The 56,907-nt window shown below is 53.3% G+C and carries 58 protein-coding genes, 1 pseudogene and 1 other annotated feature (2 of these 60 only partly in view); of the genes and pseudogenes, 55 read left to right on the top strand and 4 right to left on the bottom strand.

Going from position 1 to position 56,907, the window contains the following annotated elements; translation table 11 throughout:
• The 4 genes in view from KNP77_RS02350 to KNP77_RS02335 are tightly spaced (at most 23 nt apart) and all read left to right on the top strand, a layout consistent with a single transcriptional unit that may run on beyond the window.
• A protein-coding gene (locus tag KNP77_RS02350; RefSeq protein ID WP_070327576.1) for a cytochrome c oxidase assembly protein crosses the window boundary here: on the top strand, positions 1–766 show its 3' portion. The gene continues 158 nt to the left of window position 1, outside the view; only the last 766 of its 924 coding nucleotides appear in the window; its start codon lies beyond the left edge, outside the window; the stop codon is at positions 764–766.
• 23 nt (positions 767–789) lie between these two features.
• Positions 790–1,251 carry a DUF420 domain-containing protein gene (locus tag KNP77_RS02345; protein ID WP_016509532.1) on the top strand — a complete coding sequence of 154 codons (462 nt, stop codon included), beginning with the start codon at positions 790–792 and terminating at the stop codon, positions 1,249–1,251.
• A gap of 20 nt (positions 1,252–1,271) precedes the next feature.
• Entirely contained in the window at positions 1,272–1,886 is a 615-nt protein-coding gene (locus KNP77_RS02340) for an SCO family protein (RefSeq protein ID WP_131440363.1), read from the top strand.
• A gap of 5 nt (positions 1,887–1,891) precedes the next feature.
• Positions 1,892–2,167 (top strand): hypothetical protein, encoded by a 276-nt coding sequence (locus tag KNP77_RS02335; protein WP_070327574.1) that lies wholly within the window; start codon positions 1,892–1,894, stop codon positions 2,165–2,167.
• Positions 2,168–2,239: 72 nt separating this feature from the next.
• On the opposite strand, the gene KNP77_RS02330 is transcribed toward KNP77_RS02335, so the two are convergent.
• Both KNP77_RS02330 and KNP77_RS02325 read right to left on the bottom strand, forming a co-directional pair.
• A complete protein-coding gene (locus tag KNP77_RS02330; protein ID WP_070327573.1) occupies positions 2,240–2,599 on the bottom strand; it encodes a YugN family protein in 360 nt (119 codons plus the stop codon).
• Between the two features lie 102 nt (positions 2,600–2,701).
• Complete coding sequence (locus KNP77_RS02325) at positions 2,702–3,457, bottom strand: ATP-grasp domain-containing protein (RefSeq protein WP_214888128.1); 756 nt, start codon at positions 3,455–3,457, stop codon at positions 2,702–2,704.
• Between the two features lie 121 nt (positions 3,458–3,578).
• Here KNP77_RS02325 and KNP77_RS02320 point away from each other — a divergent pair, with 121 nt between their 5' ends.
• The 5 genes from KNP77_RS02320 to KNP77_RS02300 are packed head-to-tail and all read left to right on the top strand — an operon-like array spanning position 3,579 to position 6,386.
• Complete coding sequence (locus KNP77_RS02320) at positions 3,579–4,031, top strand: YlbF/YmcA family competence regulator (protein ID WP_070327571.1); 453 nt, start codon at positions 3,579–3,581, stop codon at positions 4,029–4,031.
• Positions 4,015–4,278: a YlbG family protein gene (locus KNP77_RS02315; protein WP_016508973.1), complete on the top strand. Its 264-nt coding sequence runs from the start codon at positions 4,015–4,017 to the stop codon at positions 4,276–4,278. Before KNP77_RS02320 ends, KNP77_RS02315 begins: the two co-directional genes overlap by 17 nt.
• Before the next feature lie 53 nt (positions 4,279–4,331).
• Positions 4,332–4,898, top strand: a complete 567-nt coding sequence (gene rsmD / locus KNP77_RS02310; RefSeq protein WP_131443407.1) for a 16S rRNA (guanine(966)-N(2))-methyltransferase RsmD — start codon at positions 4,332–4,334, stop codon at positions 4,896–4,898.
• A gap of 4 nt (positions 4,899–4,902) precedes the next feature.
• The gene (coaD, locus tag KNP77_RS02305; protein ID WP_016509015.1) at positions 4,903–5,397 is read left to right on the top strand and encodes a pantetheine-phosphate adenylyltransferase; all 495 of its coding nucleotides are present in this window, start codon (positions 4,903–4,905) and stop codon (positions 5,395–5,397) included.
• Positions 5,394–6,386: a SepM family pheromone-processing serine protease gene (locus KNP77_RS02300; RefSeq protein ID WP_131465346.1), complete on the top strand. Its 993-nt coding sequence runs from the start codon at positions 5,394–5,396 to the stop codon at positions 6,384–6,386. The genes coaD and KNP77_RS02300 overlap by 4 nt, the downstream gene beginning before the upstream one ends.
• Here the strand turns inward: KNP77_RS02300 and KNP77_RS02295 are convergent.
• Positions 6,365–7,495: a tRNA(Met) cytidine acetate ligase gene (locus KNP77_RS02295; RefSeq protein WP_251138872.1), complete on the bottom strand. Its 1,131-nt coding sequence runs from the start codon at positions 7,493–7,495 to the stop codon at positions 6,365–6,367. The two genes, KNP77_RS02300 and KNP77_RS02295, sit on opposite strands and share 22 nt — an antisense overlap.
• Before the next feature lie 157 nt (positions 7,496–7,652).
• Here KNP77_RS02295 and KNP77_RS02290 point away from each other — a divergent pair, with 157 nt between their 5' ends.
• From KNP77_RS02290 to KNP77_RS02115, 36 genes are all read left to right on the top strand, one after another.
• Positions 7,653–8,180, top strand: coding sequence for a YceD family protein (locus KNP77_RS02290; RefSeq protein ID WP_070327567.1), 528 nt, complete (start codon positions 7,653–7,655; stop codon positions 8,178–8,180).
• Positions 8,181–8,202: 22 nt separating this feature from the next.
• Positions 8,203–8,376, top strand: coding sequence for a 50S ribosomal protein L32 (gene rpmF / locus KNP77_RS02285; protein ID WP_081338944.1), 174 nt, complete (start codon positions 8,203–8,205; stop codon positions 8,374–8,376).
• Positions 8,377–8,485: 109 nt separating this feature from the next.
• A complete protein-coding gene (locus KNP77_RS02280) occupies positions 8,486–9,325 on the top strand; it encodes a ketopantoate reductase family protein (protein WP_131465342.1) in 840 nt (279 codons plus the stop codon).
• A complete protein-coding gene (locus KNP77_RS02275) occupies positions 9,319–9,678 on the top strand; it encodes a DUF3397 domain-containing protein (RefSeq protein ID WP_131465340.1) in 360 nt (119 codons plus the stop codon). Before KNP77_RS02280 ends, KNP77_RS02275 begins: the two co-directional genes overlap by 7 nt.
• Positions 9,679–9,747: 69 nt before the next feature.
• Positions 9,748–11,262, top strand: coding sequence for a bacillithiol biosynthesis cysteine-adding enzyme BshC (bshC, locus tag KNP77_RS02270; protein ID WP_214888122.1), 1,515 nt, complete (start codon positions 9,748–9,750; stop codon positions 11,260–11,262).
• 168 nt (positions 11,263–11,430) lie between these two features.
• Positions 11,431–12,363 (top strand): 16S rRNA (cytosine(1402)-N(4))-methyltransferase RsmH, encoded by a 933-nt coding sequence (gene rsmH / locus KNP77_RS02265; RefSeq protein ID WP_131440350.1) that lies wholly within the window; start codon positions 11,431–11,433, stop codon positions 12,361–12,363.
• 23 nt (positions 12,364–12,386) lie between these two features.
• Positions 12,387–12,749 carry a cell division protein FtsL gene (gene ftsL, locus KNP77_RS02260; RefSeq protein WP_084813098.1) on the top strand — a complete coding sequence of 121 codons (363 nt, stop codon included), beginning with the start codon at positions 12,387–12,389 and terminating at the stop codon, positions 12,747–12,749.
• A gap of 38 nt (positions 12,750–12,787) precedes the next feature.
• The gene (locus tag KNP77_RS02255; protein ID WP_353048804.1) at positions 12,788–14,896 is read left to right on the top strand and encodes a penicillin-binding transpeptidase domain-containing protein; all 2,109 of its coding nucleotides are present in this window, start codon (positions 12,788–12,790) and stop codon (positions 14,894–14,896) included.
• A 58-nt stretch (positions 14,897–14,954) separates the two neighbouring features.
• Complete coding sequence (locus KNP77_RS02250) at positions 14,955–16,259, top strand: UDP-N-acetylmuramoyl-tripeptide--D-alanyl-D-alanine ligase (RefSeq protein WP_214888116.1); 1,305 nt, start codon at positions 14,955–14,957, stop codon at positions 16,257–16,259.
• Positions 16,260–16,280: 21 nt separating this feature from the next.
• On the top strand, positions 16,281–17,240 hold the full coding sequence (gene mraY / locus KNP77_RS02245; RefSeq protein ID WP_131465332.1) for a phospho-N-acetylmuramoyl-pentapeptide-transferase: 960 nt from the start codon (positions 16,281–16,283) through the stop codon (positions 17,238–17,240).
• A 15-nt stretch (positions 17,241–17,255) separates the two neighbouring features.
• On the top strand, positions 17,256–18,593 hold the full coding sequence (gene murD / locus KNP77_RS02240; protein ID WP_251138870.1) for a UDP-N-acetylmuramoyl-L-alanine--D-glutamate ligase: 1,338 nt from the start codon (positions 17,256–17,258) through the stop codon (positions 18,591–18,593).
• Complete coding sequence (murG, locus tag KNP77_RS02235; RefSeq protein WP_131456281.1) at positions 18,590–19,666, top strand: undecaprenyldiphospho-muramoylpentapeptide beta-N-acetylglucosaminyltransferase; 1,077 nt, start codon at positions 18,590–18,592, stop codon at positions 19,664–19,666. The genes murD and murG overlap by 4 nt, the downstream gene beginning before the upstream one ends.
• A gap of 13 nt (positions 19,667–19,679) precedes the next feature.
• Positions 19,680–20,450, top strand: coding sequence for a cell division protein FtsQ/DivIB (locus KNP77_RS02230; protein WP_131465326.1), 771 nt, complete (start codon positions 19,680–19,682; stop codon positions 20,448–20,450).
• A gap of 255 nt (positions 20,451–20,705) precedes the next feature.
• Entirely contained in the window at positions 20,706–21,968 is a 1,263-nt protein-coding gene (gene ftsA / locus KNP77_RS02225; RefSeq protein WP_251138869.1) for a cell division protein FtsA, read from the top strand.
• Positions 21,969–22,015: 47 nt separating this feature from the next.
• On the top strand, positions 22,016–23,161 hold the full coding sequence (ftsZ, locus tag KNP77_RS02220) for a cell division protein FtsZ (protein ID WP_070327556.1): 1,146 nt from the start codon (positions 22,016–22,018) through the stop codon (positions 23,159–23,161).
• Positions 23,162–23,215: 54 nt separating this feature from the next.
• Positions 23,216–23,881: a purine nucleoside phosphorylase YfiH/LACC1 family protein gene (locus KNP77_RS02215; protein WP_251138868.1), complete on the top strand. Its 666-nt coding sequence runs from the start codon at positions 23,216–23,218 to the stop codon at positions 23,879–23,881.
• Complete coding sequence (locus KNP77_RS02210) at positions 23,868–24,521, top strand: YggS family pyridoxal phosphate-dependent enzyme (protein WP_070327554.1); 654 nt, start codon at positions 23,868–23,870, stop codon at positions 24,519–24,521. Before KNP77_RS02215 ends, KNP77_RS02210 begins: the two co-directional genes overlap by 14 nt.
• Positions 24,522–24,544: 23 nt before the next feature.
• Positions 24,545–25,012, top strand: coding sequence for a cell division protein SepF (locus tag KNP77_RS02205; RefSeq protein WP_070327553.1), 468 nt, complete (start codon positions 24,545–24,547; stop codon positions 25,010–25,012).
• Between the two features lie 4 nt (positions 25,013–25,016).
• Positions 25,017–25,289: a YggT family protein gene (locus KNP77_RS02200; protein ID WP_070327552.1), complete on the top strand. Its 273-nt coding sequence runs from the start codon at positions 25,017–25,019 to the stop codon at positions 25,287–25,289.
• Positions 25,290–26,060 carry a YlmH family RNA-binding protein gene (locus KNP77_RS02195; protein WP_070327551.1) on the top strand — a complete coding sequence of 257 codons (771 nt, stop codon included), beginning with the start codon at positions 25,290–25,292 and terminating at the stop codon, positions 26,058–26,060.
• A gap of 18 nt (positions 26,061–26,078) precedes the next feature.
• Positions 26,079–26,624, top strand: coding sequence for a DivIVA domain-containing protein (locus tag KNP77_RS02190; RefSeq protein WP_016509011.1), 546 nt, complete (start codon positions 26,079–26,081; stop codon positions 26,622–26,624).
• Between the two features lie 2 nt (positions 26,625–26,626).
• Positions 26,627–26,847: a binding site (T-box leader), on the top strand.
• A gap of 49 nt (positions 26,848–26,896) precedes the next feature.
• On the top strand, positions 26,897–29,623 hold the full coding sequence (ileS, locus tag KNP77_RS02185; protein WP_214888108.1) for an isoleucine--tRNA ligase: 2,727 nt from the start codon (positions 26,897–26,899) through the stop codon (positions 29,621–29,623).
• A 59-nt stretch (positions 29,624–29,682) separates the two neighbouring features.
• Complete coding sequence (gene lspA, locus KNP77_RS02180) at positions 29,683–30,156, top strand: signal peptidase II (protein WP_070327549.1); 474 nt, start codon at positions 29,683–29,685, stop codon at positions 30,154–30,156.
• Positions 30,156–31,067, top strand: a complete 912-nt coding sequence (locus KNP77_RS02175; RefSeq protein ID WP_070327548.1) for an RluA family pseudouridine synthase — start codon at positions 30,156–30,158, stop codon at positions 31,065–31,067. The genes lspA and KNP77_RS02175 overlap by 1 nt, the downstream gene beginning before the upstream one ends.
• Before the next feature lie 192 nt (positions 31,068–31,259).
• Positions 31,260–31,793: a bifunctional pyr operon transcriptional regulator/uracil phosphoribosyltransferase PyrR gene (gene pyrR, locus KNP77_RS02170; RefSeq protein WP_070327547.1), complete on the top strand. Its 534-nt coding sequence runs from the start codon at positions 31,260–31,262 to the stop codon at positions 31,791–31,793.
• Between the two features lie 49 nt (positions 31,794–31,842).
• Positions 31,843–33,144, top strand: a complete 1,302-nt coding sequence (locus KNP77_RS02165) for a uracil-xanthine permease family protein (protein ID WP_214888105.1) — start codon at positions 31,843–31,845, stop codon at positions 33,142–33,144.
• A 130-nt stretch (positions 33,145–33,274) separates the two neighbouring features.
• Positions 33,275–34,180, top strand: coding sequence for an aspartate carbamoyltransferase catalytic subunit (locus tag KNP77_RS02160; RefSeq protein WP_131465316.1), 906 nt, complete (start codon positions 33,275–33,277; stop codon positions 34,178–34,180).
• Positions 34,177–35,457, top strand: a complete 1,281-nt coding sequence (locus KNP77_RS02155) for a dihydroorotase (RefSeq protein WP_131465314.1) — start codon at positions 34,177–34,179, stop codon at positions 35,455–35,457. The genes KNP77_RS02160 and KNP77_RS02155 overlap by 4 nt, the downstream gene beginning before the upstream one ends.
• Complete coding sequence (locus KNP77_RS02150) at positions 35,435–36,517, top strand: carbamoyl phosphate synthase small subunit (protein ID WP_071399567.1); 1,083 nt, start codon at positions 35,435–35,437, stop codon at positions 36,515–36,517. The genes KNP77_RS02155 and KNP77_RS02150 overlap by 23 nt, the downstream gene beginning before the upstream one ends.
• 1 nt (position 36,518) lies before the next feature.
• Positions 36,519–39,722: a carbamoyl-phosphate synthase large subunit gene (carB, locus tag KNP77_RS02145; RefSeq protein WP_214888103.1), complete on the top strand. Its 3,204-nt coding sequence runs from the start codon at positions 36,519–36,521 to the stop codon at positions 39,720–39,722.
• Entirely contained in the window at positions 39,719–40,438 is a 720-nt protein-coding gene (locus tag KNP77_RS02140) for a dihydroorotate dehydrogenase electron transfer subunit (protein ID WP_214888078.1), read from the top strand. The genes carB and KNP77_RS02140 overlap by 4 nt, the downstream gene beginning before the upstream one ends.
• The gene (locus KNP77_RS02135; protein ID WP_071399570.1) at positions 40,435–41,361 is read left to right on the top strand and encodes a dihydroorotate dehydrogenase; all 927 of its coding nucleotides are present in this window, start codon (positions 40,435–40,437) and stop codon (positions 41,359–41,361) included. Before KNP77_RS02140 ends, KNP77_RS02135 begins: the two co-directional genes overlap by 4 nt.
• Positions 41,336–42,040 carry an orotidine-5'-phosphate decarboxylase gene (gene pyrF / locus KNP77_RS02130; RefSeq protein WP_131467784.1) on the top strand — a complete coding sequence of 235 codons (705 nt, stop codon included), beginning with the start codon at positions 41,336–41,338 and terminating at the stop codon, positions 42,038–42,040. Before KNP77_RS02135 ends, pyrF begins: the two co-directional genes overlap by 26 nt.
• On the top strand, positions 42,024–42,650 hold the full coding sequence (gene pyrE, locus KNP77_RS02125; RefSeq protein ID WP_131456251.1) for an orotate phosphoribosyltransferase: 627 nt from the start codon (positions 42,024–42,026) through the stop codon (positions 42,648–42,650). The genes pyrF and pyrE overlap by 17 nt, the downstream gene beginning before the upstream one ends.
• Before the next feature lie 104 nt (positions 42,651–42,754).
• Entirely contained in the window at positions 42,755–43,585 is an 831-nt protein-coding gene (locus tag KNP77_RS02120) for a DUF4097 family beta strand repeat-containing protein (RefSeq protein WP_071399572.1), read from the top strand.
• On the top strand, positions 43,582–44,517 hold the full coding sequence (locus KNP77_RS02115) for an FUSC family protein (RefSeq protein WP_214888075.1): 936 nt from the start codon (positions 43,582–43,584) through the stop codon (positions 44,515–44,517). The genes KNP77_RS02120 and KNP77_RS02115 overlap by 4 nt, the downstream gene beginning before the upstream one ends.
• A 32-nt stretch (positions 44,518–44,549) precedes the next feature.
• Here KNP77_RS02115 and KNP77_RS02110 read toward each other — a convergent pair whose 3' ends face one another.
• The gene (locus KNP77_RS02110; protein WP_214888180.1) at positions 44,550–46,238 is read right to left on the bottom strand and encodes an Rqc2 family fibronectin-binding protein; all 1,689 of its coding nucleotides are present in this window, start codon (positions 46,236–46,238) and stop codon (positions 44,550–44,552) included.
• Positions 46,239–46,369: 131 nt separating this feature from the next.
• Here KNP77_RS02110 and gmk point away from each other — a divergent pair, with 131 nt between their 5' ends.
• From gmk to pknB, 10 genes and pseudogenes are all read left to right on the top strand, one after another.
• Positions 46,370–47,017, top strand: coding sequence for a guanylate kinase (gene gmk, locus KNP77_RS02105; RefSeq protein WP_070327534.1), 648 nt, complete (start codon positions 46,370–46,372; stop codon positions 47,015–47,017).
• A complete protein-coding gene (gene rpoZ, locus KNP77_RS02100) occupies positions 47,017–47,226 on the top strand; it encodes a DNA-directed RNA polymerase subunit omega (RefSeq protein WP_070327533.1) in 210 nt (69 codons plus the stop codon). The genes gmk and rpoZ overlap by 1 nt, the downstream gene beginning before the upstream one ends.
• Positions 47,227–47,285: 59 nt before the next feature.
• Positions 47,286–48,476 (top strand): bifunctional phosphopantothenoylcysteine decarboxylase/phosphopantothenate--cysteine ligase CoaBC, encoded by a 1,191-nt coding sequence (gene coaBC / locus KNP77_RS02095; protein ID WP_214888072.1) that lies wholly within the window; start codon positions 47,286–47,288, stop codon positions 48,474–48,476.
• Positions 48,473–50,797: a primosomal protein N' gene (gene priA / locus KNP77_RS02090; protein WP_214888068.1), complete on the top strand. Its 2,325-nt coding sequence runs from the start codon at positions 48,473–48,475 to the stop codon at positions 50,795–50,797. Before coaBC ends, priA begins: the two co-directional genes overlap by 4 nt.
• Before the next feature lie 11 nt (positions 50,798–50,808).
• A pseudogene (def, locus tag KNP77_RS15935) lies at positions 50,809–51,237 on the top strand (peptide deformylase); the annotation flags it as partial.
• The gene (fmt, locus tag KNP77_RS02085; protein ID WP_285800997.1) at positions 51,223–52,194 is read left to right on the top strand and encodes a methionyl-tRNA formyltransferase; all 972 of its coding nucleotides are present in this window, start codon (positions 51,223–51,225) and stop codon (positions 52,192–52,194) included. The pseudogene def and the gene fmt, both read left to right, overlap by 15 nt.
• Before the next feature lies 1 nt (position 52,195).
• Entirely contained in the window at positions 52,196–53,524 is a 1,329-nt protein-coding gene (gene rsmB, locus KNP77_RS02080) for a 16S rRNA (cytosine(967)-C(5))-methyltransferase RsmB (protein WP_214888062.1), read from the top strand.
• A 2-nt stretch (positions 53,525–53,526) separates the two neighbouring features.
• Positions 53,527–54,612, top strand: coding sequence for a dual-specificity RNA methyltransferase RlmN (gene rlmN / locus KNP77_RS02075; protein WP_131456238.1), 1,086 nt, complete (start codon positions 53,527–53,529; stop codon positions 54,610–54,612).
• A gap of 8 nt (positions 54,613–54,620) precedes the next feature.
• Positions 54,621–55,355 carry a Stp1/IreP family PP2C-type Ser/Thr phosphatase gene (locus KNP77_RS02070; RefSeq protein WP_214888059.1) on the top strand — a complete coding sequence of 245 codons (735 nt, stop codon included), beginning with the start codon at positions 54,621–54,623 and terminating at the stop codon, positions 55,353–55,355.
• Positions 55,356–55,360: 5 nt separating this feature from the next.
• On the top strand, positions 55,361–56,907 hold the 5' portion of the coding sequence (pknB, locus tag KNP77_RS02065; RefSeq protein ID WP_214888057.1) for a Stk1 family PASTA domain-containing Ser/Thr kinase. The gene runs 391 nt beyond the window's last position; 1,547 of the gene's 1,938 nt are visible here — the first part of the coding sequence; its start codon is at positions 55,361–55,363; its stop codon lies beyond the right edge, outside the window.

Raw genomic sequence — 56,907 nt, 5'->3', positions numbered from 1 at the left:
GTTCAGCATGTTGTTTGCGATCGTGCTCTATTACATCGGATTTGGTAGTCCAGTCGACGTGCTCGCGCACATCATCTTCTCGGTGCATATGTTGCAGATGGTGCTCGTTTACGTGTTAGCGCCGGCGCTCGTCATTTACGGATTGCCGTATTGGGTATTTGAAAAATTATTTAGTTATAAAGTAATCGGGCCGACGCTTAAGTTTATGACGAAACCGCTGATTGCGCTCGTGTTGTTCAACGCGTTATTTACGTTTTACCACATGCCATTCATCTTTGATTACGTGTTAACGAACTACGGGGTGCATCGCATCTTTCACGGGGCTCTCGTCGTCTTCAGTTTGACGATGTGGTATCCGGTCATCGCCCCGTTCCTCTCGGATGAAGAAGAGGGGATGTCCGATTTGAAACGGATGGTGTACATCATCGCAAACGGTGTGCTATTGACGCCTGCTTGTGCGTTCATCATCTTCAGTCAAGGAATTCTCTATGACGCCTATACGGACGTTGAGACGTTCGCGACGGTGCTCGGATACTGTATGCCGAACGGAGACGTATCCGGTCTCGACTTAAACGCCTTGATGGGTGCGACGAACAGCGCCCTCGAAGACCAGCGCTTCGGCGGGGTATTGATGAAGCTTGGACAGGAAGTCGTGTACGGTTTCTTCTTCGGCTGGACGTTCTTCGGTTGGGTACGCCGGACGAAATCGCTCGCGCTTGACGAAGGCATGTCATTCACACCGAACGAACCGAAAGAGAAAAAATGAACTAAGTCAAAGGGGAAACATCGATGAACTATCTTGCCTTAATTAGTGTGACATTCATTGTAATCAGTGCGATTTTGGTCGCCATCGGCTGGACGATTATCGCGCGCGACCGCCGCAATATTGAAAAGCATAAGAAAGTCATGACAGCAGCTGCCGTCGCGGCGACGACGTTCTTTATCCTTTACGTCTCGCGGACGATCTTTGTTGGGAATACCGCATTTGGAGGTCCGGACTCGGTGAAGCCGTACTATCTCGCTTTCATGATTTTCCACATCATCCTGGCGACGACAGGTGGTATCCTCGGATTGATCACACTCTATCTTGGCTATAAAAACAAGATCGAGAAACATCGTAAAATCGGACCGAAAGCATCAGTCGTCTGGTTTTTCACAGCCATTACAGGTGTGATGGTCTATGTTCTTCTCTATGTGGCGTTTGAACCGGGTGAGACGACGAACGTCTTCCGGGCCATCATCGGAGGATGACCGAAGAGAGGGGGATGAGCATGAAACGGAATAGTTACTTGACGGTCGGGTTGACGGTCGTCATTTTGATCGCTATCGGAGCGGCCTCGTATTTCCTCTTCTTCAAAGAAGATGATTTGCCGGTCATCCAAGAGCCGACACCGTTCACGTTGACGAACGCGCTCGATGGCCAACCGTACGACTCAGATAACGGCAAAGTCAAAATCGTCACGTTCTTTTATACGAACTGTCCCGACATTTGTCCGCTCACGCTACGCGACTTCATGAAACTCGAGCAAGACTTGAAGGCGAACGACTTGTACGGCACTGACGTCGAACTCGTCGCCATCACGGTCGACCCGGAAGTCGATACGATCCCGGTACTTGAGAACTACGGAGCGGCGTTCCAAGCTGAGCCAACTGGATGGAAGATGTTGACCGGTGACAAAGCCGACATCGACCGGATCACCCGTCAGCTTCAGTTCTATTATTCGAAAGCGAATAGTGGACTTGTCACCCACGCGACGACGATGTATATCATCGACCGTCACCATGATGTTCGTGCAGTCGCGCAAATGGCGACGACAGGAGAAAAACCAGTCGACATCGAAACCATTATGGAGGACGTGAAAGTGCTCGTTGCAGAAAAGGAGTGAAGAAGATGAACGATACGATGGCTGTCATCGGAAACGATTATTCATACGGAGATGTGACGATTGCAGAGCGGGCGATCGAGGATTTGATTGCGTGTAGCGCGATCGAATTCGGATTGCGTGAAGTGAAAGTCGTGTCGCTCTCGAAAGAGCGGTACGATTATCTACTGATCGCACCCGTCTCGCTTAGCGAGGCAGAGCGGTTGTACCGTTACGTCCGCGACCAGTTCGATCTATTGCTCGGACAAGTCGACGTGACACTCAATGTGATTGCAAGTCGTTAAGCGTATGTAAAAATGGAGAACCCATAGCGGGTTCTCCATTTTTGTTGAGTGGCCATAAGAAAACCCCTTCGTTTAGAGGGGTTTGACTTCCAGTGTTTCCGCAAGAGCCGCGAGACGACGCTCACAGTCGCGAACGATTTCTTCTGGGAACTCTTCGTCGTACTCGACGCCGTGCGGGTAGTAATGTTTCCCGAGAATCGGTGTCACCATTTTAACGACCGCATGACGGTCCTCGATTTGGCCTTCAATCGCATAAACCGGCAAGCGCAGGTAAAACGTCTCGCCCGTCGATTGCTTCTCGTACTTCATATCATACGTCGCACGCTCATAGTCCCAAGCGCCTTCACGGATGAAATGATGATGATCCATGATCGTCTCGAGCAAACCGAAGCGGATCTCTTTTCCCTCGATGTGAAACTGCTCAAATTTCATCATAATCCCCCTTTTCCCTAATAAACCTCATATGTCATCATATCATATTCGAAAACGTTCTTGGAATAACGTGTGTTCAAATTGTGAAAAAAAGATGAACGGTCAAGACATCGTTTCGAGATACGCCGCAATCTTGTCGATAAGTCTCACGCCGAGCGGCATCAATCCTTCTGAACCGAAGAAGACGTTGAATTCCAAGATGTAAAAAGTATCCTCTGAGACGATGACGTCGAACGCGGCGTGATTGATGTGAAGCGTCTTCGCGATCGAGAGCACTTCTTCCACGACGTGACCTGGGATATCGTCATACGAGAAGTGGGCACCTTGGGCGACGTTGTTTAAAAAGGCCTCACTGACGCGCCAATAAGAACCGACGACTTCTTCGCCGATGACGATGATGCGTAGGTCACGGTCGTTCGGGATGAACTGTTGGACGTAAAACGTCTCGTGTTTGTCGACGTATTCGAGCCATTCTTGTTCATTTTTAATGAGCCAGACGCCTTGACCCATCGAGGACTTGGCGGTCTTGGCGACGAACGGGTATTCGAACTCTTCAAGGACGCGTTCGATCGTGTACGGGTTCTTCCCGTAAATTAACGTCTTCGGGATGCGATGCGGGAACGTCGCTGTAAAAGCGCGTGTCATCTCGATTTTATCGTGCCCGAGGTGGTACGTTGCCGGAGACGGGAAGATCGGTTTGTTCAATCCGTAAATGATCGAGTTGACCATCCAGTACTCCGGGAAGAGGACGAGATCGGCCGCCCGGACTTTATCAAGCTGATCATAATAATATTCTGGTTTCGCATAGTCGGTTTTCATACCGGCCGAGCGAATCATGTTAAACGAGACTTTTTTCATCGTACACCGCACGAAGCGGTGGTTCACTTCCTTTCTGCATTTACGTCACGTTCAATTATAAGTCCGATTGCTCACAGAGGGAATCAATTGTGGTAAAATCATGTCAGAAAGGGTGAAAGCCATGATTATTACTGAACAGACGATTGATTTGCTCGATCAAACAGAAGCATTGACTGCCTTGATCGAGACGAGCGAATCGTTCCAAACATATATCGCGACAAAACAAGCTCGCGCTCGCTCGAAAGAAGCCCAGGAAGTCGAACGGGAATTTTTACGAATGAAAGAAGATTATGAGTACGTGCAACGGTTCGGGAAACATCACCCGGATCACGATCGTATTAAAAAAGAGATGCATCTCGTGAAGCGTCGTCTCGACGTGCAACCGGAAGTGGCCGCCTTCAAAAAGGCGGAACGTAACTTGGATAAGTTACTCGGAGAAGTGAGTGAGCTGTTGGCGTTCTCGGTATCTCCAAAAATCAAAGTGCCTACCGGCAACCCGTTCTTCGATGAGGGTGGCTGTTCCGGTGGCGGAAGCTGTGGCGGAGGAGGCGGAAGTTGTGGATGTGCTGGCTGAATCATTCGAGTTAAAAGGTCGAATCGGACTCGTCGTTTACGTGCAGTCGCTCAAACAAGTGAAAGCGCTACGTCGCTACGCAAACTTATATTACGTCTCGAAGCGTGAGAAGTACGCCTTTTTATATACGGACTTAGAAGACCATGAGACGATCATCGAGAAAATCAGTGCCTTGCCATTCGTCGACGCGGTCGTTCGGAGCGAACGGCCTTTCATTGCCGAGACGTACGAGCCAAAGCAGAAATAAACGGGCGAGATGAAGGTGGTGACGCCTTCATCTTTTCTAATGGAGGATCAACGATGCGAGTCATTTCAGGAGAACGAAAAGGGACGCGCCTAAAGGCGGTCCCAGGGTCGACGACACGACCGACGGCAGATAAAGTAAAAGAATCATTGTTTAATATCATCGGCCCTTACTTCGCCGGGGGGGATGCCCTCGACCTTTACGCGGGGAGTGGCGGCCTCGGGATCGAGGCGTTATCACGGGGGTGCGACCGTGCCGTCTTCGTCGATCGTCATGGGAAGGCGATTCAAACGATACAGGACAATCTACGGGCGACGCGTTACGAGGCACAAGCGACGGTTCAAAGACAAGACGCGCGGGCCGTCCTCGACCAACTCGCCGAGACGGGGCGGTCGTTTAAACTCATTTTCATGGACCCGCCGTACCATGAGGAAGAACATGAATCGTTTTTACAACTCATTGAATCGAACCGACTGTTGACAGACAACGGCGTCGTCGTCTGCGAACATGGCAGCGAGACGACGTTGCCGGGTCGGGTCGGTCTGCTCGAAAAAATTAAGGTTCAACGCTACTCGTCTGTCATTACGATCAGCCTTTACGAGTACGCAACGACCGAGGAGTGAACATATGAAACGGATCGCGATTTGCCCGGGGAGCTTTGACCCGATTACGAACGGACATTTAGATATTATTGAGCGGGCGGCAGCCATCTTTGACGAAGTGATCGTCGCGGTGCTCGAAAACTCGAGCAAGGCACCGTTATTCAACGTCGAAGAGCGGCTCACGCTCATTCGGGAAGTGACATCGCATTTACCGAACGTGTCAGCGGACGCGTTTGGCGGGCTGCTCGTCGAGTATGCCGCTAAACGAGAAGCAGCGACGATCGTCCGCGGTCTTCGGGCCGTCTCTGACTTCGAATACGAACTTCAGATCGCTTCGATCAACAAGAAGTTAAACGAGGACGTCGAGACGCTGTTTATGATGACGAACAGCAAATACTCGTTCCTCAGCTCGTCGATCGTGAAAGAAGTCGCCAAATACGGCGCCTCTGTCGCTGAACTCGTTCCCGAACAAGTCGAACAGGCACTTCGGAAAAAATATGAAGTGAGTCAACAGCAATGAAGTCGCTGAAGATCGGCTTCGGTATCCTCGTCGCCGTGCTCATCTTTCTGTTTGCCCCGTTACCTTATTACATCACGTATCCGGGCGAAGCGACGACCATCGAAACCTTTATGACGGTTGAAGACGGGACGAAAGATGCGGGTGAACTGATGATGGTCACGATCTCGCAACGACGGGCGACACCGCTTTGGCTCGTCGGGAGCTGGTTCACGCCGTTCACGGAAGCGAGTCCGTCTAGTCGCTATTTGTATGACGGCGAAGGGGAAGACGATTACGAGCGAAGACAGCAGCTGCTCATGTCATCGTCGCAGCAAGCGGCCATTCAATACGCGTACGGTCTAGCCGAAGAGGACGTGACCGTCACGTTTGACGGCATGTACGTCTCGGCTCCAATCACCGGGTCGCTCGCGGCGAACGTCCTTAAACCAGGTGACGTCATTACAGCGCTTGACGGCCAATCGTTCGCGTCACGTCTTGATTTCATCAACCGCGTCTCGGCGTTCGAGACGGGGGATGAAGTGACGATCACGCTCGAACGGGATGGACGGGAACGTGTCGTGAAGACACTCGTTCAACCGCTCGACCGGAGCGGGGACCGTGTCGGTCTCGGAATTTATGAACCGCTGCCGGTGCAAGATGTGCGCACAGAACCGGACGTCACGTTTGAACTGACGAACGTTGGGGGGCCCTCGGCCGGGCTCATGTTCACGCTAGAGATTTATGATCAGTTGACGCCGGGTGACTTGGCGGGCGGTGAGACGATTGCCGGTACTGGCACGGTCGATGAAGAAGGAAACGTCGGTCCGATCGGTGGGGCGTGGCAAAAAATCGTCGCGGCTGACCGAGCCGGTGCCTCGGTATTCTTCGTGCCGGCCGGTTCGAATTATGATGAAGCGCTGGAATCACTCGACCGGCTCGAGAGCGATATTGCAGTCGTTCCGGTCGAAACGGTCGAGGACGCCATCGATTATTTGGAGTCGATGAATTGAGGGGTTTGCATATGCTCGAGCAGTGACCGGTTGCCGAGAGGTAACCGGTACGCCTCGGTCACACGAGCTTCGAACGCTAAATCGGACTGGTACTTGCTGACGAGCGGTACCGTTTTTTTTATGTCTTTTAAGACGCTACGGCCAATCGCATTGAATGCGAGCGGACGGACGTATGGGACTTCGTCAAATCGTTCCGGAAGTTCGTCACGTTTCCAATGGATGAGGACCGAGACGAGAGCGCGCTGGATGGCCGTGCGTGTATAGCGTCGCGTCAACAGGCCGCCCATAGCTTGTTCGAACGTCGGTGCGAGACCGGCTTCGATCAAGCGAGGGGACAACGAAGCGTCAATGCCGACGAGTTGTTCGAGTTCTGACTTTGGGATCGTCCGTAACTTGAATTGCAAGACAGGCCAATAGAGCGACCAGTGGGCCATCGACGTCTGCTGGAATAACGCCCGTGTCGCTTCTGGGACAGCCCGGACACTTCCGGTCTCGAGATAGTGGGCCCGGACACCCGTTGCCGACATGACGTCCGAGACGCCTGTATCGTGGTAGCCGGCCCCAAGACGCTTTACGGTATGGAGTGAGATGGTGCGAGCGGCTTTCGCATAATGATAGGCGAGAATGTTGTTTGGGAGCGTCAAGTCAAAAGTTGGATAAAGTGCCGCAAACGCCTCGCTCGATGCTTTGGCGGATGACTTGCCTGCTTTTAAGGCGTGTTGGAGCGCGTCATGATAGGCGGGTGTCGCTTCGATGCCAGCGTGTGCCGCGCGCAGGATCGCATCGGCGTCGCCGCTCTCACTGCCGAACGAGAGCGTCTGGCATCCGATTTGTTCCGCGATGGCGACAGCCGCGCTCGCGAACCGGTCGGCGCGTTGGACGCCGTAACAAGTCGGCAGTTCGATCACAAGGTCGATCGCCCCTGTTTTGACTGCCGCCGCAGCCCGGCTCCACTTGTCAAAAGCAGCCGGTTCACCGCGCTGTGTGAACTGGGCACTCATGATGGCGATCATGGCGTCGGCATCCGTTTCGATTCGAGCTGTTTTTGCCTGATAGAGATGTCCGTTATGGAACGGATTGTACTCCGCGATGATGGCCGTCTTTTTCATAAATTTACTCCTTTGCATTGTCGATTGGATTGGTGTAAGATAGGAAAGTACGCTTTGGCAAAGCGCCGTCGCCAACTGATTTTAGTGTAAAGAAAAAACATTGACAAAACAAGTTGGCCTATCTATAATTCATATTGTTGCAATTGAGGTGATTCGGATGAAGTGGTCTATTGCACAGCTACTTAAGCTACGAAACCAGGATGACAGTTTTTCCATCGATGAGATGGTTGAACTCGAAGAGCTTACTCAGCTCCATCCGGATATCCGTTCGATTCGCCCGGTGCATGTGCACGGGGATGCGTCGTTCACATCTAATCAAGTTACATTCAATTTGAAGGTTCAAGGGGACCTGACGTTGCCAGATGCGCGTACGTTAGAAGATGTCGTCTTTGAATTTGATATTGAATCGCTCGAGCCTTTCTTTTTGGAGAATGGGCGTTATACGGAGCAATTCGATGATGTCAATTTGCCAGAAGGAAATACGATTGATCTGCGACCGATCGTAAAAGAGCTCATCATGTTAGAAGTCCCGATTCAAATTTTCGGGAACGAAACAGACAAAACTCAGGTTGAAGGGGAAGGCTGGTCTCTCATTGACGAACAGCCGGACGACCAACCAAAAATCGACCCGCGCCTCGCGGGCCTTGCTGACTTGTTCTCTAAAAAAGAGGACGAGAACGGCTAACTTTTCAAGGAGGTGGACAACGATGGCAGTACCATTCCGTAGAACGTCGAAAACTCGCAAACGTCTTCGTCGTACTCACTTCAAACTTAACGTACCTGGTATGAACGAGTGCCCGAACTGTGGCGACATGAAACTTTCACACCGTGTTTGCAAATCTTGCGGACATTACAACGGTAAAGAAGTAACAAGCAAATAATGCGAAAAGAAGCGGTCTCCTTGGAGATCGCTTCTTTTTTTAATTGTGTGGTCCTGGAAACAGATTGTGGTAAAATTCTTTGTGCACACTGTTTGTGGAGGGATAGCGAATGAAGCCGATCAAACGAATTGGGATTATCGGGAACGGGGCTGTCGGGATGTTGATGGCGTCGTTACTCGCGAAAGACTATAGCGTCACCTTGTACGGTCGAGGCGAAGAAACGAAAGACGTCATGATCGAACGAGCCGGTATGACGAAGGGGACCGTCGCTGTCCCGCTCAAACCGGTACATACACTCAACGAGACGGATGCGGACGTCTTTTTCGTGACGACGAAAGCGCACCAAGTGCGCGCGGCGACAGAACGGCTTACCGGGGGCGTCCCTGTGTTCATCTGCTCGAACGGGATTGCCCATCTCGAGTACGCTCGGGAACGAGGATTCCACTTAGGCGTCATCGAGCACGGGGTGACGCGAGACAAAAATCGAATTAACCATAGCGGTCTCGGCCGAGTTCGGATCGGGAGCTTGGATGCCCTACAGCCGCTCACGTTCATCGCCTCGCCGCTCCAAGTCGTGTGGGAAGCGGATATCGAACAAGTCGTCGTTGAAAAGTTGTTTGCGAACGCGATCATCAATCCGATCACCGCACTTTGTCGCGTCCCGAACGGAGCCGTCGCCGAACCGCCTTGCCGCGAAGTCGCGCAAACGATCTATGAGGAGCTGACACCGCTGTTCGATCAGTTCGTGCCTTATACATATATTGAGACGATCATCGAGAAGACAGCTCAAAACCGCTCTTCGATGCTTCGAGATATCGAGGCCGGACGTATGACCGAGGTCGATGCCATCTTGACCCCGCTCTTGAAACGGGCCGAGGACAGAGGCCGAAAACTGACGGTCATCCCACTCATGCAAAAATTGATAATAGGAGCGAGCGCATCGTGTTAGTGTATATCGTTTCATTTCCGCTTGTCATATGGTTTATGGTGTATATGATACTTAGAAAAATTATGCCGAAATCGGTCAATACGTTTAAACTTGTCTGCGATGCCGGAGTGTTCCTCTGGTTTTATGCGTGTGCGGTCCTATTAGAGACACTCGTCGGGGACGACGTCGTTTGGTTGCTCTTAGCCGTCTGCTGCGCTATTTTTCCGGCAAATGCGATTTGGCAGCGAGTCCGACACGAAGAAGTCTTATATACAAAAATGTTCGTACACGGCTGGCGATTGTTATTTTTACTACTCGTCCCGTTACACGCCGTGTTGTTCTCGCTCGGTGTCGCAAAAGAAATGATTCATTGACCGTTTGAAAGGAAGTCGTTATACGTGAGGATAGAGTCGCTAGACGCCATGTACAGTCCATCTTCCCCGATGATTCAAATCGAAGCGGGATATACGAAGTGGCTGGACTATAAAGGAATGGACGAGCTCGAAGCTCGAGCGAGCGAGCTTGAAGGACGCTCATACCCGCATCTGGAATCGTTAGCAGGGATTCTTCGGGCGCAACAGATGGTTCACGGTCCGCTCTCGGACGTGCTTGACTCAAAACTCGACGCGCTCGCGAAAGGCGAGGCGTTCACGATTGTGACCGGACAGCAAGTCGGCGTCTTCGGGGGCCCGTTGTTTGCGGTGTATAAGCTGTTAACCGTGCTCAAACGAGCGAAACAGGCGGAAGCCGTGCTCGGTAAGCCGGTCATCCCGATTTTTTGGATGGCGACCGAGGATCATGACTTCGCCGAGATCAACCATGTGTACGCCCCCCAGCCGTTGTCACGGCAACTGCGGAAAGAAGCGTTGTCGACCGTTCCGCTCGCAGGGAAAGCATCGGTCGGAGAACTCGAATTCGACCGTCTCAAAATCGAACTCGTCCAAATGTTGCAACGTCTGTTCGTGTCGGAGACAGAGACTGTCCATACGGCGACGCTTTATCATGAGCTTGTCGTCTTACTCCAAGCGAGTCACTCGTTCGCACAATTTTTTGGGAAGATGATGCGGCGTTTCGTCGGGAACGATTTTCTCCTGTTCGACCCGCATCAGCCTGACGTACGCCGGCTCGAACGTGAGGCGTTCAAACAGTTGATCGTGCAACACGACCGCTTGCACGAAGTGTTCCGCGACTCATTTGAGGACGGCATGCCGACCGTAGAACTGAACCGCGATGCGGCCCACGTGTTTTATCATGACGGGACGCGTGAATTGTTGACGAAAGAACAACAAGATGTCTTCACGACGAAACGCGGTCACTGCTTCACGGAGGCGGAACTGTTACAAGAAATTGATGAGCATCCCGAACGGTTCTCGAATAATGTCGTGTCACGGCCGCTCATGCAAGATTACTTGTTCCCGACGCTCGCATACGTCGCTGGTCCGGGGGAGATCGCCTATTGGCTCCAACTTCGTCCGTTGTTTCATGTATTCGGTTGGAAGATGCCGTTGTTGATCCCGAGACTTGGCGCTGTCGTCATGTCGACGAACGACGAGAAAAAACTCGCTCAAGAAGGGACCACACTCGTCGATTACTTGACGAATCCGCTCCCGGACCATTCGTTCGATGACGAATCGTTTGACCAAAGTCTGTATGCCTACCGCACGCTGTCTGAAGCAATCGGGCAAGAGGCAGGAAAGCGCGGGCATCGCTTTGAGACGAACGCGCGACATATCCTTGACCGTCTCGCTGACGAGATGCGGGCCGAGGCGAAGCGCGAGCAGTATCGTTTGAATCGACGCCGGATCCATCTGTCGACACGCTTGCTGCCGATGGACGCACCGCAAGAGCGGATCTGGTCGATGGTCCCACTGATGAATCGTCACGGAGACGATTTATTCGTTCGGTTACGCGCCGCCTATGAACAGGCGGAATGGGAGCGTTGTTTAGTCAAAATTTGATTGTGAAATCGTAAATGATCGAGGTTCTCCACTTGTTTGGAGAACCATTTTTTGTTTGTTACCTTTTTGTTTCCTATTTTCTCTAAAAACCAATGCGTAGCTTGACATTTTTATGATAAAGTAAATGTAATAAACTAGTTGAAAAATGTAGGTTGAGAGGGTTTTTGTATGTTTGAGCATGAAACGGTTTTAAAAATGGAGTCTGTTGATGGACTGAACATCAAACCGGACGGAATTTACGTCGATTGTACGTTAGGGGGAGCCGGTCATAGCGAAGAGATTGTGAAACGCCTGACGACGGGCCATCTTTACGCCTTCGACCAGGACGACGTCGCACTCACGCACGCTGCTGAGCGTTTGGCTCCATATGAGGACCGGGTTACGTTTATAAAGAGCAACTTCGTCCATCTGAAAGACGAGTTAGCGGTACGAGGTGTGACACAAGTCGATGGAGTATTATTTGACCTCGGTGTCTCTTCACCACAGTTAGATGAGGCAGAACGCGGCTTTAGCTATAATTTTGACGCTCCGCTCGATATGCGAATGGACCGGTCACGAGAATTTTCGGCGTACCACGTCGTCAACGAATGGCCGTTCGGGGACCTCGCCCGCATTTTCTTTACATACGGGGAAGAGAAGTTCTCGAAACAGATTGCGCGTAAGATCGAACAAGCCCGTGCCGTCAAGCCGATTGAGACGACGTTCGAACTCGTCGAATTGATTAAAGACGCAATTCCGGCGCCGGCGCGACGCAAAGGCGGCCATCCGGCGAAACGGACGTTCCAAGCGATCCGTATCGCTGTGAACGACGAATTGAACGTGTTCGATCGTGCCGTCCAAGACGCGATTGACATGCTCGCCATCGGTGGACGGATTTGTGTGATCACGTTCCATTCACTTGAAGACCGCATCTGTAAGCAGGTTTTCAAAGAGAAGAGCCAGTATCCACAGTTGCCAAAAGGATTGCCGATTATCCCAGAGGAGTTCGAACCGGAATTGAAGCTGATCACACGCAAGCCGATCACTGCCGGAGATAACGAACTTGAAGACAACCGCCGGGCCCGGTCGGCCAAACTTCGGATCGCTGAAAAACAAAAATAGATTGTACGTAGGAGGGATACCTGATGCCAGAAGCTGCCCGCAAGGCTCTGCAGCCTCAAATTTCACCGAATCGAAATCCGATTCCGCAAGAACGACCAATACCAGCTCCGAAACGACGTACGTTGACCTTGTTCGAATCCATCCTGTACCCGACGATGATTTTCTCGGTCGTCTTGTTCGGTGGCATCACGGTGTCGAAACATAACGAAGCGTACAATATTATGCGAGATACGGCTGTCATCAGCCAAGAGATGAACACGATCTCGAAAGAGAATGAAGAACTGAAGTATGAGATTGCCCAACTAAGCTCACCTGAGAGAATTTATGCGATTGCTGAAAAGCTCGGCATGCAGTTCAATGAAAAGAACGTTTTGGTGATCGACTGATGAATTCTCTACAACAGAGTAAAAAAAGAGTGGCGTGGGTGGCGATCGTTTGCTTCACACCGCTCTTTTTATTTTTTGTCGGCTGGTTCCTCTACTTGTCCGTCTTTCAGACGTACAAAGGGGAGAACATGCTCGCTTTCGCTGAAGAAGAGCGTTGGAAGGCTGTCAGTACACTTAAGGCGGAGCGTGGAGAGATTTTTGATCGGTTCGGGCAACCGATTGCGATCAATATCCCGTCCTACCGGATTGTCGCGGTCTTGAAGCTAGGGGGAGAGCGGGTCGAAAACAAAACGCTCTTGCCTGACGAGTTTAAGGGCGCGTCTAAAGAGCTTGCGACGGTCATCCCGATGACTGAAGCCGATATTTTGAAACGGCTCGAACAAAACGTCGATCGCGGTCAAATCGAGTTCGGGGTACCGGGCCGGGATTTGACGGTCGAACAAAAAGAAGCGATCGAAGCGTTTGCGATTCCGGGCATCACGTTCGTCGAAGAACCGAAACGCTATTACCCGAATAAAGTCTTTGCTTCATCCGTCGTCGGCTACGCCCAAAAGATTGATCAAAACGGGCGCATCGAACTCGTCGGAGAACTTGGAATCGAAAAATCGCTCAATGACGTGCTGAGTGAATCGTACGGTTTATATCGTTTCGAGAAAGATTTAGCAGGCCGACAGCTCGTGTCGAGCGATGAACAACTAAAAATCGACCCGGAAGACGGGGCGGACGTCCAGTTGACGCTCGATCATCGCATCCAACAACTGCTTGATACGAAAATGGATGAACTGTATAAAGAATATAAACCGAAAAATGCGACGGCGATCATCATGGATCCAAAGACCGGTGAGATCATCGCCTTGTCCGATCGTCCGTCTTTTGATCCGAATACCCGTGAGATCACGTCTTACAGCAACTTCTCTGTCTCATCTCGCTTTGAGCCGGGTTCGACGATGAAAATCTTCACACTCGCCGCAGCGATCAATGAAGGTGTTTACAACCCGAACGAGCTGTATAAATCCGGGTCTTACAAGTATGGCAAGACGGTGTTCAATGATTATAACGTCACCGGATGGGGTACGATTCCTATGGTGGAAGGCGTCTGGCACTCTTCGAACGTCGCCTTCTCGATTTTAGCGAATGAACGACTCGGACTCGGCCGGTACGAAGATTACTTCAAGGCGTTCAAGTTCGACCAACGAACGGGCGTCGATTTGCCGGGAGAAGTGAACAGTCAATATGACTTTGATAGTCCGATGAACGTGTTGATCACAGCATGGGGACAATCGACGGCGATGACACCGATGCAAATCCTACAAGCGACTTCAGCGATCGCGACCGACGGGACGATGAAACAACCGTACGTGATTAAAAAAGTCGTCAACCGTGAAACGGGCGAGACGATTCGGACGACCAATCCGAAAACTGTCGGTCAACCGGTCACGGAAGAAACGGCCAAGCTGACACGCGAAGCACTCGACGGTGTCGTCAATAGTGATCTCGGAACCGGTCAACTGTATGCGCTCGATAATTATCGCGTCATCGGAAAAACCGGGACGGCTCAAATTGCCGAAAATGGGAAGTACTTGAGCGGTCAGTACATCCACTCGTTCGTCGGAATGGCACCGAAAGATGATCCGGAACTCGTCATGTATATTGCGGTCGACCGACCGAACGGCGACTCGTCGACGACGGGTCCGCGCATCATGGCGCCGCTGTTCAAGGATGTCATGGACGTGGCGTTGCGCTATCGAAGCGTCGAGCCGGAAAAACAAACAAAAACAATCGATGCGTCGACGAAGACGACGGAAACATACGTCGAGCTTGGTCGTGATGAGGCGGTCAAGCAGGCGAAAGCCGCTTCGTTCGAACCGATCTTACTCGGTAGCGGGGACGATATCGTCGCTCAAAGCCCGGTCGAAGGGCAATCGTACGTCGTCGGGGAGCGCCTCCTGTTGAAGACGGAGGACTCGTTCACGATGCCGAACCTATCAGGCTGGTCGCTTCGTGATGCGAAACGATTGGCGACGCTCTATCAATTGAATTTAGAAATAGACGGAACGGGTTTTGTCACTTCCCAGTCAATCGGGAAAGGCAAGCCGGTCAAGAACGGGGCGACACTCAAAGTGAGGCTCCAATCACCGTCGAACTAACGCATAGGGATGAAGAGGGCCTCGGCTCTCTTTTCCTTTGTCACAGGAGGAAATAAGGATGGAACAGTTAACGATACAAACACTTGCTTCTTGGTTTGGGATGGAGACGGACGACACACGTGAGGTCCGTCATGTCGCGACCGACTCGAGGGACGGTAATGAGGACGGATTGTTCGTGCCGATCATCGGGGCTCGCGTCGATGGCCACGACTTCATCGATGCGGCCGTCCAAAAAGGCGCAATCGTGACGTTTTGGGAGCAGGGGCGTCCGCTGCCGGAAGGGATTGTGGCGATTCCTGTCGAGTCACCGCTAGAGGCGCTGCAAGAAGCGGCGGCACGATACTTGGCTGAAATCGATCCGTTCGTGGTCGCGATCACCGGTTCAAACGGCAAGACGTCGACGAAAGACATGGTTGCCGTCGTTCTCGGGGAAAAGTTCAAAACCCACAAGACGGCTGGAAACTTCAACTCGGACGTCGGTTTGCCGCTGACCGTACTGCGAATGCCTCGTGACACGGAAGTCGCGGTGCTCGAGATGGGGATGAACGGATTCGGACAAATCGAGTTGTTATCGAAACTTGCCAAGCCTGACGTCGCGTTCGTGACGAACATCGGCGAGTCGCACGGCGAACAAGTCGGAGGTCGCTCAGGGATCGCTAAAGCAAAACTTGAGATTAAAGCCGGGCTCAAACCGGACGGGGTGCTCATCGTCGATGCCGACGAGCCGCTTTTGGCCAACGAAGGTTATCGAGTCGGTTACGACGCGACGGCGGATGGGAAACTTGAAGTCGTCGAATCGACGTTTGACGCCTCGATTTTCCGCTACAATAACGAGTTTTATGAGTTAAAAGTGCTCGGAGCCCACCAAATCCGGAATGCGGCATATGCGATCGCGTGCGGACTCAAATTAGGTCTTGATCACGAGACGATCCAACGCGGTCTGAATCGGGTTCAATTGACATCGATGCGGATGGAGAAGCAAATGTTCGGTGACGCGCATTTGATCAATGACGCCTACAACGCGAGCCCGACATCGATGATTGCCGCCATCGAGACGGTGAAGACGTTAGAAGGCTTTAGCCGTCGTATCCTCGTTCTCGGGGATATGTATGAGCTCGGAACAGATGAACAGGCCCAGCACGAGAGTGTCGGCCACGTCATCACGGCGCCTGTGACCGATTGCGTGCTGATCGGCGACAAAGCGAAATGGATCTCACAAGGGATCAGTGACCCGCGCGTGAATGTGACGATGGTCCCAACGGTAGAGGAAGCGAAAGCACTCCTCAGCAGTTATCAACGGCCACAGACTGTGATATTGTTAAAAGCATCGCGAGGACTTGCGCTTGAGCGCTTAGTCCAATAAATAGAGTAGTGAGGTACGAATATGTTAATCAGTTTAATCGTCTTAATCAGTTCATTATTGACCGTATTGGTCGTCATGCCGCGGGCCATCCCGGCGCTTCGTAACTTAAAGTTTGGTCAGGAGATCCGGGACGAGGGTCCGGATTGGCATCAAAAGAAATCAGGGACACCGACGATGGGCGGGATCGTCATCCTGCTCGCACTTCTCGTCGGATTCTTCGTATCGTTCGTGTTTGGAGAAGCGGTCGCCGGGTTCGGGACGCTCTTGTTCGTCACGCTCGCGTTCGGGATCATCGGATTCCTCGACGACTACATTAAAGTCGTCAACAAACGCAACCTTGGATTGACATCGCTTCAAAAGTTGATTGGTCAAATCATTGTCTCGGTGTTGTTCGTTTGGTTCTTATCGCTTGGCGGCGGGCTCGACACAACAATCAGCATTCCGTTCACATCGATCGCGTTTGATACGGGCTGGTTCTACATCGCCATCGTCATCTTCTGGCTCGTCGGCTTCTCGAACGCCGTCAACTTGACGGACGGTTTGGACGGTCTCGTTTCGTTCTCGGCCATCCCGACGTTTGCGTTCTTTGGAATTTATGCGTTAGGACAAGACGAAGTCGGCATCGCTTGGTTTGCGTTTAGTACGGTCGGAGCACTCCTTGGGTTCCTCGTCTTTAACAAATACCCGGCGAAAATTTTCATGGGTGACACGGGTTCGCTCGCTTTAGGCGGAGCGGTCGCTGGTCTCGCCCTCATGTTGAAACTTGAATTATTACTCGTCTTCGTCGGTATTATTTTTGTCATCGAGACGCTCAGTGTCATCTTGCAGGTCATCTCGTTTAAAACGACGGGGAAACGAATCTTTAAGATGAGTCCGATCCACCACCATTTCGAGATGGTCGGCTGGTCAGAATGGCGCATCGTATTGACGTTCAGTGGAATTAGCTTGATCACGGCAGTATTGTCGTTACTTCTCATGTAATGGATGGTGGAAGACATGAATCAACAGTGGAATGGTAAGCGAGTCCTCGTACTCGGGGCGGCTCGGAGCGGTATCGCAGCTGCCGCCTATTTAAAGGCGGTCGGCGCAGACGTAGTGATCAATACGGGCAGTGAGCCAACAGAAGCAGAGCAGGCAAAGATTGAAGCGCTAAACGTAAAAACTGTCTTCGGCTCGCATCCGCTTGAACTGTTAGACGAAGCTGAACTGATCGTCAAGAATCCGGGTATCCCTTATCAGATCCCGTTACTAGAAGAAGCGATTGCGCGTCACATCCCGATTTATACGGAAGTCGAGCTCGCTTATTTGGCAACAGAGGCAGATTTTGTCGCCATCACCGGGTCGAACGGTAAAACGACGACGACGACGCTCGTCCATGAGCTGTTAAAAGGTGGCAAACGCCCCGTCCACGTGGCGGGAAATATCGGGTTTCCGGCCATCGAAGTCGCGACGCAAGCCGCGCCGGGCGACCTGATCGTGATCGAACTATCGAGTTTTCAGCTGATGGGAGTGGAAGCGTTCCATCCCCGCTCGGCAGCGCTACTCAACTTGTCAGAAGCTCATCTTGACTATCACGGTGACTTCGAATCGTACGCTGACGCGAAAGCGAATCTGTTCCAAAACATGACGCCTTCAGACCGGGTCGTCGTCAAAGGAGAGGATCGAGAAGTCATGAAGCGAGTGCCGACTGGACTTTCGGCTCAAACGTTTGGCTATGAAGCCGGTGACGCGCATGTCGATTCAGGATGGATCACTTTGCATGGCGCACGGATCATGCCGGTGTCAGAACTTGCGCTTGGAGGCGCCCATAACGTCGAGAACGTATTGGCCGCGCTCTTGTTGATCGAGCCATTTGACATCCCGAGTGATCATATCGAGCACGTCTTGCGCACGTTCGGTGGCGTCGCTCATCGGACGGAGAGCCTCGGCCGTGTACTTGGCCGTCACGTCTACAACGATTCAAAAGCGACGAACAACGTCGCTGCCGAGGCGGCGCTCACTGGTTTCGAAGCACCGATTGTTTGGTTATGTGGCGGGCTCGAACGTGGAGCCGACCTGACATCACTCGTTCCGGCGATGAAACGGGTGAAAGCTGTCATCGCTTACGGCGAGACGGCTGAACGGTTCAAAACGTTAAGTGAATCAGAAAATATTCCGGCGCAAGCCGTCGCCACGCTCGACGAGGCGGTGCCGCTCGCGTTTGAACAGTCCGTTGCAGGCGACGTGATTTTGCTGTCGCCGGCCTGTGCGAGCTGGGATCAATATAAGACGTTTGAAGAACGAGGCGAACATTTCGTCAAGCTCGTGAACGCATATGAGGAGGCAAACCGATGAGAGTCATCATTTCTGGTGGAGGGACGGGTGGTCACATCTATCCGGCGCTCGCTCTGCTCGATACGTTGAAAGAGCGGCATACCGATTTAGAGGTGCTCTATATCGGGACCGAGAACGGGCTTGAAGCCGATCTCGTACCGCGAGCGGGTATCCCGTTCAAATCGATTCGAATCAGTGGCTTGAAACGGTCGCTTTCGATTGAGAACGTCAAGACGGGTTATCGGTTCGTCCAATCGGTTCTCGCATTGCGAAAAGACATGAAAGCGTTCCGACCTGACGTCGTCATCGGAACGGGCGGTTTCGTGTCCGGGCCTGTCGTCTTCACTGCCCAACTGCTCGGTATTCCGACGATTTTGCATGAACAAAACAGCATCCCGGGACTGACGAATAAGTTTTTGTCTAAAAAAGCGGATCGTGTGGCGCTGTCGTTCGCCGGTTCTGAACAACATTTCCCAGGGGCGAACGTGCAAGTCATCGGGAATCCACGGGGTAGTGAGGTCTTGAAGACAACGGCAGACGAGATGAAACTGCGCACCGAGTACGGGATTGACGAACGACCGATTGTTCTCATCTATGGCGGCAGCCGTGGGGCGGAAGCGATCAATCGAGCGGTCATCGAGGCGATCCCGGAACTCGCGACTGAACCTGTGAACGTCTTATATGTGACCGGAAAAGTGCATTTTGACGATGTCGTCGCCAAAGCGCCGAGCTCAGATAACGTCCAAATCTTGCCTTACGTCTACGATATGCCAGAACTCCTCGCCTGTGCGAGTCTCGTCGTCTCACGGGCCGGTGCTTCGACAATCTCGGAATTGACTGCGCTCGGTTTGCCGAGCATTTTAATCCCGAGCCCTTACGTGACAGCGGATCATCAGACGAAAAATGCGTCGGCGCTCGTCGAGAGCGGTGCCGCTGAGCTGATTAAAGAGCAAGCGTTGACAGGCGCCACGCTCGTCGCGTCAATCCGTCACGTCTTGAATCACCATGACGAGATGGCCGCAGCGTCGAAACGATTAGGATTCCCGCACGCCGCGGAATCACTCGCCGATCTTGTTGAAGAAGTAAGCCGATAAAGGAGAGAAGTTAATGGAGACGCGTCAGAATACCGTTCGCAGTTTGGAAGATCGCATTCCGTATATGAAGGACCAACGGCGCAAAAAAGCGAATCGACGCTTGGCGACGATTCTATTCTTGTTTGCCGTGCTCATCGCACTCGTCGTCTATATGCAGACGTCGGTTTCTGACGTGAAGGCAGTGAATGTGTCCGGACTCGACTGGTTGACTGAAGCTTACGTCCTTGAGGGAACGGATCTCGACACGTCTTCAAAGATTGTTCGCATCTCTCCGAACGACATCGAGCAGACGATTCGCGCACTCCCGGGAGTGCGGGACGCCAAAGTCGATCGGTCTTGGTATAACATCGTCACCGTGGACGTCGAGGAAGAGAAGATGATCGCCTACTCGCGAAACGACTCAGAAGAAGTCGTCGTGCTCGCGGACGGATCACTTCACCCGACCGGACAAATCGATGATCCGGAGAAGTTGCAGGATGGTCCGCTCTTACGTGAGTTCACGGACGTCGCCGAGCTCGAGAAAGTGGCAAGTGAACTCGAGCAAGTCGATGACGCGATGCGGGCCCGGATGTCTGAAATCGTCTTTTCGAAAAAAAAGGATGAACCAGTCCGGTATGAGATTTATATGAACGATGGAAACACGTTGCTCACACCGACGTTCAAACTGAGCCAAACCGTCTCAAAATACGGGGATATCTTTGAAAACATCCCAAAAGGTCAACGCGGAACCGTCGTCATGGACGGAGGCTTTTATTTCGTCCCTTACGAAAAAACGAAAGAATAATCTGATTTTTTACAGTCCTTAGACACGTAAGGACTGTTTTTTTATAGTTTGTAATCGAATTGACACCCCAAAACCGCTTAATTTGTAGGATTCTACCTTTTCTCACTATGTTATTTGTTGTAAACTTAGACGTGAGATATCTTGCCGGACCTATCAATATTTTTGGATATCTGTAACAATGTAACGGAAATTCAGAAACAGAAATTTAAGCGCGGAGGTGTTTCCCTTTTGGAAGCGAACGGTTATGTTGCCGCATTGGATATAGGAACGTCAGAAATTAAGCTCGTCGTGGGCGAATTGCTCGGAGGAACGCTTAACATTTTGGCGGAGGGGTGCGCCCCGTCTGCAGGAGTAAAACGTGGCGCCGTCGTCGACATCGATAAAACGGTTCAAGCCATTAAGCAAGCCGTCGAACATGCCGAAGCGGCGCTCGGTGATCAAGTTCGTTCGGTATATGTTGCCATCGAAGGGGAACATATCCAAATTGCCCCGTGTCATGGGATCGCATCGGTGAAACGAGAAGACCAAGAGATCACGGACGTCGACGTCATCGAAGTCATCAATTCGGCGCAAGTGATGCGTTTGCCGGATGAGATGAGCGTCATCGATGTCATCCCGACGTCGTTCACAGTCGACCAACAGACAGGGGTCGTCGATCCCCGTGGTATGCTCGGCTACCGGTTAGAGATGCACGGGAAAATGGTAACGGGTTCAAAAACGGTCCTACATAGCATCCGTCGTTCGATTGAACGGGCAGGCCTTACGCTAGAAGGATTTGTACTCGGTAACTTGGCGCTCGGAATGAGTGCTGCTTCCGTCGATGAAATCGACCTTGGGATCGGCCTCGTCGACATCGGACACGAAAAGACGACCGTCTCTGTATTTTATCGCGGTGATCTCGTCTACTCGTATATCCTCCCAGTCGGCGGGGACCACATGACGCGAGACTTGGTATATAAACTCAACTGTAAGTACCAAGACGCAAAAGTGGCGAAAGAAGAATACGGACTCGCGCTCGAAGAAATGGCGGACGCTTCTGAAGGATTCACATTTACGAATATTAATGGGGAAGTGGCATTCGAGCCACAAACAGAAATTAGTTACGTTTTAGAGGCGCGAATAGAGGAAATGTTCACACTCGTGTTGAATAGAGTGCAAAAGGTAGGTGTTCCACCGCTCAGCGGAGGTTATCTCCTCTGTGGCGGAGCGGCTGCCTTGCCTGGCATCCAGGAATTGGCGACGCGCGTCATGGGTCAAAAGACAAGACTCTACCAACCTTCGTCGATTGGTGTCAGACATCCGAAATACGCGACGGCTGTCGGTGTTCTCAAGTATGTGCTCATGAGCGACCATCATGTCTCGAAGTCGCAACTTGAGAAGCCAGATGAGCGCGTGACTGTTCCAACACCAACTGGCGGGACAGAACGCGACATCGATCGTGATGACGAGCCTGAAACAACAGAGCGCGAATCTAAAAATGGATTCGGGCGTTTAATGGAAAAATTATTTGGCGTGTAAGCTGATGATGTGTTAACAATTGGAAATTACGTAGGGGGATACCTGAAATGATGTACTTTGATGAGGCGATTGACGCCGTAGCAAAAATTAAAGTAATTGGAGTCGGTGGTGGTGGTTCAAACGCCGTCAACCGAATGATCGAGCACGGAGTGCAAGGTGTCGAGTTCATCGCGGTCAATACAGACGCACAAGCACTCAATATGTCGAAAGCGGACGTCAAGCTTCAGCTTGGCGCTAAATTGACACGCGGCCTTGGTGCCGGTGCGAACCCGGACATCGGTAAGAAAGCGGCTGAAGAAAGCCGTGAGCAATTGATCGAAGCACTTGACGGTGCCGATATGGTCTTCGTCACTGCCGGTATGGGTGGGGGAACAGGTACGGGCGCTGCACCAGTCATCGCTGAGATTTCAAAAGAAATCGGAGCGCTCACAGTCGGTGTCGTCACGAAACCGTTCATGTTCGAAGGACGCAAACGGATGCAGCATGCGCAACACGGAATCCAAGCGTTCAAAGAAAAAGTCGATACACTCATCGTCATCCCGAACGACAAGTTGCTTGAAATCGTCGAGCGGAACACGCCGATGATCGAAGCGTTCCGCGAAGCGGATAACGTGCTTCGCCAAGGTGTCCAAGGGATCACAGACTTGATCGCCATCCCTGGTTTGATCAACCTTGACTTCGCCGACGTGAAAACGATCATGACGGAAAAAGGATCGGCGCTCATGGGTGTCGGTGTGGCGACTGGTGAAAACCGTGCCATCGAAGCAGCGAAAAAGGCGATCTCATCTCCACTGCTCGAGTCTTCAATCGAAGGCGCGAAAGGTGTCTTGATGAACATTACAGGTGGACTCAGCCTCAGCTTGTATGAAGTAACAGAGGCTGCTCAAATCGTTCAAAGCGCCGCTGATGAAGAAGTGAACTTGATCTTTGGTTCGGTCATCAACGAAAACTTGAACGAGGAGATCATCGTCACTGTCATCGCGACTGAGTTTGCGGAAGAGTCACAAGGCACGAACCCGTTCCTTCAGCAACCGAAGAAACAAGCGGAGCCTGAGGCGAACAAAGAAGTTCAACCGAAACCGACTGAACCTGCTCAACAAGAAGAAGGGAACTTCCATAGACCAGTCTATGGTGGGGACGTCCCAGACGAGACGATCAACATCCCAGCGTTCGTAAGACAACGCCGTAACTAAACAACAGGGGGTGCCGTTCTCGGCACCCCCTTTTTCTAAAAAAAGGAGACTGGTATGCAACTCATACATACATGGGAAACCGAGGCGTATCGCTATCTGGCTTATGTGACGACTCGGACGGATGGACACAATGAAGGCAATGTCGGTTTGCACGTCGGCGATGATGCGGAACTAGTCATTGCCAACCGGGAACGTTTCTTCACCGAAGCAAACTTGTCGCTCATCGATTCGGTTTGGGCCGATCAAGTGCACGGGACGCGTGTCGCGACCGTCGACGAAGCGGACAAGGGCAAAGGCGCCTATCGATACGATGAGGCGATTCAAGCGACTGACGGACTCGTCACGACCGCTACCGATCTGCCACTCGCTCTCGTGTTCGCCGATTGCGTCCCGTTGTTCTTTTGTGCGAAAGATCACGGAATCATCGGCATGGCTCATGCCGGGTGGAAAGGGACGGTCGGAAACATCGTGTCCTCGATGCCGTCAATGCCGTCTCGCCCGAAGCATATGCGGCCTCGGTGTATAACGAATCAGAACGTCATGCGAATCTGTCATTGCAACGAGTCAATGAGACACTCGCTGTCGAAAGAAACATGGACGTCAAGCAGTCGAACTTGTCGACCGCTTCCGATCGAGACTTTTTCTCGTATCGGAACGGAGACGCCAAGCGTCGATTTGCCGCCGTCCTCGTCAAGGAGAAGAAATTGTGAGCATAGCTGATAACGTCAAACAAGTGAGACAGAATATTGAGAACCTTCAATCGGAAACAGCGGTGACGCTCATCGCGGTCACGAAGTCGGTCGGTGTCGACGTCGCGAACGCGCTTTACGCAGAAGGTGTCCGTGATTTCGGTGAGAACCGTCCGGAAGGCTTGCTCGAGAAAGTCAATGCGATGCCGTCGGACGCCAAGTTCCATTTTATCGGCAGTCTACAGACGCGCAAAGTGAGACAAGTCATCGATCATGTTGCCGCAATCCATTCGCTCGACCGATTATCGCTCGCCGAAGAGATTGACAAACGGTCCGACCGTGTCATCGATTGTTTCGTCCAAGTGAACGTATCGGGCGAGACGTCAAAACATGGGCTTGAAAAAGAGGAAGTCATCCCGTTCATCGAGAACTGTAGACAGTATCGCCATATTCGGGTCATCGGACTGATGACGATGGCTCCGTTCACAGAAGATGAAGGTGTGATCCGTGAAACATTCCGTGCTTTACGCGAATTGCGCGACCGCGTCGCGGCAAATCGCTTCGAACATGCACCATGCAACGAATTGTCGATGGGTATGTCTAACGACTACGAGTTGGCAATCGAAGAAGGCGCATCGTTTGTTCGTATTGGGACCGTACTTGTGCAATAATATATTCTAAGGAGGAATCCGTTATGTCAATCAAAAACAAAATGAAAGACTTCTTTGGACTTGAGGAAGATCCGAATCACGCGTATGAAGGGGAAGAGTATGCTGTCGCAGAGACGAACACTCAACCGACGACTGATGCGCTCGTCAAAACCGAGGAGCGTCCGAAACCATCGAACAACCTCGTCGCGCTAAACACGAAGAAGAAAGAACGTTCGAAAGTCGTTCTTGCCGAACCGCGCGTCTTTGCCGAGGCACAAGATATTGGCGACCAGTTGAAAGAAAATCGTGCCGTCATCGTCAACCTTCAGCGCATGTCGAAAGAGCAGTCTCGTCAAGTTGTAAACTTCTTATCGGGTGTCGTATACGCCCTAGAAGGAACGATGACGTCGATTGGACATAACACGATTCTATGTGCTCCGAACAATATCGAATTGACTGGATCGATTTCGAATTTGATTTCGGAGGACGAACTAAACAGTAAAGGGTGGTAAATGAATGGAAAATGCGATCCCTGCATTAGGCAATACGATTGTTACGCTACTTGGATATTATAGTTGGGTCTTGATTGCCTATATTTTATTATCGTGGTTCCCGAATGCGAGAGAATCAAAATTCGGACAGATTTTGACATACTTGTGTGAGCCGTTTCTTAACCCGTTCCGTCGGATCATCCCGCCAATCGGCGGTATGCTCGACATTTCTCCAATCGTCGCCCTGTTCGTGCTTCGTATGGCGCAAGCAGGAGTGCGAGCGATTTTCGGTCTGTAAATGAGCGTCTTCGATCATTATCGACCGAATGAACGCCCGTTTGTCGAGCAAGTGCTCGACTGGGTGCGACAAGTCGAGGACAACTACTTGTTTAAATTGACGGATTTTTTAGACCCACGTGAGCAACAAATCGTCAGGCAACTCGTTGGCAAACGGCTCGCCATCTACGAGGACGGCGGTTTCCCTGGAGCTGAGCGGAAACGGCTTTTATTGACGCCCGACTACTATGAGCTCGACGTGAACGACTTTGAAGTCAAGATTCTTCAAATCGATTATCCGACGAAGTTTGTCGACTTGACCCACCGCCAAGTGACAGGCACGCTTCTTAACGCGGGCCTGAAGCGGCAAAAGTTTGGCGACGTTGTCCTCGCTGACGGGATCGCTCAGTTCGCGACGACGGCTGATGCGGCTGGATTCATCGAAATGAACGTGGATCGCGTCGGCAAAGCCCGGGTGCGGCTGTCTGATGTGCCGGCCGCATCGATTTTGACCGTCCCAGAAGTCAAATGGAGCGACGAGTTTGGCATCGTCTCCTCACTCCGCTTTGATGCGGTCGTGAGCGAGGTGCTCGGTCTGTCGCGCCAGAAAGCACAGGCGCTCGTCAAACATGGTGACTGCAAAGTCAATCATAAAGCGATCACGGACGCGAGCTTTTTACTCGAACCAGACGATTTGGTTTCAATCCGGGGTTACGGTCGTGTCAAATTGACGGCAATCCTCGGCTCGACAAAGCGTGAGAAAATAAAAATCCAGTATGGCATCATACGTTGAATTTAGGAGGAAAGTCGAATGGCGTTGACACCGATTGATATTCATAACAAAGAGTTCTCGACTCGTTTTCGCGGGTACGATATCGATGAGGTCAATGAATTTTTAGATCAAATCATTAAAGAGTTTGAGCTATTGATTCGTGAAAATAGAAGGTACGAAGAACTCGTCAACGATATGCAAGCCCGTATTGACTACTTCTCCTCGATGGAAGACACGTTGAATAAATCGATTATCGTCGCACAAGAGGCGGCAGAAGAAGTCAAGACCAATGCGGCCAAAGAAGCCAGCCTCATCTTGAAGCAGGCTGAACGCGAAGCGCTCGCCCGAGAAGAGGAAGCGTCGCGTAAAGAGCAGATGGCAGAGCGTGAAGTCATTCAAATGTTGAAAAAAGTCGAACTGTACCGGACCCGGTTCCGTGTTCTCGTCGACGCACAGATGGAACTTCTAAATAGTACCGAATGGGACACGATTGTCGGAGAGCCGCCTGTCCAGACGGTTCTTGACGATACGAGTGAACTTGCGTATAATGACGACGAAGTCACACCAAACAAACATCACGGATAATAAACAATACGTTGATTAGGACACGTCAATAAAGTCACACCTACGAAGCGACTTAGGGAAGGTGCAAGCCTAAGAGAAAGACTTTATTTGGTATCCCCTATGAGTGTCATGCTGAATTGAGTAAGCGTGACCGCTTGACCTCGTTATCGGTTACCGAGAGCGGTCTCAAGGTCTACTTGAGATTAGTAGGGTGGTACCGCGAGTCGATGAACTCGTCCCTATTTAGGGGCGGGTTTTTTTTGTTTTTCAAAAAAGATGCAGGAGGAGTTTCAATGAACTACAAAGACACATTATTGATGCCTGATACAGAATTCGCGATGCGTGGAAATTTGCCGAAGCGCGAGCCAGCAATGCACGAGGCTTGGGAGCAGATGGACTTGTACAACCGCGTCCAAGAGAAGAATGCAGGAAAGCCGCAATACATTCTACATGACGGACCTCCGTACGCCAACGGTGACATCCATATGGGCCATGCACTCAACAAAGTGTTAAAAGACATCATCGTCCGTTTCAAGTCGTTGAACGGCTATCAATCACCGATGATCCCAGGTTGGGACACACACGGTCTTCCGATCGAGAACGCGCTTCAAAAAGCAGGCGTCAACCGTAAAGAGATGACTGTCGCCGAGTTCCGCGAAAAATGTGCCGCTTACGCGATGGAGCAAGTGAACTCACAACGTGAACAGTTCAAGCGTCTCGGACTGCTCGCTGACTTTGACAATCCATACATCACGCTCCAGCCTGAATATGAAGCGGCGCAAATCCGCCTGTTCGGCACGATGGCTGAAAAAGGATACATCTATAAAGGGAAAAAACCGGTCTATTGGTCACCGTCTTCTGAATCGGCACTCGCTGAGGCGGAAATCGAGTACTATGACAAAAAATCACCAGCCATCTATGTGGCGTTCCAAGTCGTCGATGGCAAAGGCGTCCTCGGGACGACCGACCATTTCGTCATCTGGACGACGACACCGTGGACGATTCCGGCCAACCTCGGGATCGCTGTCAGCGATGAGCTGACATACACACGGATCGAACACGATGGCAAAGGGTATATCGTTGCCGAGACGCTCGTCGAAGAAGTGACGACAGCACTCGGCTGGGATGAGTACTCAGTGAGCGGGTCTTGGAACGGACGCGAGTTCGAACACATGACGGTACAGCACCCGCTTTACGACCGGACGTCACTCCTCATCCTTGGCGACCACGTCACGGCTGAAGCGACAGGCTGCGTCCATATCGCACCTGGCCACGGGGAAGACGACTACCGTGTCGGCCAAGCGTACGGACTTGACGTGTTGTGCCCGGTCGACGACCGTGGGTATATGACGGACGAAGCACCAGGCTTTGAAGGACTGTTCTATGAAGATGCGAACAAAGAGATCGGCATGAAGCTCGAAGCAAATGGCAACTTGTTGAAGCTCAAATTCATCAAGCACTCGTACCCGCACGACTGGCGTACGAAAAAGCCGGTCATCTTCCGGGCGACACCGCAATGGTTCGCTTCGATCAAAGACTTCCGCAGCGACATGTTGCGTGAAATCGAAGAAGTAAACTGGGTACCGGAATGGGGCATGACGCGCCTGTTCAACATGGTCCGTGACCGTGGCGACTGGGTCATCAGCCGTCAGCGGGCATGGGGTGTGCCGATCCCGATTTTCTACGCAGAAGACGGAACGGAAATCATCACGAACGAAACGATCGACCATATCGCCAACTTGTTCCATGAGCACGGATCAAACGTCTGGTACGAGCGCGAGGCGAAAGACTTGTTGCCATCCGGCTTCACACATCCGAACAGTCCAAACGGCGAGTTCCGTAAAGAAGTCGACATCATGGACGTCTGGTTCGATTCAGGTTCGTCACACGCAGGCGTGCTCGAACAGCGCGACAACTTGCGCCGTCCGGCCGACCTGTACCTAGAAGGTTCGGACCAATACCGTGGTTGGTTCAACTCGTCACTGTCGACTGCAGTCGCGACGACCGGCAAAGCACCGTATCGCAACGTCCTCAGTCACGGCTTCGTCCTTGACGGCGACGGCCGGAAGATGTCGAAATCGCTCGGCAACACGATTGCACCGAACGACCTCGTGAAACAGTACGGTGCTGAAATCGTACGTCTTTGGGTCGCGTCTGTGGACTATCAGTCAGACGTCCGCGCCTCGCATGACAACTTTAAACAAGTGTCAGAAGTATACCGGAAGATCCGTAACACGTTACGCTTCTTGCTCGGTAACTTGAACGGGTTCGATCCGTCGATGCGCGTCGCGTTCGAAGATATGCCGGAAGCCGACCGCTTCATGGCGACGAAGCTGAAACAACTTCAGACGAAAGTCGTCAAAGCGTACGATACGTTCGACTTTATGGCTGTTTACCACATGAGCCACAACTTCTGTGTCAACGAGTTGTCGTCGTTCTATCTCGACTTCACGAAAGACATCCTCTACATCGAACGTGAAAACGATGCGCGTCGTCGTGCCGTTCAGACGGTCATGTATGATGCAGTCATCACGTTGACGAAGCTACTTGCCCCGGTCCTCCCGCATACGGCGGACGAAGTCTGGCAAGAAATCCCGGCCAAGATGGCGGATAGCGTCTTCTTGTCGGACCTTGAAGAAGTGGCGCCGCTCACGGAAGCAGAGACGGAATTACTCGCGAAATGGTCGAAATTCCTCACGTTCCGCGACGACGTCTTGAAAGCGATCGAGATCGCCCGCGGCGAGAAGTTGATCGGGAAACCGCTCGAAGCAAAACTTCAAGTCGCACCGAAGGGTGAGACGAAAGCGCTGCTCGATACGATCGATAACGTTCGTCAACTCCTGCAAGTGTCACAACTCGACTACGTCGATACGGCCGACGTCGACTACGCGACGGCGAAGATCAGCGTCGCGAAAGCAGACGGTGCCGCTTGTGCCCGCTGTTGGACGTATTCGACCGAACTTGGTCAGAACGCAGATCATCCAGAACTTTGCCCGCGCTGTACAGAAGTCATCGCATGAGCCGGACCGGAGTGGCGCACAGTCCACTCCGGTTTCTTATGACTTGAAAGGAGAATTTGATGAAACGTTATTACGGATTAGCAGTCGTTCTCATTTTGCTCGACCAAGTGACGAAATGGATCGTCGTCCAGACGATGACGATCGGTCAATCGATCGAATTGATCCCGGGATGGCTCTATTTGACATCGTACCGCAACAGAGGCGCGGCCTGGGGCATGCTCGAAGGACAGATGGTGTTCTTCTTCGTCGTCACCGCCGTCGTTGTCGTCGGTCTGATCTACTTCTTGCATAAAGAAGTGAACGGGTTCAAACTGCTCGGCTACAGTGTCGGCTTACTGCTCGCCGGAGCGATCGGCAACTTTATCGATCGTCTGTTCCGGGGCGAGGTCGTCGACTTCGTCGACACGTACCCGTTTGGCTACAACTTCCCAATCTTTAACGTCGCCGATATGGCACTCACGTTCGGGGTCATCTTTATGATCATCGGCGTCTTGTTCGAAGAAAAATTAAACAAAGAAAGGGGACAATCGTAATGGAAACTTACACATTTGTCGCCGAAGAAAAGGCACGGATCGATAAATGGATGAGCGAACGAAGTGACTGGTCACGTTCGCAAATCCAAGACTGGATCAAGGCAGGGGATCTGCTCGTCAACGGTCAACTCGTGAAGCCGAACTATAAACTGCAAGAAGGGGACGAAGTCGTCGTGACGGTGCCAGAAGCCGTCGAACTCCAAGTCCTCCCCGAAGATATTCCGCTCGACGTCGTGTTCGAGGACGAGGATGTCATCGTCGTCAACAAAGCACGTGGCATGGTCGTGCACCCTGCGGCTGGTCATACGTCTGGAACGCTCGTCAACGCGCTGTTATATCACTGTGACGACCTCTCAGGCATCAATGGGGTGAAGCGTCCGGGTATCGTCCATCGTATCGATAAAGATACGACGGGACTGCTCATGGTCGCGAAAAACGATATGGCGCACGAGTCACTCGCGCAACAGTTGAAAGACAGAACGATCAAACGCGAATACGTCGCACTCGTCCACGGCGAGCTCGTCCATGAGCTCGGATCGATCGAGGCGCCGATCGGGCGCGACACGAACGATCGTCAGCGCATGACGGTGACAGACAAGAATGCGAAAGAAGCGGTAACACACTTCCGTCTGCTCGAGCGCTATAAAGACTTCACGCTCGTCGAGTGCAAGCTCGAGACAGGACGGACGCATCAAATCCGTGTCCATATGCGCTATATCGGCCATCCGCTTGCCGGAGACCCGAAATACGGACCGCGTCGGACAATCGATTTGAACGGGCAAGCGCTCCATGCAGCCACGCTCGGCTTCCATCATCCGCGGACGAACGAATGGCTCGAGTTCGAGGCGGCACTCCCGACCGACTTCGAGGCAGAGCTCGCAAAATTGGACAAAATCGAGAAAACACGTTGACTTTCAACCGATTCAGCTTTATAGTCTAGAAAGCATAACACCTTTAAACCCAGTCCAGAGAGGCTGTGAAAGGATCGTGGCCGCGGCCACAACCGTCTATCATATACGGCACTCGTTTGCCTTCGTGAAGACTTCCTTTCCAGCCGGATGAGGAAGTCTTCTTTTTTTATAGATTACGAGAGGAGGAATCATATGAAACGCTCGACCATACTAGACGAAGCCGCGATCCGACGCGCCTTGACGCGAATCGCCCATGAGATCATTGAACGCAACAAAGGAACGGACAACGTCGTCCTCGTCGGGATCAAAACGCGCGGTGAGACGCTCGGCGACCGACTCGCCCATCGCATCGAAGAAATCGAAGGAAAACCGATCGCGCTCGGTAACTTAGACATCACGCTCTACCGGGACGACCTATCGAAGAAGTCGCTCGACCCAGAAGTGAAAGCAACCGAACTCCCGCACGATATCAATGGCAAGACGGTCGTCCTCGTCGATGATGTCTTGTACACGGGACGGACGGTCCGAGCCGCCATGGACGCACTCGTCGACCACGGTCGGCCCGATTACATCCAACTCGCCGTCTTGATCGACCGGGGGCACCGCGAGTTGCCGATTCGCCCGGACTTTGTCGGGAAAAACGTCCCGACATCGAAAACAGAACAAGTCGTGGTCCGACTCAGTGAAGTCGACACGACAGACGAAGTGTACATCCAACAGCAATAAATCCAAAACCTTTAAGGTGGTCCAGAGAGGCCAGGAAGGAGAACTATTTATGAAACCCCCCATCCTCAACATCCACGAGCGTCCCGCTCACTTGCCGCAATGGCTGCTCTTCAGCTTGCAACACGTCTTCGCCATGTTCGGAGCGACGATCTTAGTCCCGATTTTGACCGGACTGAACACGTCCGTCGCCCTCGTCGCTTCCGGTGTGGCCACGCTCTCATTCCTAGTCATCACCCAATTCAAAGTCCCGACGTATCTCGGGTCAAGTTTTGCCTACATCGCACCGATCATCGCGGTCAGCCAGCAATGGGGCGTCGAAGCCGCACTGTTCGGCGGTATTATCGCCGGTTCGGTCTACGGTGTCGTGTCGCTCATCATCTTTAAGACGGGCGTCGGTTGGTTGTTACGACTGTTGCCGCCGGTCGTCGTCGGTCCGGTCATCATGGTCATCGGCTTATCGCTCGCACCGGTCGCCATCGACATGTCGATGAACCGCGACGGAGCGTATAACGGCACGTTCATCACGGTCGCCCTGCTCACGCTCGGCATCACGATCCTCGCGATGACAAAGTTAAAAGGAGTATGGGGCGCGGTTCCAATCTTGTTCGGCATCGTCGGCGGATACGCCATCGCCGCCATGTTCGGCATCATCGACTACTCGGCCATCGGTCAAGCGAGCCTGTTCCAACTGCCTGACTTCACGATGGTGTTCGTCGACTACATGCCGATGTGGCAAGTCGGGGCACTCCTCGCCATCGTCCCGGTCGCGCTCGTCACGATGACGGAGCACATCGGCGACCAAATGGTCACGTCGAAAATCATCGGACGCGAGACGATGAAAGATCCAGGCCTGCACCGGACGCTCCTCGGCGACGGCGTCGGCAAAGCCGTCGCCTCAGCGCTCGGTGGACCGCCGTGTACGACGTACGGTGAAAACAACGGGGTCATGGCGATCACGAGAGTGTACAGCGTCTACGTCATCGCGGGAGCAGCGCTCATGGCCATCAGTTTCGGCTTCCTCGGTCACGTCGAGGCGTTCATCTCGACAATCCCGAATCCGGTCAAAGGCGGTATCTCGATCCTCTTGTTCGGTGTCATCGCCTCGAACGGACTGCGGACGATGGTCGACAGCAACGTCGACCTCGCCGAGAAACGCAACCTCATCATCGCCTCGGTCATTCTCGTCGTCGGCCTCGGCGGGGCGATGGTCCAACTCGGCAGCTTCCCGGTCCAAGGGATGGCGCTCGCGACGGTCGTCGGTATTCTTTTGAACGCGGTGTTGCCGAAAGAAGAAGTCGAACCGGCTTCGGTCGATACAACTGAAGAAACGAAACAGGCAAGTAACTTTTAATTCGATCCCGTGAGGTCGGCAAAGTGAAGGCTCGTTTATTTGGGTGCAGTCTACCCAAATGAAGGCGTCCCTTCACGTAGGTGAAGAGACGCCTTTTCTCTTTGCCTCCAAACAAAAGGAGGAGACGAACATGAATTTGATCAAACAACAACCGAACCATTTTGTCAGCTTAGAAACGCTCACCCTCGAAGAGATCATGGGGATGATCGAAGAGTCGCTCCGCTACAAACAAGGGGACATGCCGCCGCTGTTTGACGGGAAGACGGTCGCGAACTTGTTCTTCGAAAATTCGACGCGGACGAAAAACTCGTTTCAAATGGCCGAGCGGCACTTGAACATCCAAGAGATCCCGTTCGACGTGGCGACGTCATCGGTGACGAAAGGCGAGACGTTATACGACACGTGCAAGACGCTTGAAGCGATCGGGGTCGACGCGCTCGTCATCCGCCATCCTGAAGCGGGATACTACCATGAGCTCGTCGAGAAGCTGACGATCCCAGTATTAAACGGCGGGGACGGGAGCGGGGAACACCCGTCACAGTCGCTGCTCGACCTCGTCACGATTTATGAAGAGTTCAAGACGTTCGAAGGCTTGAATATCGCCATCTGCGGCGATCTCGTCCATAGCCGGGTCGCCCGCTCGAACGCAGGCGTGTTGAAACGGCTCGGGGCGAATGTCGTCGGTTGTAGCCCGGAATCGTGGTGGGATGGTTCGATGGGGCTTTCGCACCGCGACCTTGACGACATCTTACCGGACTGCGACGTCGTCATGTTGCTCCGCGTTCAGCACGAGCGCCACATTATGGGTGACATCTTTTCTAAAGAAGACTATCATGCGCGCTACGGCTTGACGGTCGAGCGGGTCGAGCGGATGAAACAAGGCGCCATCATCATGCATCCGGCTCCGGTCAACCGGGACGTCGAGATCGCCGGCAGTTTGATCGAACATCCGTCATCGCGCATCTTTCCGCAGATGAAGAACGGCGTTTACGCACGGATGGCCATCTTAAATCGAGCATTAGGGGGACAACAATGATTATTCAACACGCAACGTGGTATGACGGGAAGACGAAACGGACGAGCAATCTGTTGATTGAGGGCGGCACGATCCGTTCGGTCGATTACGACGGGACGACCGAAGGACACGAAGTGATTGACGCAAACGGGAAGCTGTTGATCCCAGGTCTCGTCGACGTCCACGTCCATTTGCGCGAGCCGGGTGGCGAGGCGAAAGAGACGATCAAGACCGGGACGGCTGCGGCTGCGGCCGGAGGGTTCACGACGATTTGCGCGATGCCGAACACACGGCCGGTCCCGGACGACCGGGCGACGCTCGATGACTTGCTCGCTCGGATCGAGCGGGACGCCAGCGTCCGCGTGCTCCCGTATGCGGCGATCACGAAACGGCAGCTCGGTGTCGAACAAGTCGATATGCCGTCACTTGCGGACGCGTTCGCGTTCACAGACGACGGGGTCGGCGTCCAGTCGGCGGCGATGATGCGTCAAGCGATGCGGGAAGCGAAACGGCTTGGGAAAGCGGTCGTGGCCCATTGCGAAGACAATACGCTCAAGGCCGGTTCGGTCCATGAAGGGAAGTTTAGTGAGACGCACGGCATCCAAGGCATTCCGAGTCTCGCCGAGAGCATCCATATCGCCCGTGACGTGTTGATCGCCGAAGAGACAGGCTGCCACTACCACGTCTGTCACGTGTCGTCACGTCAATCGGTCCGCGTCATCCGTGACGCCAAACGGGCCGGGATCCACGTCACGGCGGAAGTGACACCGCACCACCTCGTCTTATCGGAAGACGACATCCCGGGGTTAGATCCGAACTTCAAGATGAATCCGCCGCTGCGGAGCCAAGACGACCGCGCGGCGTTGCTCGAAGGGCTGTTCGACGGGACGATCGATTTGATTGCGACCGATCACGCCCCGCACACGGCTGAAGAGAAAGCACAAGGGATGGAGCGCGCCCCGTTCGGTATCACCGGATTCGAGACGGCGTTCCCGCTCCTTTACACGACGTTCGTCAAGACGGGACAAATGGAAGAGGCGGCGCTCATCGACTGGATGACGAGACGACCGAGCGAGGTGTTCGGTCTGCCTTACGGCGTGATTGAGGTCGGCCGGGCGGCGGACCTCGCGCTGATCGATACGGAGACGGTGCGTCCGGTCGACCCGGCGACGTTCGCGTCAAAAGGGAAGAATACACCGTTCGCTGGGAAAAGACTCACAGGTTGGCCGGTCGTGACGATCGTGGCCGGAGAAATCGTATATAAGGGGAGATTCGATGAAACGAACATTATGGCTTGAAGACGGGACAGCATTTGTAGGCAAGGCGTTCGGCGCGAACGCCGAGACGATCGGGGAAGTCGTCTTTCAAACGGGAATGACCGGCTACCAAGAGATTTTATCGGACCCGTCTTATTGTGACCAGCTCATCGTGTTGACGAATCCACTCATCGGGAATTATGGCGTCAACCGTGAAGACTTTGAGACGACCGTCCCGATGGCAAAAGCGCTCATCGTCAAAGAAGCGTGTGACTTGCCGTCGAACTTCCGCTCAACGGCGACGTTGCCGGAGACGCTCGAACGCTTCGGGATACCAGGTCTAGAAGGTGTCGATACGCGCATGTTGACGCGTCACCTTCGTTCACGCGGCGTCATGCGCGGCGTGTTGATCGACGGTGAGTCGACGTGGGCAGACGTTTCGATGCGCTTTGAAGCGAGCTTCCCGACCGATCAAGTGGCACGTGTCTCGACGAAACGGGCTTACGTCAGCACCGGGAGCGGCCGCCGGATCGCCCTCATCGATTTCGGGGCCAAACTCGGGATCATGCGCGAATTGTTGAAGCGCGACTGTGAAGTCGTCGTCTTGCCGCACGACGTGACGGCTGAAGAAGTGATGCGCTATGAGCCGGACGGGGTCATGCTCTCGAACGGACCAGGCGACCCGAAAGACGTACCGACGGCGCTCCCGCTGATCGAAGCACTCATGCCAAAACTTCCGATGTTCGGGATCTGTCTCGGCCATCAGTTGATTGCGCTCGCGAGCGGTGCCAACACGTTCAAGCTTCCGTTCGGGCATCGTGGTGCCAATCATCCTGTCCTCGAGCTTGAGACCGGTGCTGTGACGATCACGTCACAAAACCACGGCTACGCCGTCGACGAGACGTCGCTCCTTGAGACGCCGCTCATCGTGACGCATCGCGCCGTCAACGACGGGACGATCGAAGGCATCAAACATTTACATCATCCGACGTTCTCGGTGCAATATCATCCGGAAGCGGCGCCAGGACCATATGACGCCAACGACCTATTCGACCGCTTTATGACACTCGTCAACGAAAACAGACAGAAAGTAGGAATGTGACATGCCAAAACGACCAGATATTCAGAAAATCCTTGTGATCGGATCCGGCCCGATCGTCATCGGACAAGCGGCAGAATTTGACTATGCTGGTACCCAGGCGTGTCTTGCCTTAAAAGAAGAGGGCTACGAAGTCATCCTCGTCAACTCGAACCCGGCGACGATTATGACTGACCCATCGACGGCGGACCGCGTCTATATCGAACCACTCGAACCGGAGTTCGTGGAGCGGATCATCCGTCAAGAACGTCCGGACGCGCTTCTCGCGACACTCGGGGGCCAGACCGGACTGAACTTGGCGGTCGAGCTCGATAAGCGCGGCGTGCTCCGCGACTGCGGCGTCGAACTGCTCGGAACGAAACTGTCGGCGATTGAGCAGGCAGAAGACCGGGAACAGTTCCGCGATCTCATGTACAAGCTCGGTCACGGCGTCCCAGACAGCGATATCGTCCATTCACTCGACGCCGCCTGGAGCTTCGCTGACCGGATCGGCTATCCGATTATTATTCGTCCGGCTTATACGCTCGGCGGGACCGGTGGGGGAATCGCCCACGACCGGGAACAGTTCGAGCAGATCGTCGAATCGGGACTCAAGGCGAGTCCGGTGACGCAAGTGCTGCTTGAAGAGTCGATTGCCGGCATGAAAGAAGTCGAATATGAAGTGATGCGCGACTCGAGCGACCAGGCCATCATCGTCTGCGCCATGGAAAACTTCGATCCGGTCGGTGTCCATACCGGTGACTCGATCGTGTTCGCCCCGACCCAGACGTTGTCTGACCGTGATTATCAAATGCTCCGCAGCGTCTCGCTCGACATCATCCGGGCGCTCGGCATCGAAGGCGGATGTAACATCCAGTTCGCGCTCGACCCCGACAGCTTCACGTACTACGTGATCGAGGTCAATCCACGCGTCTCGCGGAGTTCGGCTCTCGCCTCAAAAGCGACGGGATACCCGATCGCCAAGCTCGCCGCGAAAGTCGCGGTCGGCTACAAGTTGTCGGAACTAAAAAATCCGGTGACGGAGACGAGTTACGCCTCGTTCGAGCCGGCGCTCGACTACGTCGTCGCTAAAATCCCGCGCTTCCCGTTCGACAAGTTCGAGACCGCGGACCGTCGTCTCGGCACACAAATGAAAGCGACGGGCGAAGTCATGGCCATCGGTCGAAATTTAGAAGAAGCGCTATTGAAAGCCGTCCGTTCGCTCGAACTCGGTACTGAAGACTTGTACGTACCACGCCTTTCCGAATTGACGGCTGAACAACTGGAACGAGAACTGACGACACCGACCGACGAACGGTTGTGGATGCTGTACGAGGCGCTTCGCCGCGGCTACTCGACAGAACAGCTTCACGGCTTGACGAAAATCGACCGGTTCTTCTTATCAAAACTCGATCGGATTTGGCGTGAGGAAGAAGCGTTGCGCGACGAGCCGTTGACAGAGGAACGGTTGCGCGATGTGAAGCAACGTGGGTTCAGTGATCGCATGATCGCCCGCATCACGGACCAAGCCGTCGAGACGATCGCGTCGTTACGCGATGAGTGGAACGTTCGGCCAGTGTATAAGATGGTCGACACGTGTGCCGCCGAATTCGCCTCGGAGACGCCGTACTTTTACGGGACGTACGAAGTCGAGAACGAAGCGGTGAAAACGGATAAACCGTCCATCCTCGTACTCGGTTCAGGCCCGATCCGGATCGGTCAAGGCGTCGAGTTCGACTATGCGACCGTCCATTCGATCCAAACGATCCGTGACGCCGGATATGAGGCAATCATCGTCAACAACAACCCGGAGACGGTATCGACCGACTTCTCGATCTCAGACCGTCTCTACTTTGAACCGCTCACGACAGAAGACGTATTAGAAGTCGTTCGCAATGAACGACCGCTCGGGGTCATCGTCCAGTTCGGCGGGCAGACGGCAATCAATTTGGCCGCCTCGCTCGAAGCGAACGGCGTCCAAATTCTCGGGACGTCACTTGAAGACATCGACCGGGCCGAAAACCGGAAAGCGTTCGAGGCGACGCTCACGAAAGAACGGCTCGCCCAACCACCGGGCAAGACCGCGGTCACGGTCGAGGAAGCGGTCGCTTGTGCTGACATGCTCGGCTATCCCGTACTCGTCCGCCCGTCGTACGTCCTCGGCGGCCGGGCGATGGAGATCGTCTATGAGCGTTCGGAGCTCGAGCGGTATATGCGCCACGCCGTCGTCGCCTCGAAAGATCGTCCCGTCCTCATCGACCGCTACTTGACCGGGATCGAGATCGAAGTCGACGCCATCTGCGACGGGACGGACGTCTACATCCCGGGCATCATGGAACATATCGAACGGGCCGGGGTCCACTCTGGCGATTCGATCGCCGTCTATCCGCCGCAACGGCTGAGCGAGGCGTTAAAACAAAAAGTCGTCGATTACACGATCAAACTCGCCAAAGCGTTCCGCATCAAAGGGTTGCTCAACATTCAGTTCGTCTATGCGGACGACTTGTACGTCATCGAAGTCAACCCACGGGCGAGCCGGACGGTGCCGTTCATCTCGAAAGTGACGGGACTTCCGGTCGCACGCATCGCGACGCAGACGATTCTCGGGACGACGTTGAAGCAGCTCGGACTCGGAACGGGCTTGCACCCAGAATCTGACGCCATCTCGGTCAAAGTACCGGTGTTCAGTTTCGCGAAACTAAAAGAAGTCGACCCGTCACTCGGGCCAGAGATGAAATCGACGGGTGAAGTCATGGCGACGGACCGAACGCTTGAAAAAGCACTCTATAAAGGACTCGTCGCTGCCGGGATGACGATCGCCTTGAAAGGAAACGTCTTGTTGACGGTCGCCGATCAAGACAAAGATGAAGCGCTCGACATCGCCCGTCGCTTCAACCGGCTCGGCTTCCGCCTGATGGCGACGTCAGGCACGGCGACGGCACTTACGGCAGCCAAGTTGCCGGTCCGACAAGTCGGGAAGATCCATGAAGCGGGTGAGACGATGCTGAGCGTCATCGAGCGGGGCGATGTCGACATCGTCTTGAATACGACGACACGCGACGCCTTAGCGACAAAAGACGGATTCATTATCCGCCGGGCCGCGGCCGAGCAAGGTGTGCTCTGCTTGACGTCGCTCGACACGGTGAAGGCGCTCTTGCAAGTCATCGAGAGCCTATCGTTCCAGACGACGAGCCTGCCGGCGTTCACCGAATTCGGGGTGACTGTATGAGACAACGGGCGACCATCTTATCGAACTTGGAGATCGCGAAAGCGACAATGGAAATGAAAGTGCGAATCGGTGATGGAACAATCGCACCGGGGACGTTTTTCCATGTGAAGACGTCCGAACTGTTGCGCCGGCCACTGTCGGTCGCAAACGTCGAAGCAGACGTCGTCACGTTTCTGTACAAAGTGGTCGGGACCGGGACGGCTGAACTCGCGACGAGACGAGCCGGGGACGAACTTGACGTCCTCGGTCCGCTCGGTAACGGGTTCCCGCTCGCAAAAGACGGCAAGCGCGTCGTTCTCGTCGGCGGGGGGATCGGGGTGCCGCCACTCTATTACACGCGCCGGATGCTCGCCGCGCGCGGAATCGAAACGGTGGCGATTCTCGGGTTTGATTCAGAAGCGAGTGTATTTTATGAAGACGAGTTCCGCGAACTCGGCGAGACGATCATCACGACGGTCGACGGAACGTATGGAGAGGCGGGGTTCGTGACCGGGCCGCTCGCTAGAATCGACGCCGACGTCTTGTTCAGCTGTGGTCCGGAGCCGATGTTAAAAGCGGTCGCCGCGTCGCATATTAATGAACGCTACATCTCGATCGAGAACCGGATGGGTTGCGGCATCGGGGCGTGCTTCGCCTGTGTGTGCAAAGCGCCGGACGGTTACGTGAAAGTGTGCAGTGACGGACCGGTATTTCGGGCAGAAGAGGTGACGTTATGAGATTACACATCGAACTACCCGGCTTATCGTTAAAAAATCCGATCATGCCGGCGTCCGGTTGTTTTGGATTCGGCGAAGAGTTCGCCAAGCTGTACGACTTGTCGATCCTCGGGGGCATCATGATCAAAGCGGCGACCGGGGAGGCGCGGTTCGGGAACGAGACACCGCGTGTCGCCGAGACGGCGCAAGGAATGTTGAATGCGATCGGATTACAAAATCCGGGTGTCGACGCGATTGTTGAAGACAAGTTGGCATTCCTCGCCAAGTTTGACACTGAAATTATTGCCAACGTGGCGGGTTCGACCCCAGAAGAATACATCCACGTCGCGCGGAAAATGAGTGCCGACCCGTGCGTGAAAGCACTCGAACTGAACATCTCGTGCCCGAACGTGAAGTGTGGCGGCATGCAGTTCGGGACCGATCCTTTGATGGCGGCCGAACTGACGCGCCTCGTCAAGGCGGCGTCGACGAAACCGGTATACGTCAAACTATCCCCGAACGTCACGTCAATCACGGAGATGGCACGTGCGGTCGAAGCGGCCGGCGCCGACGGCATCACGATGATCAATACGCTCGTCGGCATGAGGATTGACATTGCGACCGGTCAACCGATCTTAGCGAACCGAATCGGCGGATTATCCGGTCCGGCCATCAAGCCGGTCGCCATCCGGATGGTGTACGAAGTCGCCCAAGCGGTCAATATCCCGATTATCGGCATGGGCGGTGTGCGGACGGTCGACGACGTGCTCGAATTTATCTATGCGGGTGCATCGGCGGTCGCGGTCGGGACTGCCAATTTTGAAAACCCATACGTATGCCAGGAAATCATCGAGGCGTTGCCAGGCCGGCTCGATGAACTCGGCATCGATCATATTTTAGACGTTAGGGGGAAGGCGTATGAACAGGTTGTATCTCGCGCTTGATGTCGAAACACGTGACGAAGCGTTTTCACTCTTGAAAAAAATTGACCAACGCCCGGCCGTCAAAGTCGGCATGGAACTTTTCTACCGTGAAGGTGGACGGTTCGTCGAAGAACTCGTCGCGAGCGGTTACCCGGTCTTTCTAGACGTCAAAGTTCATGACATCCCGGAGACGGCAAGGCGGACGCTCCGCCAAATCGGCCGGCTCGGCGTCGAAATGACGAACGTTCATACGCTCGGCGGTGAGACGATGATGCGCTACGCATTGGATGGGTTGCGTGATGTGAACGACACGACCACATTGATCGGGGTGACCCAACTGACATCGACCGACGAGCGGATGCTGTCAGAACAACTCGGAATTGGCGGAAGTCTCGAGCAGGCCGTCTTGCGCCAAGCGGGACTTGCCAAACGGGCAGGACTCGATGGGGTCGTCGCGTCCGTTCACGAAGCCCGCGCGATTCGACAAGCGCTCGGTTCACCGTTTTTGACGGTGACGCCCGGCATCCGAATCAACGAAACGACAGACGATCAAGTCCGGGTCGCGACACCGCAAGCCGCTTTTGACGCCGGTGTATCAGCTATCGTCGTCGGGCGCCCGATCACCCGGGCAGCCGATCCGAACGCAGCTTACGAATACTTTATGAAGGAATGGAGCCAAACGTATGAGACAAATCGCTGAGGCATTATTATCGATTGAAGCCGTCACCTTATCACCGAATGAACCGTACACATGGTCGAGCGGGTTAAGAAGCCCGATTTATTGTGATAACCGACTGACGCTCAGTTATCCAGAAGTGCGTTCACAGATTATCGATGCACTTGTCGACGCCGTCCGTCCGCTCGACGCCGACGTCATCGCGGGAACGGCGACGGCCGGGATTCCCCATGCGACGCTCTTAGCCGACCGACTCGGTCTACCACTCATCTACGTCCGGTCGGGTGCGAAAAAACATGGGAAAGGCAACCAGATTGAAGGTCGATTCGACAAAGGAGCGCGCGTCGTCGTCATCGAAGACCTGCTCTCGACTGGAAAATCGAGCATGGAGGCGGCGCGAGCAATTCAAGCGGCGGGCGGAGAGGTCGTCAAGATTCAAGCAATTTTCTCTTATAACCTCCCAGTTCTGGCAATCAATTCACTCGAATATGAGCTGCACTATTCGGCGTTGACGACGATCAACGAGTTGATTAAAGTCGCTGTCAAAAAACGGATGATCACTAAACAAGAAGCTACTTCGTTGGAGGAATGGCGAACTAATCCGCATGGTTGGAGTGAGCAAGTTTCTTCATAAAATATTTTTTGAAGAATCCACCTCCGGGCGGATTCTTTTTCATTTGGCAACATGTGATACTGAACGTGTTAGAATAGGGAAAGCAGTCGAAAAAGGAGAGAACTATGGCGTATTCTAGAATTAAAGGACAGTCATTGAAAGCACGGTTTCAAAACATCCCTAAACATCGCAAAATCGCATTCGGTCTCGTCCTCACGGTGTTACCTTTATTATTTTTCGTGAATTTATTCGTATTCAGTCACATATTGGCGCTAGGGGACAAGTATGAGGACCGTTATCAGATGAAAAAGCTTCGGCTTGAGACGGCGCATGGGAATGTTGAATTTATCCGGAGCACGAACGAAAAAGTTCAGATCGAAGTGTTGCAGACGAATTCGAAAGAACGTCGCATTAAAGTGAAGTCGGTCGGGGACACGATTTCCGTCGTCGAACGGTATGGACCGATGAGCCAGTTCGGGAGTCGGGCAAGCGCGGAGCCGTCCCGTTATAAAATCCGGGTCGCGTTGCCAAGTTCGATGACATCGATCGAAGTGACGGCTGAGCAAGTGACCGGACAAGGCCTGGTCGCGAAAACCATCGTTCTCGATGCCAACGCGGTCAATCTGAAGAAACTTGAAAGCGACCGGCTTCGAGTCGAGACGAGAAGCGATGCCACGTTTGAGACGGTTCGTGTCGTCACGGGTGACATCCGGTCGTATCGGGACGCGACAATCCGTGACGTCGTCGTCAACCAAGCGCTGACCGTCCAGACAGAGGCCGGGGCGCTCACGTATGAGCCGCGAAACGCGACAGGACAAGTGACGGTCACGACAACAGGAAACATCGCGGCGGCTGAGCGCTTTAAAGAAATCAGCAACGGTGTGTACCATCTTTCGAACTCGAATCGTCCGAACGTGGAACTGATTTCTGAGACAGGGAAGGTCGAATTGAAATGATCAACAAACGCTACATTCCTAAAGTCGGACTGCGAACGTTTAAGACCGGGATCGCTGTCGCCATCACGATCGCCTTGTCATGGTACGTCTTCGGCATTTATTCGGGGATGGGTGCCATCGCCGCCGTCGTCGCGATGCAACCGACCGTCAAACGGTCGTCGAAAATCGTCTTTAGCCGTATATTCGGTACGATCGTCGGACTCATGTGCGGCTTGTTGATCGTCTATGCGTTCGGGGTGAACCCGATTTCGATCGGTCTTGCCGTCATCGTCGCGCTCACGCTCAACACGACGTTCGATAAGACGCATATGTCGACGTATGCCGCGTTCGCGATTGTGCTTATGCTTGAAAACCCGACGACCGACTTTTTCCACTACGCGTGGACGCGTTCGCTATTGACGGCTGTCGGTGTGTTCGTCTCGCTCGGCGTCAACTATGCGTTCATGCCACCGCGTTATGAAGATCGTCTGCTCGGCGAGATTCGGAAGACGTCGGCGTATATGTTCCATCATTGGCGCGAACTGATCGGCTCCCCGGCAGAACTGCTCGAGACGCGCGCCCGTATCCTCGGCCATCAAGAGCTCCATATGATGTTGCAAGAGGACATGCAAATGACGAAGGTTAAGTTGAAGCATTTGACGATCAAGCAATATCGGTTATTGATTCATTTAGAGGATAAATTGGTCTTGCTGCTCGAGAGTCTCGCTGAGCACCGGGAAGCGTTACTCATGATGACCGAGGACGAACGTCACGCGTTCGAGTCCGAGTTTTTATTCTTGCTCGCCCACCATCACGACATTCTCTACACGTGTGACAAACCGTACTCGCTCTTCCAATTGAAGCATGAAGACTTATCTGTTTCTGAAATTTTACACGGACATCTGCTCGACTATCATGAACAGCTCGAGGCGTTCAAACATAATCCGAAATGAACAAAGGCCACGTCGCATGACGTGGCCTTTGTTCATTGTTTAAGCGATTTGACGAGCTGCTCGTCCGGAGTCACATATACCGTCTGCTGATCGGTGTAGATGACGAATCCCGGCTTGGCGCCGCTCGGTTTTTTCACGTAACGGGCTTTCGTATAGTCGACCGGCACCCCGCTCGAGGCACGTGCCTTCGAGAAGTAGGCGGCGACGGTCGCTGCTTCGAGGAGCGTCGTCTCGTCCGGTTCGGTCGACCGGATGATGACGTGTGAACCGGGGATATCTTTCACGTGAAGCCAAACTTCGTCGCGACGCGCGAACTTGAACGTCAAGTAGTCGTTTTGCGTATTGTTTTTACCGACGTAAAACTCGACACCGGTCGAAGATGTGTAGCCTTCGAGCGCGACTTTGGCCGTTTGTTTCTTCTTCTGACGTTTTTGTCGGATGTATCCGCCTTCGGCCAGCTCTTCGCGAATCTCGACGATATCGCGCGGCGCGGCGACGTCGAGTTGGGCGACGAGCGTCTCTAAATAGCTGATTTCGGTCTCGTTCAGTTCAATTTGCTTTTGAACCTCGATTTTGGCAACTTTTAGTTTGTTGTATTTCTTATAGTAACGTTGCGCATTCTCGTTCGGTGTTTTAAGAGGATCGAGCGGGATATCGATCATGGCGCCGTCCTCATCATAATAGTCGACGACGTGGGCGACTTTCATCCCTTTCTCGAGTTGGAACAAATACGTCGTCAACAGCTCACCGTATTTTTGGAGCTCGTCCGATCGTTCCGTCGCTTTCATATCCTCGAGCAGGCGTTTCCGTTTTAATTGGTTGCGCTCGAGCTCTGACTTGAGCAGACGCTCGACGTCATGGGCTTGCTGCTTGACCCGGTCACGGTTCGCCTTCTCATAGTAAAAGCGGTCGAGCACTTCCCGGCTCGAGTCGTAGCGTTCTTCAGAAACGATATCGCCTGACGTGAGCGCGATCGGACTGAACCGTTCCTTCCCGGAGGCGAGCTGTTGGAATACATAAGCGCCGTCAAGATCCGCCATCACGCTGTCAAACGCCGCCTCTAAGTTCGTACGGTTCGGCGTCTTGGCCCGATACATAATCTCTTGAGCGATCTGCGGGCTCATCCCAGAAAAGTGAGCGACGAGCTGCTTATCGAGCATACCTGCGTTCCAATCGATTCGTTTCAATCCGGCTTCCCGTTCCGTCAACGGATCGGACTTTTCTTGCGCCGGCGGCAAGATGTACTCGCTGCCTGGCATGATCGTCCGATACGTGTTTTGAGACGGAGGAAGGTGTTTGATCGCGTCTAAAATCTTGCCGTCCTCGTTCGTCAAGACGACGTTCGAGTGACGCCCCATCAGTTCGACATAGACGCGTTTGTTTTCTTCATCACCGAGCTCGTTACGCGATCTGATTGAGAAGACGATGACGCGGTCGCGGCCGACTTGTTCGATTGCTGTGATAAAGCCGCCCTCGATATGCTTCCGCAGCATCATACAAAACATCGGAGGCTCTTGCGGGTTCTTGATCGGGGTGTCCGTCAATTGAAGTCGCGCATACATCGCGTTCGCTGAAACGAGCAACGAGACGCTTTGTCGGTTCGATCTGACTTGAATCATCAAGTCGAGCGCATACGGTTGATGCACTTTATTGATTCGACCGCCAACGAGCGGTTGTAGTTCTTTTACGACACGATATGTCATTAATCCATCATATGCCATTAGTCTCATCACCTTTGTCCTTTTTCTGTCTCTACGTTATCAGATTCACAGAAAATATGGTACGATGAAGTAGGAAATCCGAACTTCTTCTTGCCGTAACAATTAAAGGACTGCTATTATAATGTAATGTGATGTTAGAAGATGGAGGGCTTGCATTGAATTTTAAAGAACGAGGATTATTAATCGTCTTGTCTGGTCCAAGCGGTGTCGGCAAAGGTACTGTTTGCCGAGTGCTCCGTGAAGAGGCGGACAACAACCTTCAGTATTCGGTGTCGGCAACGACTCGAAAACCACGTGAAGGCGAAGTTGAGGGAGTGCATTACTTCTTTAAGACGAGAGAGCAATTTGAAGACATGATTGAACACGATCAACTGCTTGAGCATGCAGAATTCGTCGGCAACTATTATGGGACACCGGTCGAATGGGTGCGCGAGACGCTTGAAAGTGGCAAGGACGTCATTTTAGAGATTGAAGTCCAAGGAGCTTTCCAAGTAAAGGAACGCTTCCCAGAAGCCGTCTTTTTATTCCTCGCACCGCCGAGCCTGCAAGAACTTCGAAACCGTTTAGTCGGTCGAGGCACTGAATCGGAAGAAGTCATCAAGCAACGCTTGCTCGTCGCCCGTGAAGAAATCGAGTTGATGGATGCTTACGATTACGTCGTCACAAACGACGAAGTCGATAAAGCGATCGACCGGATCAAAGCGATCGTGACGGCCGAGCATTGTAAACGTGAACGTGTCGCGTCTCTCTATAAAAAAGCTATGATGGAGGTCATTTAATGTTATACCCTTCGATTGATGCCTTACAACGTATCATCCCGTCGAAATACACAATCGTGACGGTGGCCGCCAAGCGTGCCCGCCAGATCCAAGACGGAAAAGCACCAAAAATCGCTGCGCCAAAATCGTATAAACCGGTCGGTCAAGCGCTAGAAGAAATATTCTCGGGTGACACGACAATCATCGTGAACGAAAAGAACAACGGATGAAGTGTGACCCAAGTCGGATACGACTTGGGTCTCATTGTCTATAAAGGGGAGAAATGTGAATGGTGAACGACCGGAACATCTTGCTTTGTGTGAGCGGCGGTATCGCTGCATATAAGGCGTGCGCACTCACGTCAAAACTCGTTCAAGCAGGCGCGAACGTCCGCGTGGCGATGACAGCATCAGCTGAGCAGTTCGTCGGAAAGGCGACGTTTCAAGCACTCAGTCGCAATCCGATCTATTCGGACGTGTTCGAAGAGCACGACCCGACGAAGATCGCCCACATCGATGTCGTTGATACGAGTGATTTAATCGTCGTCGCCCCGGCGACGGCGAATATCATCGCTAAACTTGCTAACGGAATCGCCGACGACTTCATCACGACCTCGATCTTAGCAGCGAAATGTCCCGTCATCGTATCTCCGGCGATGAACGTCAATATGCTCGAACATCCGGCGACCCGCCGAAATATCGAGACGCTCAAATCATACGGCTATCAAATCATCGAGCCGGGTGTCGGCAATCTGGCCTGCGGCTGGATTGGCGGCGGACGTCTGCCCGAACCGGAAGATCTCGTCCGCATCATCGCGAGCCAGTTCGTCCCGAAACACTTGCTTGAAAAACACGTCTTGATCACGGCTGGTCCGACGGTCGAACGTATCGATCCGGTCCGGTTTTTATCCAACGATTCATCCGGGAAGATGGGAGTCGCCCTTGCTGAGGCGGCGCGAGATATGGGAGCGAACGTGACGCTCGTCCACGGCCCGCTCCAAGTCCCGGTCCCAGACGGGGTGACCGCGATCGCGGTCGAGTCGGGACAACAGATGCTCGAGACCGTGCTCGAGCGATTTGCGACGCAAGACATCGTCATCAAGTCGGCGGCGGTCGCTGACTATCGTCCGAAGACGGTCCACACCGAGAAACATAAAAAAGTCCACGGCCCGTTGACGATCGAGCTCGAGGAGACGACCGATATTTTAAAAGAGCTTGGAACGAAGAAGACGCATCAGCTCCTCGTTGGATTCGCTGCCGAGACAGAGCACCTTGAAGACCATGCCCGGGCTAAACTCGAGCGTAAAAACGTTGACTTCTTGGTCGCGAATGACGTGTCGAAGCGAGACATCGGTTTCCGGTCTGACGACAACGAAGTCGTCTTATTCCGAGCGGATGGCTCATCTGTCCGTCTGCCGCGGCAGAGTAAACAACGTCTCGCCCACGAGTTGCTCGCCTACTTTAAGGAAGGTTTACGATGATTGCCCACGTCCACGTCGATGCTCCGGTCATCACGATCGACCGACCGTTTGACTATGAGGTCCCGGTCCAGTTCGAGTCGTTGATCGAGCCAGGTATGCGCGTATCGGTACCGTTCGGATCGAGACGGTTACTCGGCATCGTGACAGGGATATCGGACGGAACACGTGAAGGGTTAAAACCGCTCGAAGCACTTCTTGACGAAGAGTCGTCTTTGACCGAAGAGTTGCTCGAACTGTCGACGCACGTGAAACAGACGACGCTTTGCTTCCGCTCATCGGCACTGCTCGCCATGTTGCCGGCGGCGCTGAAAGTCAGTTACGATAAAGCGATCAAAGGGGAGTCACTTCCTGAGGGTGTTCGGGCCGGCACACACTTGTCCGAGTATCCAAAAGAAGTTCAGTCGCTGATTTTGGCCATGGCCAAAAAAGGGGACTTGTCGCTTTCACCGGTGCTTAAAGAGAAACGAACGGTCAAAACCGACTTGTTGATCGAGTTGAAGGATGCGAGCGTCGTCCCGGCGCGTGCCAAAAAACAGCTCGAGGCGGTCCGGCTACTTGAAGACGTGCCTCGTATGTACTGGTCGTCGCTCCGTCAAATCGGATTGACGCGGCCCCAGCTGCAAAAGCTCGAGACGCTCGGTGCTGTCAAAGTGACCGAAGTCGAATTGAATCGAGACCCGTACGCTTCGATCGAACAAGTGATCGATGATGTCCAACTGAACGACAGTCAAACGGAAGCGGTGCGCGCGATTCGCGAGGCCGAAGCCGGTGAGACGTTGTTGCTCCACGGCGTGACGGGAAGCGGAAAGACCGAAGTGTATCTCGAGTCGATCGGCCAAGTCGTCGATGACGGGAAGCAAGCCGTCTTGCTCGTCCCAGAGATCAGCTTGACACCGATGATGGTCAAACGGTTCAAACGCCGTTTTGGCGACCGCGTCGCCGTACTCCATAGCGCCTTGTCGCAAGGCGAGAAGTACGATGAGTGGCGGAAAATCAAGCGACGGGAAGTCGACGTCGTCGTCGGCGCCCGATCGGCCATTTTTGCTCCGCTCGAACACATCGGCCTGCTCATCCTAGACGAAGAGCATGAGACGACGTATAAACAAGAAGAAAATCCACGCTATCATGCGCGCGACGTCGCAATTTGGCGCGCCCGTTATCACGGCTGTCCGGTCGTGCTCGGAAGTGCGACACCGTCGCTCGAGTCATTCGCCCGCGCTCAAAAAGGCGTCTATCGCTATTTGCATTTGAGTGAACGCTATGGCGGCAAGATGCCGCCCGTCCATATTGTCGATATGCGTCGCGAGCTCGCGAAAGGGAACACGACGATGTTCTCGGAAGACTTATTTCTGGCCATCAACGACCGGATTGCGAAGAAAGAACAATGTGTCATCTTGCTAAATCGCCGCGGGTTCACGACGTTCGTCATGTGCCGTGATTGCGGGGAAGGGCTCACTTGCCCACATTGCGCCGTCAACTTGACGTATCATCAGCACGGCGACCGGCTCAAATGCCACTATTGTGGCTATGAGATCGGGATGCCGCCGAAATGCCCGACGTGCGACAGTAAAAAGATCAAACAGTTCGGCACCGGCACACAAAAGATCGAGACCGAACTGTTGAACCGAATCCCCGAGGCTCGAATCATCCGCATGGATCAGGATACGACGTCACGTAAAGGGTCGCACGAACAGTTATTGAAACGGTTTGAGGACGGCGAGGCCGACATTCTGCTCGGTACCCAGATGATTGCCAAAGGGCTCGATTTTCCGAACGTCACGCTCGTCGGGGTACTTGCGGCCGATGCGACGCTCGGCATGCCCGACTTTCGGGCGACCGAACGCACGTTCCAACTCGTCACCCAAGTCGCCGGACGAGCCGGACGTGGAAGTTTACCGGGTGAGGCGTACGTCCAGACGTACAATCCGGACCATTATGTCATCGAGACGGCGAGTGGGCATGATTATGAGTCGTTTTTCGAGCGCGAGATGAAACTCAGACAAGTCGGCAACCATCCGCCTTACTGGTACGTGACGCTCGTCACGTTCGCGGCTGAAAATCCGCTCGTCGCGCAAGCCGAGGCCGACCTGTTCGCCGCCGATTTCGCGGCAGCGCACGTCGAGCAGTCCCGGCTGAACGGACCGATGCCGGCACCGTTATCGAAACTTAAAAACTTGTATCGCTACCAGCTGTTTATCAAGACGAAACAACCGGAAGCGTTATATCCCGTTCTCGCCATGCTGCAACAAGCGCGGGCGAAAGCGATCAGCAAAAAAGAATATCAATTGAGTATAGATGTAAATCCATACGTCTGCATGTGAGGTGGAACGAAATGTATAAAGTAGTCGAAATTCCAAATGAGATTTTGCGGGTCAACTGTGACCCGGTGACAAAGTTTGACAAGAAGTTGCGCCAGACGGTCGACCGGCTGTTTGACACGATGTATGAGTATGATGGCGTCGGTGTGGCCGCGCCGCAAGTCAATTTGAACCAGCGCCTTGCCGTCGTCCATACTGACGACGAAACAGGTCCGCTCGTATTGATCAATCCAGAGATCATTTCGACCGCAGGCAAAGCCGTCGGATTAGAAGGGTGCTTGAGCATTCCGGGTGAGTTCGGATTCGTCGAACGACATGAGTCGATCGTCGTCAAGACGCAAGACATGAAAGGGCGCTTTCAAGAAGTGAAAGCAAGCGGCTTCTTCGCGCGCGCCATCCAACACGAGATCGACCATTTAGACGGTGTCCTGTTCACCGATAAACTCGCCGTTCCTAAACCAGGAACCGACAAGCGGATCGTCTTCATGGGCACACCGGCGTTTGCCGTATCCGTACTTGAGCGCTTGCTCGAAGAAGGATACAATGTCGTAGGTGTTGTCTCGCAGCCGGACAAACCGGTCGGTCGCAAGCGCGAGCTCAAACCGACACCGGTTAAAGAGTGTGCGCTCCGTCATAACATCCCGGTATTGCAGCCGATCAAAGTCCGCACCGATTACGAGGATATTTTGGCGCTTGAACCGGATTTGATTGTGACGGCGGCTTACGGGCAAATCGTGCCGAGTGAACTGTTAGAGGCGCCGACACATGGCGCGATCAACGTGCACGCCTCGCTCCTTCCAAAATACAGGGGGGGCGCACCGATCCATCAAGCGATTTTGGACGGAGAGACAGAAACGGGCGTCACGATCATGTACATGGTCGATAAATTGGATGCGGGGGACATGATCGCGAACACGATCGTCCCGATCGAAGAGACAGACACGGTCGGTACGCTGTTCGACAAACTTGCCGTCGCAGGGTCTGATCTGTTGATCAAGACGTTGCCAGCCTTTTTAGAAGGCTGGATCGAAGCGGTACCGCAAGACGAACGTGACGTCACGTTCGCACCGAACATTAGCCGGGACCGCGAACAGCTGGACTGGTCGCAGCCGGGTGCATCGATCTTCAACCACATTCGTGGCATGAACCCGTTCCCGACGGCGTATACATTGATCGCGGGTGAGCGGGTGAAAGTGTTCGCGAGCGAGAAGACGAGCGGGAGCGGTGAGGCGGGCACAATCGTCCGGCTTGAAGAGGATGGGTTTGTGGTCGCGACCGGAAATGACGTCGCCATCAAAGTGACAGAGTTACAGCCGGCCGGAAAAAAACGGATGGACGGTGCCACGTTCATGCGCGGTGCCGGACAAAAGCTGCAAGTGGGCGACCAATTAGGAGGGTGACATGAACGTAAGACAAGCAGCGCTTGATACGCTGATCAAAATCGAACAAGGCGGAGCCTATTCGACGATCGCGGTCAACGATTTATTAAACCAAAAAAAGCTAGCTTCAAAAGACGTGGGACTTTACACAGAGCTCGTCTACGGAACGCTCGGGCGGAAGCGAACGCTTGATTATATATTGGAGAAGCGTGTCCAAAACCCGAAAAAACTAGATAGTTTCGTCTTACCGCTCCTGCGGATGAGCGTGTATCAACTGTTCTATTTAGACAAAGTGCCGGACCGGGCCGTCTTACACGAGGCGGTCGAGATCGCCAAAAAACGTGGGCACTCCGGCATCGGCAAGTTCGTCAACGGCGTGTTGCGCAACGTCACTCGTGACGGGTTCCCAGATTTGAGTGGGCTTCCTGACGCCGAACGGATCGCGATCGAGCACAGTCATCCCGACTGGCTCGTCGCGGATTGGATCAACACGTACGGGATTGAGGCGACCGAGGCGATGTGCAAGTTGAACAACGAGCCGGCCCCGGTGACAGTTCGCGTCAACCGCAAACAAATCACGGTCGACGAGATGATCGAACGCCTCGCCGAGTCAGGCGTACAAGCTTCACGTTCTGAGCTATCTTCAGACGGTCTCGTCATCGAGTCCGGAAACGTTCATACGACGCCGTTTATCGATGCAGGAATTTTGTCGATTCAAGATGAGAGCTCGATGATCGTCGCCGACGCGCTCAGTGCCGAGAAGACCGAACGCGTGCTCGACGCGTGTGCCGCGCCAGGCGGCAAAGCGATGCACACCGCCGAACGGATGGACGGCGGGACGCTCGTGGCGCTCGACCTTCACCCTCATAAGGCAAAACTGATCGAACGACAAGTGAAGCGATTGCAAATCGATGGAGTGACCGCACTAGCCCTCGATGCAAGAGACGCCGGAGATGAGTTCGAACGTGAGAGCTTTGACCGCATCTTGCTCGATGTCCCGTGCTCGGGTCTAGGTGTCATTCGCCGCAAGCCAGATATTAAATGGACGAAGGACAAAGAATCCCTTTCTGGACTGCCGATCATCCAACGTGAAATTATTGACGCTGTCTTGCCACTACTGAAGCAAGGTGGTACGCTAGTGTACTCGACATGTACAATCGACCCGTCTGAAAATGAACGGCAGGCCGACTATATATTGTCGAACGGATTGACGTGGGATGAAACACTCCGAGATCGTCTTCCTGAAGTGTTACGTCCGATGGTGTCATCGGACCGCGCCGAACTCAAACTACTTCCGACGACGTTCGGAACTGACGGCTTCTACATCGCCGCATTTAAGAAAGAGGTATAAACATGAATCCAAAAGCAGTTGAAAAAACCCCATTAGTCGGCGCCAAGCCGTCTTTATATTCGCTCACATACCCTGAACTCGAACAATGGCTCATCGATGCAGGAGAAAAGTCGTTTCGGGCGAAACAGTTATATGACTGGATGTATGTCAAACGTGTGACGTCATTCGATGATATGACGAACTTGTCGAAACCGCTTCGTGAAAAACTCGATGCTTCGTTCCAGTTGACGACGTTAAAAGAACTCGTCCGCCAGGAATCACAAGACGGCACGATCAAGTTCTTGTTCGAGCTCCAAGACGGCTACTCGATCGAGACGGTACTCATGCGTCACGAATACGGCAACTCGGTCTGTGTCACGACACAAGTCGGCTGCCGCATCGGCTGTACGTTCTGTGCATCGACGCTCGGCGGGTTGAAACGTAACCTTGAAGCCGGAGAAATCACGGCTCAAGTATTAGATGTTCAACGGGCGCTCGACGTGAGCGGTGAACGTGTCGACTCGATCGTCGTCATGGGAATCGGCGAACCGTTCGATAACTATGACGAATTGATGCGTTTCTTGCGCACGGTCAACCACGATGACGGGTTGAACATCGGTTCACGCCACATCACCGTCTCAACGAGCGGAATCGTGCCGAAAATCTACAAGTTCGCCGACGAAGGGATGCGCATTAACTTTGCGATTTCACTTCATGCGGCGTCGACGGAAGTTCGGACACGTCTCATGCCGATCAACCGTGCCTACAACTTGGACAAGTTGATGGAAGCCGTCAACTATTACACGGAGAAGAGTGGACGTCGTATCACGTTTGAATACGGTTTGTTCGGTGGCGTCAATGATACAGAAGAAGATGCACACAAGCTTGCCGACTTGTTGAAAGGCGTCAAATGCCACGTCAACTTGATTCCAGTCAACCATGTGCTTGAGCGCGACTATGTGCGCACGCCACGTAATCAAATTTTTGCCTTTGAAAAAGTGCTCAAAGATCGAAAAGTGAACGTGACGATTCGTCGCGAACAAGGTTCGGATATCGATGCGGCTTGTGGGCAGCTTCGAGCGAAGGAGCGCGAACAAGAAACGAGGTAATCAGGAAGATGGAATTAGCATACCGAACCGACCGTGGGCAGGTGAGGGCTCAAAACGAGGATGCCGTCTTGATTTTAGGAGACGCGCATGCCGGGATCGCCCTCGTCGCCGACGGCATGGGGGGGCATGAGGCAGGAGAGGTCGCGAGCGGGCTCGTCATCGAGCAGTTTCGTCGCGCCTTTCCGACGCTTCCGGCCACACCGTTAGCGATGGAGACGTGGTTCCGTGATAACGTGGAGCTGGCAAATGAGCAAGTGCTTGAATTCGCGAAGCAGTCTAATCTCGTCATGATGGGGACGACCATCGCTGGCGTCTGTTGGCATGACGAGACGATTGTCATCGTGCACATCGGCGATAGCCGCGTCTACGCCCTTCGTGGCGGAACACTCCAACAGTTGACGGAAGACCATTCTTACGTCAACGTGCTAAAACAACTTGGGGAATTGACGGAAGAAGAAATGCGGATCCACCCGAAACGAAATATTATCACCCGTGCGATCGGCTCAAAAGAGCACGTCGAACCTGATCTGCAAGTGTTTGCCGACCCCGAGTTCGACACGATTTTAATCTGTACGGATGGCTTGACGACTCACCTGACAGATGAAGCCATCAAACACGCCTTAACTCGTCCCATCTCTGCGGACGCTAAGGCGGACATGTTGATTGATCAAGCCAACCGATTGGGTGGGAGCGACAACATCACTGTGGCGCTCGTCCAATTTACAGATAGAAAGAGAGGATGAATCCGATGCGAAGTGGAGAACGAATCAACGATCGTTATCGGATCGAACAACAAATCGGTAGCGGCGGCATGGCAAATGTCTACCGGGCTCACGATGAGATTTTAAACCGAACCGTCGCCATTAAGGTGTTACGATCTGAATTCTCGCATAACGAACAATTTATACGCCGGTTCGAACGAGAAGCCCATGCGGCAACCAGTCTGAACCATCCAAACATCGTCGCCATTTATGACGTCGGAGATGAACAAGACATTTATTACATCGTCATGGAACATGTCGATGGTATGACGCTCAAACAATATTTACAGGAAGAGTACATATCAATCGAGGAAGCGTTACGGATCATGGGACAGATCTGTGATGCGATCGATCATGCCCATGCCCATCGCATCATTCATCGGGATATCAAACCGCAAAACATGATGATCGACCAAAACGGGAACGTCAAAGTGACCGATTTCGGGATTGCCGTGGCCATGTCGAACGCGACGCTGACCCATACGATGTCAGTCCTCGGGTCGGTCCACTACTTCTCTCCGGAACAAGCGCGTGGCAAGTTTGCCGATGAGAAGTCAGACATTTATTCGCTCGGTGCGGTGCTGTACGAACTTGTGACAGGACGAGTCCCGTTCATCGGTGAGACGCCGGTCGCGGTCGCGTTGCAACATTTGCAAGATGACCCGATCCGACCGCTCGACTTGAACCCTAAAATTCCACAAGCGCTTGAGAACTGTATTATGCAGGCGCTCGCCAAATCGCCGGGGGCACGACATGCCTCGGTCGCTGCTTTTAAAAAAGACTGCTTGACGTCGCTCAGCCCAGACCGAGCGGACGAACCGAAACGGATGCCGACAGAACAAGACGAGTTTGATCAGACGCTCGTCATGGCGCCTGTCGTTCCGGAAGAACCGAAAGAAGTCGTCAAGCAGCCGGCAGCTGCAGTCGAACCGGAATCAGCGACGCCGAAGAAACAAAAGAAAAAGAAGTGGTGGCTCTGGCTAGTGCTCGTTCTTCTATTGATTGGTGGCGGGGTTGCCGCGTATGTGGTTGCAGATGAAATGTCACGTGCCGTCGTGCCTGATGTCGTCGGTATGAGCGTCGGTGATGCGACGACTGAACTGGAAGCATCCGGATTCGTCGTTGAGACGACAGACCGAGTGAGTGACAACGTGTCTGAAGGCGACGTGATTTCGCAAAACCCGCAACCTGGACGGAAGCCGAAGCGTGGAACGGTCGTCACCATCGTCGTGTCTGCTGGGAAAGAGACGGTCGAGATGCCTGACGTCGAAGGGTTGTCTCAAACAGCAGCGGAACGAACGTTGAAAGATCTTGATTTCACAGATATTGAAATCCAATCCGAAGCGTCCGAAACGGTCGACAGCGGAGATGTGATTTCGCAGTCGATCACGCCAGGTGAAGAAGTTATCGCGTCGGAAGAGACGGTCACGCTCGTCGTCTCGACCGGTAGCAATAAAATTGAGCTCGCCAATTTGACGGGCTACACGTTCGAAGAGGCGTCAACTTATGCCGAGCAAAACAACTTGAAAATCGT

The organism is Exiguobacterium sp. s142 (genome assembly GCF_018618455.1).
Lineage (GTDB): Bacteria > Bacillota > Bacilli > Exiguobacteriales > Exiguobacteriaceae > Exiguobacterium > Exiguobacterium aurantiacum_A.
The sequence above is the reverse complement of the archived record's forward strand: the minus strand, read 5'-3'. Positions and strand labels throughout refer to the sequence as shown.

What these genes read in the sequence shown, in the direction of transcription:
- KNP77_RS02345 (WP_016509532.1), top strand. Translation starts at nt 790, where the DNA reads ATGAACTATCTTGCCTTAATTAGTGTGACATTCATTGTAATCAGTGCG.
- KNP77_RS02340 (WP_131440363.1), top strand. Translation starts at nt 1,272, where the DNA reads ATGAAACGGAATAGTTACTTGACGGTCGGGTTGACGGTCGTCATTTTG.
- KNP77_RS02335 (WP_070327574.1), top strand. Translation starts at nt 1,892, where the DNA reads ATGAACGATACGATGGCTGTCATCGGAAACGATTATTCATACGGAGAT.
- KNP77_RS02330 (WP_070327573.1), bottom strand. Translation starts at nt 2,599, where the DNA reads ATGAAATTTGAGCAGTTTCACATCGAGGGAAAAGAGATCCGCTTCGGT.
- KNP77_RS02325 (WP_214888128.1), bottom strand. Translation starts at nt 3,457, where the DNA reads ATGAAAAAAGTCTCGTTTAACATGATTCGCTCGGCCGGTATGAAAACC.
- KNP77_RS02320 (WP_070327571.1), top strand. Translation starts at nt 3,579, where the DNA reads ATGATTATTACTGAACAGACGATTGATTTGCTCGATCAAACAGAAGCA.
- rsmD (WP_131443407.1), top strand. Translation starts at nt 4,332, where the DNA reads ATGCGAGTCATTTCAGGAGAACGAAAAGGGACGCGCCTAAAGGCGGTC.
- coaD (WP_016509015.1), top strand. Translation starts at nt 4,903, where the DNA reads ATGAAACGGATCGCGATTTGCCCGGGGAGCTTTGACCCGATTACGAAC.
- KNP77_RS02300 (WP_131465346.1), top strand. Translation starts at nt 5,394, where the DNA reads ATGAAGTCGCTGAAGATCGGCTTCGGTATCCTCGTCGCCGTGCTCATC.
- KNP77_RS02295 (WP_251138872.1), bottom strand. Translation starts at nt 7,495, where the DNA reads ATGAAAAAGACGGCCATCATCGCGGAGTACAATCCGTTCCATAACGGA.
- KNP77_RS02290 (WP_070327567.1), top strand. Translation starts at nt 7,653, where the DNA reads ATGAAGTGGTCTATTGCACAGCTACTTAAGCTACGAAACCAGGATGAC.
- rpmF (WP_081338944.1), top strand. Translation starts at nt 8,203, where the DNA reads ATGGCAGTACCATTCCGTAGAACGTCGAAAACTCGCAAACGTCTTCGT.
- KNP77_RS02280 (WP_131465342.1), top strand. Translation starts at nt 8,486, where the DNA reads ATGAAGCCGATCAAACGAATTGGGATTATCGGGAACGGGGCTGTCGGG.
- bshC (WP_214888122.1), top strand. Translation starts at nt 9,748, where the DNA reads ATGATTCAAATCGAAGCGGGATATACGAAGTGGCTGGACTATAAAGGA.
- rsmH (WP_131440350.1), top strand. Translation starts at nt 11,431, where the DNA reads ATGTTTGAGCATGAAACGGTTTTAAAAATGGAGTCTGTTGATGGACTG.
- ftsL (WP_084813098.1), top strand. Translation starts at nt 12,387, where the DNA reads ATGCCAGAAGCTGCCCGCAAGGCTCTGCAGCCTCAAATTTCACCGAAT.
- KNP77_RS02250 (WP_214888116.1), top strand. Translation starts at nt 14,955, where the DNA reads ATGGAACAGTTAACGATACAAACACTTGCTTCTTGGTTTGGGATGGAG.
- mraY (WP_131465332.1), top strand. Translation starts at nt 16,281, where the DNA reads ATGTTAATCAGTTTAATCGTCTTAATCAGTTCATTATTGACCGTATTG.
- murD (WP_251138870.1), top strand. Translation starts at nt 17,256, where the DNA reads ATGAATCAACAGTGGAATGGTAAGCGAGTCCTCGTACTCGGGGCGGCT.
- murG (WP_131456281.1), top strand. Translation starts at nt 18,590, where the DNA reads ATGAGAGTCATCATTTCTGGTGGAGGGACGGGTGGTCACATCTATCCG.
- KNP77_RS02230 (WP_131465326.1), top strand. Translation starts at nt 19,680, where the DNA reads ATGGAGACGCGTCAGAATACCGTTCGCAGTTTGGAAGATCGCATTCCG.
- ftsZ (WP_070327556.1), top strand. Translation starts at nt 22,016, where the DNA reads ATGATGTACTTTGATGAGGCGATTGACGCCGTAGCAAAAATTAAAGTA.
- KNP77_RS02215 (WP_251138868.1), top strand. Translation starts at nt 23,216, where the DNA reads ATGCAACTCATACATACATGGGAAACCGAGGCGTATCGCTATCTGGCT.
- KNP77_RS02205 (WP_070327553.1), top strand. Translation starts at nt 24,545, where the DNA reads ATGTCAATCAAAAACAAAATGAAAGACTTCTTTGGACTTGAGGAAGAT.
- KNP77_RS02200 (WP_070327552.1), top strand. Translation starts at nt 25,017, where the DNA reads ATGGAAAATGCGATCCCTGCATTAGGCAATACGATTGTTACGCTACTT.
- KNP77_RS02195 (WP_070327551.1), top strand. Translation starts at nt 25,290, where the DNA reads ATGAGCGTCTTCGATCATTATCGACCGAATGAACGCCCGTTTGTCGAG.
- KNP77_RS02190 (WP_016509011.1), top strand. Translation starts at nt 26,079, where the DNA reads ATGGCGTTGACACCGATTGATATTCATAACAAAGAGTTCTCGACTCGT.
- ileS (WP_214888108.1), top strand. Translation starts at nt 26,897, where the DNA reads ATGAACTACAAAGACACATTATTGATGCCTGATACAGAATTCGCGATG.
- lspA (WP_070327549.1), top strand. Translation starts at nt 29,683, where the DNA reads ATGAAACGTTATTACGGATTAGCAGTCGTTCTCATTTTGCTCGACCAA.
- KNP77_RS02175 (WP_070327548.1), top strand. Translation starts at nt 30,156, where the DNA reads ATGGAAACTTACACATTTGTCGCCGAAGAAAAGGCACGGATCGATAAA.
- pyrR (WP_070327547.1), top strand. Translation starts at nt 31,260, where the DNA reads ATGAAACGCTCGACCATACTAGACGAAGCCGCGATCCGACGCGCCTTG.
- KNP77_RS02165 (WP_214888105.1), top strand. Translation starts at nt 31,843, where the DNA reads ATGAAACCCCCCATCCTCAACATCCACGAGCGTCCCGCTCACTTGCCG.
- KNP77_RS02160 (WP_131465316.1), top strand. Translation starts at nt 33,275, where the DNA reads ATGAATTTGATCAAACAACAACCGAACCATTTTGTCAGCTTAGAAACG.
- KNP77_RS02155 (WP_131465314.1), top strand. Translation starts at nt 34,177, where the DNA reads ATGATTATTCAACACGCAACGTGGTATGACGGGAAGACGAAACGGACG.
- KNP77_RS02150 (WP_071399567.1), top strand. Translation starts at nt 35,435, where the DNA reads ATGAAACGAACATTATGGCTTGAAGACGGGACAGCATTTGTAGGCAAG.
- carB (WP_214888103.1), top strand. Translation starts at nt 36,519, where the DNA reads ATGCCAAAACGACCAGATATTCAGAAAATCCTTGTGATCGGATCCGGC.
- KNP77_RS02140 (WP_214888078.1), top strand. Translation starts at nt 39,719, where the DNA reads ATGAGACAACGGGCGACCATCTTATCGAACTTGGAGATCGCGAAAGCG.
- KNP77_RS02135 (WP_071399570.1), top strand. Translation starts at nt 40,435, where the DNA reads ATGAGATTACACATCGAACTACCCGGCTTATCGTTAAAAAATCCGATC.
- pyrF (WP_131467784.1), top strand. Translation starts at nt 41,336, where the DNA reads ATGAACAGGTTGTATCTCGCGCTTGATGTCGAAACACGTGACGAAGCG.
- pyrE (WP_131456251.1), top strand. Translation starts at nt 42,024, where the DNA reads ATGAGACAAATCGCTGAGGCATTATTATCGATTGAAGCCGTCACCTTA.
- KNP77_RS02120 (WP_071399572.1), top strand. Translation starts at nt 42,755, where the DNA reads ATGGCGTATTCTAGAATTAAAGGACAGTCATTGAAAGCACGGTTTCAA.
- KNP77_RS02115 (WP_214888075.1), top strand. Translation starts at nt 43,582, where the DNA reads ATGATCAACAAACGCTACATTCCTAAAGTCGGACTGCGAACGTTTAAG.
- KNP77_RS02110 (WP_214888180.1), bottom strand. Translation starts at nt 46,238, where the DNA reads ATGGCATATGATGGATTAATGACATATCGTGTCGTAAAAGAACTACAA.
- gmk (WP_070327534.1), top strand. Translation starts at nt 46,370, where the DNA reads ATGTTAGAAGATGGAGGGCTTGCATTGAATTTTAAAGAACGAGGATTA.
- rpoZ (WP_070327533.1), top strand. Translation starts at nt 47,017, where the DNA reads ATGTTATACCCTTCGATTGATGCCTTACAACGTATCATCCCGTCGAAA.
- coaBC (WP_214888072.1), top strand. Translation starts at nt 47,286, where the DNA reads ATGGTGAACGACCGGAACATCTTGCTTTGTGTGAGCGGCGGTATCGCT.
- priA (WP_214888068.1), top strand. Translation starts at nt 48,473, where the DNA reads ATGATTGCCCACGTCCACGTCGATGCTCCGGTCATCACGATCGACCGA.
- rsmB (WP_214888062.1), top strand. Translation starts at nt 52,196, where the DNA reads ATGAACGTAAGACAAGCAGCGCTTGATACGCTGATCAAAATCGAACAA.
- rlmN (WP_131456238.1), top strand. Translation starts at nt 53,527, where the DNA reads ATGAATCCAAAAGCAGTTGAAAAAACCCCATTAGTCGGCGCCAAGCCG.
- KNP77_RS02070 (WP_214888059.1), top strand. Translation starts at nt 54,621, where the DNA reads ATGGAATTAGCATACCGAACCGACCGTGGGCAGGTGAGGGCTCAAAAC.